We start from the raw sequence: 57,671 nt of genomic DNA on the forward strand, positions 1-57,671 counted from the left end.
CAATATCCCATATTCACAGGCACTAAATTTAGATTACAAAACTCCTAAATACGATGATGGCCTAACAATTTACAAAGATCTTATTTCCAGACTAAACAAAGCAATTACAAATCTTAATACAGGAGGTAAAAGCTTTGGAGATAATGACAGGATTTACAATGGTGATATACCTAAGTGGATAAAATTTGCAAACACTTTGAAACTAAGATTAGGAATTACAATTTCAGACATACCAACAGAAGCTACTTTAGCAAAAGCAACAGTTTCTAGTGCCGCTCCATTTGTATTCAATTCCAATCTTGACAATGCTGATTTAAAATACTTAACAGCAACACCAAATACAAACCCTTTGTATGTAGACCTTGTAGCAAGTGGTCGCTCAGACTTTGTTCCTACAAGCACAATTATTGACAGAATGACAGCTCTTAACGATCCAAGACGTTCAAAATACTTTGATAGTAACATGGATGATCCTTCAACTCCAGAAATTGAATATGTAGGTGGTGAAAATGGAGCGAGTAACTCATTTGCCAATAAAACACATATAACACCAACAATTCAGGCGCCAGATTTTCCTGGAACAATTTTGGATTATGCTGGAGCACAGTTTCTACTGGCAGAGGCTGCCGAAAGATCATTATACGGCACACCTGCAGATGCAGAAGGACATTATAACGCTGCAATTATCGCATCTATATTAGATTGGGGCGGAACCACAGCAGAAGCAACAACCTATCTTGCGAATCCTGCTGTAGCATATACAACAGCTACTGGTACGTGGAAACAAAAAATTGGAACTCAAAGCTGGATTGCTTATTATAATAATTCATTTGAAGGATGGTCTACTTATAGAAGATTAGACTTTCCAGTTTTAGTTGCACCAGCAGATGCAGTTTCTGGTATTCCGCAAAGATATACTTATCCTATCATTGAACAATCATTGAACAAAGCTAGTTACACAGAGGCTAGTTCAGCAATTGGAGGAGATGCTGTAGAAACTAAATTGTTTTGGGACAAATTTTAAGCTTATAACATAATTTAACAGAAAACCACCCTCTAAAAAGGGTGGTTTTTTTGTTTAAAAGTTATAAAAACAGGGAAACTTCCTTGAACAAATTTAATTTTAACAGTTAAGTAAATATTAATATTTTTCATTATTATCATATTTGAGGCTAAAAATTACGGAATTAAGATTTACATGTGTTTTTTAACTATAAAAAAACAATATCTTATAGTAAAATCATAATTTAACTAAAAAAAAAGCTTTTTATATTAGGTAGATTAACAAATTATTAAGATTTTTGTCGAACTAATTCAAAATATTTAAAAATGAAACTAAAGTTCAATGGATTCTTAGTACTTTTATTAGTACTAGTTGCGCAACTTACTTTCGCGCAAGAAAGAGCTGTTTCTGGAACAGTTTCTGACAATACAGGAATGCCTTTACCGGGTGTGAGTGTATTAGTTAAGGGAACAAAGACAGGAACGCAAACAGACTTTGATGGTAAATTCTCTATCAAAGCATCTTCAAGCCAAGTTTTGGTATTTAGCTACATTGGGATGAAATCTCAGGAAGTAGCTGCAAGTTCAACATCTATTAGTGTAAAATTAAAAGATGATTCTGTTGAACTGGAAGGTGTGGTTGTAACCGCATTAGGTATCAAAAAAGACGAGAAAAAACTTGGATATGCAGTATCTAAAGTGACTTCTGACGAAATTACTAAATCTGGTGAACAAAACGTTCTTCAGGCATTAGCTGGAAAAGCTGCTGGTGTACAAGTAATTGGTTCTGGAGGTACTCCAGGTGCATCTAGTAAAATTATCATTAGAGGTGCTAACACTATCACTGGTACAACTGATCCATTAATCGTAGTTGACGGGGTGCCAATTGACAACACAACAGATCAAACTACAGCAGGAGATAACCCATTTAATGCTAACTTATCTGGAATTAATAATTCAAATAGAGGATTAGACATTAACCCTAATGACATCGAAAGTGTTACTATCCTTAAAGGACCTGCAGCTGCTGCATTATACGGAGCAAGAGCTGGTAACGGGGTTATTATCTATACTACTAAAAAAGGTAGAAACGGAAAAGGTTTAGGTATTGATTTTAATACTTCATTAGCTATTGACAGAGTAAGCCAATTACCTGAAAAACAAAGAAAATATGTTCAAGGGACAAATACTGTAACTTTCAATCCTGCAACTCCACAAAGCTGGGGACCAACTGCAGCATCATTAGGATTGCCAACATACAATAATGAAAAGAATTTCTTTCAAGAAGGTTTAACACAAACAAACAATATTTCATTGTATGGTGGAGACGACAAAGCAACTTTTAGAGCTTCATATGGTAACGTTAACCAAACTGGTATGATTCCAGAAACTGGTTTAAAAAGAAACACTATCAGACTTGTAGGAGATTTAAAATTAAACGAACAATGGAAAGCTGGAGGTAGCCTTCAATACACACATACAACGAATGTTTTAGTACAAAACGGTAGTAACGTAGCTGGTGTAATGTTAAGTTTATTACGCTCTCCAACTAATTATGACCTAAGAGATTACATTACTCCAGAAGGAAATAATAAAAATTATGTTTCTGCTTATGATAACCCATATTATACAGTAAATGAAAACCCTGCAACAAGTGATGTTAATCGTGCTTTAGGAAACTTATACTTAACATATCAACATGCAGAGTGGTTAAATGTAACTGCTAAAGGTGGTATCGATGCTTATTCAGATTCTCGTAAACAAGTTTATGCTATTTCATCTAATGGAGATGGATTAGGAGGAATTGGTGAAGTAGCTTATAATAGCATTACTAACAAAGATTACTATGGTGACTTAATCGCATCTGGTTTAGTTCCATTAAAAACTGATTGGTTAAAGATTAACTATACGGCTGGTCTTAACTTACGTTCTACTCAATACTTAAGTATCTTTTCAAGAGGTAAAAACTTAGCTGTTAGAAACGTTTACAATTTAGGAAATGCGACAGAATTATATACCTCTAATGTAGAAGAGAACACAATGTCAAGAGCACTTTTCGGACAATTAGAGTTTGACATTAGAGATCAAATTTTCCTTGCAGGTACTGTAAGAAAAGAGTGGTCTTCAACTTATGGAGCTAACGTACAAAGTGCAATATTCCCATCTGGAACAGCATCTTGGATTGTATCTAATACATTTGATTGGGCAAACTATATTAAACTTAGCTATGGATATGGTGAAGTTGGTATCGCTCCAAGAGCATATGCTACAATCAGCACATATAGCCAACCATTTATGACTGACGGTTTTACTGATGGTTTAAGTTTTCCTTACAATGGGGTAAACGGAATGACAGTTTCTGGAACTTTGGGTAATCAAAACTTAAAACCAGAAAGAGTATTAGGACATGATCTTGGATTAAGTGCTAAATTCCTTGACAATCGTTTAAGTGCAGATATTAACTTGTACTACAAAACATCAAAAGACTTATTAATCAACGTTCCTCTTCCACAATCAACAGGATTTGGTATTGATTATAGAAATGCTGCTGAGTTAGTTAATAAAGGTATTGAGGTAGAATTAGGATATGATATCTTCAAAAAAGCTAACCCATTCCAATGGAACATTAACTTAAACTGGGCTAAAAATGAAAATGAAGTTACTGATATTTCAGGAGGTTTAACAGAAGTTTCTGTAGAATCAGCTTTTGCTTCAATTGGATACTATGCTGTTAAAGGACAACCTTTAGGAAGTTTTTACGGAACAAAATGGGCTCGTGATGCAAATGGAAACAAAATTATTGGATCTGATGGTTTAGCAGTTGTTGCAGACGAAACAGGAAACTTAGGAAACTCTGCTCCAGACTGGACAGGTGGTATTAGAAATACATTCTCATACAAAAGAGTTACTTTATCTGCATTATTAGATATCAGACATGGTGGTGTTGTTTACAACGGTACATTAGCAAGATTAGATAACTTTGGTGTTTCTGAGCGTTCAGCAGACAGAGAGCGTACATATATTATCGATGGTGTTAAAGAAGACGGAAGTGCAAATGATAAAGCAATTTCTGCAAAAGATTATTTCCAAAAATATTTAGGAGATGGTGGTGGTGCTGCTGAAGAAGCAGTTACTGATGTTAACTGGGTTAGACTTCGTGATGTTACTTTAAGCTATGATTTTAATGTTAAAAAATTCACTGCAATTAGCTTCGCTCAAATCTCTTTCACAGGAAGAAACTTATGGTTGGATACTAACTACAAAGGTGTTGACCCTGAAACTAGTTTAACTGGTGCTGGATCAAGAATCAATGGATTAGATTACTTTAACAATCCAGGTAGTAAATCATTCATAATGAGCCTAAAAGTAGGTTTTTAATCTAAAAATAATTGAAAATGAAAAAATATATAAAAAGTATAATTCTATCAGCGCTTAGTATTAGCTTACTAGCTGGCTGTCAGACAGAATTAGACACCTTTAATGAAAACCCGAATAATCCAATAACTACAACACCTTCTTTATTGTTGGCAGCTATGGAAGTTTCTACCTTTTCTACGCACACAAGCGGTCTAATTAGAAACTCTGGTATCTTTACTCAACAATTGGCTGGTACAGATGTTGGACAAATGGGACCTATTTCTAGATACGTTATTACTGAAAATGATGTAACCAACGAATGGAATACTGTTTATGGTACTACTTTAATGAGTGGTCACATTTTAAATCGTGATTTCGCTGCTAATTACCCATACTATAATGGAATTGGACAAGTGTTAACAGCATTGAATTTAGGATATGCTACTGACATGTGGGGAGATGTTCCTTATGATGAAGCTTTTAGAGCTGAAGAAGGAATCAAAGCTCCAAAATACAATACTCAGGAACAAATTTATCAAAGACTTCAAAGTATTTTAGATGAGGCTATTGTAAATTTACAAAAACCTGCCGCTAGCAATCTTTCAACTCCTAAAGAAGATGACTTTATCTTTAAAGGTGATACTAAAAAATGGATTAAAATTGCTTATGTATTAAAAGCAAGATATGCTTTGAGATTGTCTCAAGTTGACTCTGGAGCTGCACAAAAAGCATTAACTTACATTACTCAATCAGGAATTTCATCAAATGCTGATGATGCTAATACATATTTTCCAGGAACTGCAAATGGATGGAATCAATGGTATGCTTTCAACAATGGTAACCGCGAAAACTACTTAAAAGTAGGGAAATATTTTGTTGACCAATTGAAAAATTCATCTGATCCTAGGTTAGAATTCTCAATTGCAGAAGACGAGGATGAAGATTACAGCGGAAACGCAGCAGAAGATCAAGAAACCCTTACTACTTCTTATATTGGATCTGCTTATGCATTACAAGATACACCAGTAGGTATGGTTACTTACGCTGAAGCTAAATTCATTGAGGCTGAAGCTAAATTAAGACTAAATCAAAATGCTCAACCTGCTTTACAACAAGCAGTAGCTGCATCAGTACTTAAAGTTACAGGAACAGCTGCAACTCCAGCTTTCTTAGCTACTGCAACTGCAACTGTTGATTTAGCTAACATTATCCAACAAAAGTATTTAGCACTTTTCTTGACTATGGAGCCATTTAATGACTACAGAAGAACTGGATTCCCAGCTTTGATTCCAAATCAATTGTCTAATACAAAGACAATCCCTGTAAGACTTCCAACTCCGGTTGAAGAAAGACAATACAACGCTAACGCTACAGTAGTTAGTAATGTAACAACTAAATTATGGTGGGATAAAGACTAATTTTATCTCGAATAAATATATTAAACCACTCTGTTCATTCAGAGTGGTTTTTTTTTATATAAACATTATACCTATATTTGTCCCATGGAAAAAGAACATCAAATATTTGGAATTAGAGCCATTATAGAAGCAATTCAAGCAGGAAAAGAAGTTGATAAAGTATTTATACAAAAAGAAATTTCTGGAGAATTAATGAAAGATTTAATGAAAGTGATGAAACGCGCTAACATTAATTTTTCATATGTACCTGTAGAAAAACTAAATCGCCTAACACCAAATAATCATCAGGGAGCAGTTGCAACCATCTCCCCTATTGGTTTTATAGAATTAGAACATTTAGTTGAATCAACAATCGCTTTTGGTTCAAAACCATTATTTTTAATATTAGATCAGATTTCTGATGCACGTAATTTTGGAGCAATCATAAGAACTGCAGAATGTACTGGCGTAAACGGAATTATTGTTCAAAAAGCAGGATCTGCACCAGTAAACGGAGATACGGTTAAAACATCTGCCGGAGCCGTATTTAATGTGCCAATATGTAAAGTTGAACATATTAAAGATGCTATTTTTTATCTTCAGGGTTCGGGAATTAAAACTGTTGCAGCAACTGAAAAAACAGATCAGAATATATATGACGTTACACTAAACGAACCTGTAGCCATTATCATGGGATCTGAAGATAGAGGAATAAATCCTTCTGTTCTTAAAATCGTTGACGAAAAAGCAAAACTACCAATGTTTGGCTCAATAGGATCTTTAAACGTTTCTGTAGCTTGTGGAGCATTTTTATATGAGGCTGTTCGCCAAAGAAGTTAGATAGATCAAGGAAGTAAGGTGACAAACAAATATGATTATTGATGTCTTTAAAACCTGTCCAAAACATATCACTTGAAAAAATTAGTTTAATACTTGTAATATTTTTAATTACAAGTATTAACTATGGCCAAAACACTACTTATAATCAATTTTGGAATGAGATTCAATTCAACCAAACTATTAATGAAAAATGGTCGACTGAAGTAAACCTAGGTGCAGCTTATAGCAGCACTGAATCTTCTTCTAATATCTTTCAACAAAACATACAAAGATCTATTAGGGCTTGGGGACATTATTACTACTCTCCCAGATGGAAATTCTCTTCTTTTTTAGCTTACAACTACAACAAAGATGTACCGGAAATTGGTCAGTTTAAATCTCCGGAAATAAGGTTTGCATTGCAGGGAATTTATTATTTTCATAAAACTGGCTATACCTTAAGCACCAGAATGAGAATGGAATTGAGGCACATGCGAAATGAAGATGGCAACTATGATAATGTTTTACGATATCGTCAACAAATAAAATATTTAAAACCTATAAACAGTAAAATTTTACGGGAAGGTGTTGTTTACGTAATCGCTTCAGATGAATTGTTTTTTAAATCAGGAACAAAAGTAACAGGACTTAGCTTCTTTGACAGAAATAGATTAAATCTTGGTGCCGGTTATTTATTTACAGATGATGTACAGGTAGAATTAACTTATGCAAATGAATATTTGCCAAGAGATGAGCATAATCAAATTGTGAATGCGGCATCATTAACTGTCACTTTTAACAACTTATTTAAAAATCTTAATAAAAAGTTATTTCATAAAAATGAAATTATTAATGAAGATTAGCATTTCTATTTATCTTCCTTTAATAAACAGGCCAATTGTTTTACTATAGCATCTTTATGCAATTTAAAAGTATAGTCACGCACAAACTCCGTCCCTTCCATATTAATTTCTGCAACTACAGCTTCAAACTTAGAAAAAGCAACTAAGTCTTTTTCATCTATTAAATAAAGTACTTGCATAATCGAATCATTATGCCTGTATTGTGTATCATAATGACTTAATTTATATTGTTTTTTATTAGCGAGATGAATGATTAAATCATCTTTGATTTTTTTTCCTTCTTTTTTAGGCGGAAAAGGTGATGGTTGCAAGGCCACAAAATAATGTTCTTTATCTGTTACGATATTGATCTTCAATGATTTTGATTTTGTTATATAAAAATCAGCTGGATCAAAATAATACATCATTGTACCATCAGCAAGTACTCTATTCTTCAGTTCGCACTGTGCCAGCAATTTAAAACTAATTAAGACTGATAAAAATAAAATTCTAAAGGTTACTTTTCTCATAAAAATCAAATTAAAAACACTAACAAAAATAGTGATTTTAAATCAATCGCCATTAGAGCCTTTTACTTTATCATCTGATTCTGTTTTCGTTACAGTATAATTAACTAATAGATTAGAATAAAAATAAGGTAATAAATCTTCCGATATATCTTCAGGAATTTCCGTATTTACAAAGTTTCCGTTTTCATCAAAATGCTTCATAAAAGCATCATCTTCCGGATTAAAATCTGGCTTTTGCCAATCGTAAACTATAGGTTTAGCATATTCAGGTGCTTTATAAATTAATGACATCGCAAATCCAGTAATAAAGCCAGCCAAATGTCCTTCCCAGGAAATTGTTTTGTCGACATCCGGAAAAACATACCAGATCATTCCGCCATAAAGTAGTACTACCGAAAATGAAAGTGCCACTAATCGATAATAACCAGTTTGAATACCTTTAAAGAAAATAAAACTTACTAAAACATAAATTAAACCACTGGCGCCAATATGATAATTTTCCCTACCAATAACCCAGGTTATCAAACCTGAAAATAATATTCCGAAAACAATTACAGAAAAGGATTGTTTGGGATAAAAGAATTGCAAAGCTGCCAATAAAACCAAAAGCGGAATCGAGTTATTATATAAATGATCTAAGTTTTCATGAATAAACGGACTAAATAAAACACCTTGCAATCCTGAAAAATCACGAGGATAAATACCATTCTGATAAAAATCAAAATCGAATCGGATTTGAACCCAATAGATAATCCACAAAAAAAGCACAAAAAATACAGGAAGTCCGATTACTGCATTTGAAAATTTAAAATGATTATCATTCATGTTTAATAGTCTAAAGAAATTATTTGTCATCAAAAAACTATCCAATTACAATTTACTGATAATTTGTCAGCTAACTGCTTATATCCTTTGTTATGATTTGTAACCCTTTAAAACTATAAAATTAAAATTGAAAATAGTAATTTTACAAAATGGAAGCACCTTTAGCCGAGCGTATTCGCCCACAGCAATTAGAAGATTACATTAGTCAGAGTCATTTGGTTGGACCAAACGGTTCGTTAACGCAACAAATTTCGAAAGGAATTATTCCGTCATTGATTTTTTGGGGTCCACCGGGAACAGGAAAAACAACCCTTGCTCAAATTATTGCCCAGGAATCAAAACGTCCTTTTTATATTCTAAGCGCAATAAACTCAGGTGTTAAAGACATTCGTGATGTAATTGAAAAAGCCAAACAAAGCGGCGGACTATTTACGGCAAAAAATCCTATTTTATTTATTGATGAGATTCACAGATTCAGTAAATCCCAGCAGGATTCACTTTTAGCAGCAGTCGAAAAAGGATGGATTACTCTTATTGGTGCAACAACCGAGAATCCGAGTTTTGAAGTTATTCCTGCACTATTGTCACGTTGTCAAGTTTATATCTTAAATGCTTTTACAAAAGCCGATTTAGAAGCGTTATTACATCGTGCGATGAAAACAGATACTTATCTCGCCACAAAAAACATTATCCTTAAGGAAACAGAAGCTCTACTCCGACTTTCTGGCGGAGATGGCCGAAAATTATTGAATATTTTTGAACTTGTAATAAATGCTTCATCAGGTGATGAAATCATTATTACAAATGATCGTGTTTTTGAATTAGTTCAACAAAATACGGTATTATATGACAAAAGTGGCGAGCAGCATTACGATATTGTTTCGGCATTTATAAAATCGATTCGTGGCAGCGATCCAAATGGAGCTGTTTACTGGTTAGCAAGAATGATCGAAGGCGGTGAAGATGTTAAATTTATTGCCAGAAGAATGCTGATTTTATCAAGTGAGGATATTGGAAACGCAAATCCTACAGCATTTATCATGGCAAATAATACATTTCAGGCCGTAACTACTATTGGATATCCGGAAAGCCGTATTATATTAAGTCAGTGCGCTATTTACCTGGCAACTTCTCCAAAAAGTAATGCGTCTTATATGGCAATAGGAAATGCCCAGCAATTGGTAAAACAAACCGGCGATTTACCAGTTCCTATACATTTAAGAAATGCACCAACGAAGCTTATGAAGGAATTAGGATATGGTGACGAATACAAATATTCCCATGATTATGCAAATAATTTTGCAGAGCAGGAATTTTTACCGGATGCTATAAAAGAAACGGTTCTTTATAATCCAGGAAGCAATTCTAGAGAGAACAGCAATCGTGAATTTTTAAAGAACCGTTGGAAAGATAAATATGGTTATTAAAACCTTATTATATTTTTAGAATTTTACTGATACTTTTTCAGAAACTAATTGATCATTTTTATAATATTCAAAAAACCATTGATTGTCTTTTGAGTTTAATGATCCCTGAATACCATCTTTTATAGCGATAAATGAATCAGGACGTGACGTTTTTAGCAACTTCATTATCACTTTAGGCGTTTTGTCGATTAACTGATATCCGTTTTCTGTTGGCTGTGCATATAATAAATTAGGATCTTTCATATCAGCAACCGGAGCTGAAACAGTTGCAGCAACAGCTTGAGTTGTTACAGGAACAGTTGTCGCTGTATTTTTGCCAGAATTAAAACTTTTTCCGTTGTATTTATAATGCAAAGCATTTACTGAAACAAATGCCAAATCAAGACATTCTCTGTAAGCTGTTTCATAATCTTTCTCTTTGCTTTTTCCTATATCCGATGTGTAAATAACTTTACCGTAGCAATCTTTAAATTCTAAAAAAAGTTTAGTGATCAAAAAGCCGCTTTCCTTTTTTACATCAACATACAAAAGATCACAACGATCACCAAAACCAGCAGGAAGTTCTTCATTGCCATAAAAAGCCTGAAAACCGGCTTTATTTAAATTTGCCTTAGTCATTGTTGACATTCTATATTGGTTTTCTGTCTTAAGAAAATCATATTTCAAAGGCACAATAACTCCTTTATAATCATTAACAGATTGAGAAAACCCAATAACTGAAACAAGAAGCGCAATCAACAAAAATTTAATTCTCATAATTATAAATATTTTTTTAGTTCTAATAAATGGTTTACTTGTTTTATATTTTCCGGAGCCTGAATTTTTTTATCATTAAAAAAAATAGCGTCTAAACCGGCATTTAATGCTCCGTTCACATCTGCATCCAGGCAATCGCCAATCATTATGCTATTCGCCTTTGAAGCTTTGGCGGCATTTAGAGCATAATCAAAGATAATACTATTTGGCTTTTTTACACCCGCGAGCTCAGAATTTGTTATGGTATCAAAATAACCTGAAAGTAAGGCGTTATTGATTTTCTTATCCTGAACATTAGCAAAACCATTTGTAATAATGTGCAATTTATATTTTGGTTTTAAATATTCCAGAACCTCAATTGCGCCATCAAAAAGGTGATTGTTATCTGTTAAGAACTCAATATAATCTTCTGAAATCTGATTAATATCTTCATCTGAAATCCTAAAATTTAAGGCATCAAAAGAAAACTTTAATCTATTATAACGCAGTTCTAAATGTGTAATTTTATCATGTTGATATAACTTCCAGCATTCCTGATTTATAGGAGCATATTTGACTATAAATTCTTGTATTTTAACTTCGGGAAATTTACTTTTAAAAATTCGATCAAAAGCCATCTCTGAGTTTTTATCAAAATCCCAAAGTGTGTGATCTAAATCAAAAAAAACATCGGTAATTGTGGTATACATAAGCTAAAAAATTCCTTCATCTACAAAACTATAATATTTTGTTTCAGTAATAATCAAATGATCTAAAACTTTAACATCTAAAACATCCCCTGATGTTTTTAGTTTTCTTGTTATCTCTTTATCAGCTTCGCTTGGTTTTAAATTACCTGAAGGATGATTGTGACATAAAATCAGCCCGGTAGCACCATTTTCGATAGCTAATTTAAAAACAATACGAACATCAACAATTGTTCCTGTAATCCCTCCTTTACTCAATTTAGATTTAGAAATTACTTTATTAGAATTATTAAGAAAAAGCACCCAAAATTCTTCATGTGGTAATTCTCCAATAATAGGCTGCATAATCTCGAAAACAATTTTGCTGGAAGTAATTTTTCCTAATTTAGAAGCGTCCTCTGATCTTCTTCTGCGGCCTAATTCTAAAGCTGCTATAATTGTAATTGCCTTGGCATCTCCAATTCCTTTAAAATTCATTAATTGCAAAATAGATAACTTTGACAGAGCATGTAAATTATCATTCACACTTGCCAAAATACGCCTGCTTAAATCAACTGCAGATTCATTTCGGCTTCCGGAACCAATAAGTATAGCAATCAATTCAGCATTGCTCAACGCCTCTTTACCTTTGGTCATCAATTTTTCGCGCGGACGATCTTCTTCAGACCAGTCAGAGATTGCTATGTAAGTTGTACTCATTATTGAAATGTCTTAATAGTCTTGCTCATGCAAATACTATTTGATAAACCTATGTAGGGCTCATAATTATCAACAATTAAAAACCCAACTTTTTCATATAAACTTATTGCTTCAATTTGTTTGTAGAGGGTTTCCAGAATCATACGTAAAAAACCTTGATTCTTTGCCTCTTCTTCGAGCTCTTTAATCACTAATTGAGCCAATCCTAAACCTCTTGCTTCTGGCGAAACAAACATTCGTTTTAGCTCTACTGTATCTTCATTGTATTTTTTAAAGCAACCACTTGCAACGGCTTTTCCATCTAAGTAAACCAAAACTACATTTGCATTAAATTCTATTATGTTATTACCCCAATAATCCTTTTTGAGTTCAGGATAACGTTCCCATAAAAAGGTATCAAATATTTTGATCAGGGATATAAAATCCGGATTTTCGCTTGTTGTTTTTACAACATTTATTTTCGCTTTCATTTACTATATTCTAAAAGGCTAATATATTTAAAAATAAGAAAAATCACTCATAAATAATGAAATAGTATTTCAAAAAAAATGCCAATTACAAAATTGCAATTGGCACATTATCTCATTATCAAATTAATTAATTTTTTAATTAATCAATCCTTTTACTTCATCAAAGTTTAATCCACCGTAATTTCCTGAACTCATTAATAATAAAGCAGAATTATCCAAATTTAAATTGAATAAATATTCTTTAAATTCAGTTGGATTTGTATAAATTATTAAATCTTCACGATTAAAAGCCGTTGCAATTTGCTCGTAAGTCACTTCCTCTAATTGTTTAATTTTTACAGCATCCGGTGAATAGAAAACAACCGCAACATCTGCATATTCTAATGCGCCTTCATATTCTTTAAGAAATTCGGCATTCAAACTACTATAAGTATGCAATTCTAAACAGGCAACTAAAGTTCTGTTTGGATATTGCTCTTTCACCGCTTTTGTAGTTGCTGCTACTTTACTTGGTGAATGTGCAAAATCTTTATAAGCAACTTTACCTTTTCCTTCGGCTATTTTTTCTAAACGCTTAGATGCACCTTTAAAACTGGCAATAGCTTCATAGAAATCAGCTTCATCAACGCCCATGTTTTGGCAAATCCATTTTGCTCCCGCAAGATTATTTAAATTATGTCCGCCAAAAACTTCAATTGGCATATCGCCTTCCGGAGTTTCTAATAATGTTACGCCGTCACTTACCGTATATTTTGGAGTGGTGTAAGCCAACTTGCGAATTGGGTTTGTAGCTGCTTCTGCAACACGTTTCACTTCAGAGTCATCTTCGTTATAAACTAAGATTCCGCCATTAGTGATTTTGGCAATAAAAATTTCGAATTGCTCAACATAATTTTCATACGTAGGAAAAACATTAATGTGATCCCAGGCAATTCCAGAAATTAAAGCAATATTAGGCTGGTATAAATGAAATTTTGGTCGTCTGTCTATAGGAGAAGATAAATACTCATCACCCTCCAGAACCATAAAATCATTTTCTTCCGTAAGATGCACCATCGTATCAAAACCTTCAAGCTGTGCTCCTACCATATAATCAACTTCAATATTATGATAATGCATAACGTGCAAAATCATCGAAGTAATAGTTGTTTTTCCGTGAGAACCTCCAATTACAACACGCGTTTTATTTTTAGACTGCTCGTATAAAAACTCAGGATATGAATAAATTTTCAAACCTAATTCTTGCGCTTTCAACAATTCCGGATTATCAGCTTTTGCGTGCATTCCAAGAATTATAGCATCAATATCAGCAGTGATTTTTTCAGGAAACCAACCTAACTCAGCAGGTAAAATTCCCTTTTTTTCTAATCTTGATTTTGATGGTTCAAAAATTGCATCATCACTACCTGTAACCTGATATCCTTTGTTATGCAATGCTAATGCTAAATTGTGCATGGCACTTCCGCCTATGGCGATGAAATGTGTTTTCATTTAAAATTCCAATTTTTTATCCCGAAGTTTCGGTATGAGATTTGATTATTATGACTCAAATTTTCTTTTCAATTCCTGTGCCTTTTTAGGCTCTTTTAATTTATTCAAATATAAATTATATAATTTTTGAAATGTAACTTTTGATTTACCAATTTCATTGGCTTTCAAATAATTTTTCTCCGCCAATGTATATCTCTTAAAATATTCTTCGATCCTGCCTCGCGACAAATAGCCATCAACTGGTGAAAATTGTGCTAATTCGTTGGAATAGGCAATAGCTTTCGATTCACTTCCGCCTAAAATGCCGGGTAATTGCAAATATATTTCGATCAAAGCCCATCTTGCCTGTACGTGTTTCGGATTGAGAACAATTGCTTTTTCAAAGGCTTGTTTCATATCATCTACCATCGTAAAAGCTTTTATTTTATTTACTTCTGTAGCTCTCATCGCCAGACAGCCACCGTATTTAAAAAAATAATCCGCTTCTGTAGGTTTTAATTCTTTTAGTTTTTTAAAATATTCAGCTCCTTTTACCCAAGCTTTTTGATGTGCTGCAATTTCTCCCAAATATTCAATTGTTTTAATATCCGAAGGTTTTGTTTTTAAAACTCCCTCGAAAAGAACTTGCGCCTCTTCATATTTTTTGGAGTGAAATAACTTCTCGCCTTTTTCAAAATTCGATTGCGACCATATTAAAATGGGCATCAACAAAAAAAAGAATAGTAGCTTTTTCATGTCTCAAAAATAAGGAAATAAAATGTCTCATTTGGTTTTATCCATAAATTAGTAATTGTTCAAAAATTATTTTATCACCTTTCTAACCTTTATTAAAAACCAGTTCTCTATTGAGTAAGACAAAAGCCCATTTTTAAACATAAAAAAACCCGACAGATTTAAATCTGTCGGGTTTAATTTTAAGAATCAATAAAACTATTTTGCAATAGTCAATTCATCAATAATATTTTTAGCTCCGGCGTATTTGTCAATAATCCAAAGTACATAACGAATATCTACGTTAATTGTTCTTTGCAATTTAGGATCAAAAATAACATCTCCAGCCATAGCCTCGATATTTCCGTCAAAAGCAATCCCTATTAATTCTCCTTTTCCGTTAAGAACCGGCGAACCTGAGTTTCCTCCTGTAATATCATTATCTGTTAAAAAGTTTACCGGCATATATCCATCTTTATCAGCATACTGTCCGTAATCTTTTGCTTTGTTTAATTCTAATAAACGAGCTGGTAAATCAAATTCCTGATCTCCGGCTTTATACTTTTTAACCATACTTTCCATGGTCGTATAATTGTTTATTTTAGCATCATTACGCGGATCTGCAGGCAAAGCACGAACTTTTCCGTAAGTAAGTCTCAAAGTTGAGTTAGCATCAGGATATTTAATCGCATTTAATTTTGATTCTCTTAAACCTTCAACCAATTCGCGATATGCTGTTGCAAAGCTATCATCAGATTTAATCTGATCCTCTGTTTTTGCACGGTATTTTGTCATCAAATCATTAGAAATAATATACAAAGGATCGTGTACAATTGCTAATGGTTTAGGATTAGCCATAAATGCTAATACTTTTTCTTTAGTGGTAAAATAACTTATCTCTGTTGCTTTTGTAACATCAGCAGTAAAATCACCATTATTTTCTGATTTCATTTTGGTAATTTGTGTACCTAAACCATATTCAGCTCCTTTAGAAGTGTACAAATTCAATTGTGCAATTAATACATCTTTTTCAAGTGGCGCATAAAATTCACCATAAATGTTATCGATCAATGCATTAATCTTAGGCAACATCTCTGCTTTCTTAGCATCATTTTCACTATAGTAAGCAATTAAAGCGTTTCCTAGATTTGAAGGTCCCGCTGCATAAGCTGAAGTACGTAAAAGTTGCGATAAATAGTTATCGTGCGTCGCTTTTAAATTCGTTTGTCTGTAATAATCGTTAATAGTAGGAATTACATTTTCGTATTTTTCTTTATTCGCCGGTTTAGTAGCCCACTCATAAAACTTATCTTCTTGTGCTGTTTTAACATCAACCGTTCCGGCTTTTGTTAAAGCATCAATCATTCCCTGACGGTTTTTCCAGTAATTTGCTGTCGAAGCATATTTAGACGCATATTGCAAACGAACCGTTGCATCTTTGTCCATATATTTTTTCATTACATCCATTCCGGTTTTAGCACCTTCAACCCATGCAGGATAAGCAAATTTTATGTTTTGTTCGATTCCGCCAGCTGGCATCCAACGGTTTGTTCTTCCGGGATATCCTAAAATCATTGCAAAATCATTCTCTTTAACTCCTTTAATACTTACTGGTAAGTAATGTTTAGGCTGCAAAGGCACATTGTTTTTTGAATATTCTGCAGGATTTCCGTCTTTATCAGCATATACTCTAAACATAGAGAAATCTCCAGTTTGACGTGGCCATTCCCAGTTATCCGTATCTCCACCAAATTTACCAACACTTTCAGGTGGCGTTCCTACTAAACGAACATCTGTATAATCCTGGTAAACGAAATAGTAATATTCATTTCCCTGAAAGAAAGGACGAACAGAAACGGTATATTTTCCTCCTTCATTATTTTCTTTCTCAATCAAATTGATTTCTTGCTGAATGATTTTATTTCTTTCAGTTTCTGTCATTTGATCATTTACTTTTGATAGAATTCTTTTAGAAACATCATCCATACGAACAAAGAAACGAACGTATAACGATTTTGGTTTCATCTCAGCACTTTTTTCTTTTGCCCAGAAACCATCTTTTAAATAATTTTGTTCTGCCGTAGAAAGTTCAGCAATTGCATCATATCCACAATGGTGATTGGTTAACACTAATCCGTTTTTAGAAACGATCTCAGCCGTACAACCTCCGTTAAATTGTACAATAGCATCTTTTAAACTATGGTGATTAATACTATAAATTTCTTCGGCTGTTAACTGTAAGCCCATTTTTTCCATATCTCTATGGTTCAATCTTTCGATAAACATCAAAAACCACATTCCCTCATCAGCTTTTACAGGAAAAGCCATTAAGCACATGGTTAAGAATAAAACTACTTTTTTCATGCTATTTTTTGTTTAATTAGCGCGAATATAGGTCATTTTCGCAACAAAAGACCAATCAAACAATCAAAACCAAAATTGAAGATATCAATTTTAATACAATTTTACGAAATTCACAATTTAATAAAGAAGAAAATACATCAAAAATTACTAATAAACCAATTCATTAAACTCTTAAAATGTAAAATTAAAATAATAAAACATGTTATAACTTTCTTTTAATTGTAAAAATACACTTCTTAAATAAAACATTAAAAATAAACCATTTCTTACAAATATTAATTTCATAAGTTTGCATTCACTATTTAATTTAAACAAAATGAAAAAATTATTATTACTTATTGTTCTATTTGTAGCAACTGTATCAAACGCACAAAAAGGTTCAATCTTTTTAGGAGGAAACGTAGGTTACTCATCAGAAAAAATTGGAGATTCTAAATCAAACAATTTCGAGTTTGCTCCCAGAGTAGGATATCAATTTGCAAATAATTGGGGTGCCGGTGTTGAAGGATCGATTCAAAATGTGGATACTGACGGATTAGCAAAAACTGAAAGATATAAAATAGGTGGTTTTCTACGTTACATTATGCCACTTACTGACACTTTTGCTTTCTATTCAGATTTGGGAACGGGTTATCAAACCTACTCTGTAAATGATGCCAAAGGTATGTATGCTTCTTTTACTCCTAACTTATCTATTAATGTTAAAAAAGGTCTTGCTTTAAATTTCTCTATCGGAGGAATCAACTACGATAATGTAGATGGTCATAATGCTCCAAGACAAGAGCGTTTTAATTTCGATTTTGGAAAATCATTTAATATTGGAATTTCTAAAAATTTCGGATTGTAATTCTTTAGTTTCAATCTAATAATTAAGCCGAAACAATTTTGTTTTTTTCGTTTAAAAACAAAAAACCCGACAATTAATAATTGCCGGGTTTTATATTTATTGAGATGATTTACTCGTTTAGCATTTTCCAAAGCTTATCTTTAAGATCAGTCAAACCTTGTTGGGCAACTGATGAAATAAACATGTACGGAATATCCTTGAAAGCAACATCTAATTCAGTTTTCAATTCTGCCTTAAGTTCGTCGTCCAGCATATCACATTTTGAGATTACCAACAAACGTTCTTTATCTAACATTTCAGGATTATATTTGGTTAATTCGTTTACCAAAATATCATATTCTCCTTTAATATCCGGTGTATCAACGGGAACTAAAAACAACAATGTTGAGTTACGTTCGATATGACGCAGGAAATAATGTCCTAAACCTTTTCCTTCTGCTGCACCTTCAATAATTCCCGGAATATCAGCAATTACAAAAGATTGAAAATCTCTGTAAGCGACAATTCCAAGGTTTGGTTTTAAGGTTGTAAAAGGATAATCAGCAATTTTTGGTTTTGCTGAAGTCAATACAGATAATAAGGTTGATTTTCCAGCATTTGGAAAACCTACCAATCCAACATCTGCCAGAACTTTAAGCTCCAGAATCACATCCATTTCAACTCCTGGTAAACCTGGTTGTGCGTATCTTGGCGTTTGATTGGTTGAACTTCTAAAATGCCAGTTTCCTAATCCGCCTTTTCCACCTTTAGAAAGGATTCTTTTTTCACCGTCTTCGGTAATTTCAAATAATGTTTCTCCGGTTTCTTTATCTTTTACGACAGTCCCTAAAGGTACTTCGATAAATTTATCATCTCCATCAGCACCTGTGCTACGATCTCCTCCTCCATCTCCACCGTGACCAGCTTTTATGTGACGCGCAAATTTTAAATGAAACAATGTCCAAAGACCTTTATTTCCAACTAAATATACGTGTCCACCGCGACCACCATCACCACCGTCCGGGCCTCCTTTTTCAATAAATTTCTCTCTATGTAAATGCGTAGATCCTTTCCCTCCTTTACCGGATGAAACATATATCTTAACGTAATCTACAAAATTTCCTTCTGTCATTTTTTTTAGTGTTCAGTCGCAGTCTCAGTTTTCAGTGCAAACTGCGACTAAAAACTGAGACTGAAAACTATTTTATTTTCTTTACTCTTTAAGTGTTTTCACCAACACTTTGTCAATCTTTACGCCATCCATATCAATGACTTCTAACACAAATTTTTGCCAGATTAATTTTTCACCTTCTTTCGGGATATGAGAAAGTTCAGTCATAATCATTCCGCTTACGGTATTTACTTCATAATCATTTGTCAATTCGTCTAACTCAAAATACGTTAGAAAATCGTGTAATGAATAATGCCCGTCTACCAGCCACGAACCATCTTCTCTTTCTATCAATTGAAATTCATCTTTATAAAAATCAGATGCGTCTCCAACTAAAGCTTCGAGAATATCATTTAAAGTAATAATTCCTTGAAAAACACCATATTCATCAGATACTAACGCATAGTGAACGCCAGTTTTCTTAAAATTCTCAAGTGCTTTGTATGCTGTTGTCTGCTCCATTAAATAAGGAGGATCTGTCATTATTGCTCCCAGATCAAAATGATCACTTTCGATATTTGCGAAAATATTTTTTAAGGTTACGATTCCAACAATATCATCATAATTATCTCTGTAAACCGGATAAACAGTGTGTAAATCCATGAGGACAAGTTCTTTTATTTTTGCTTTATCAGCAGTAAAAGGCAACATGTCTACTGATTTACGGTGCGTCATTAAAGAATTTACTTTTCTGTCACCAATATGAAAGACACGTTCTACAATGTCTTGTTCGATTTCCTGAACTTCTCCACCTTCAGTTCCTTCTTTTATGATTGCTTTAATTTCCTCTTCAGTAACTTTTCCGTCAGCTGAAGGTTTAATTTGCAAAACATTTAGTAAAAAATCTGTAGATGTAGTAAGCAGCCAAATAAATGGCGCCGTAATAATCGAAATAATCTTCATTGGCATTGCCACCATTTTTGCAATCGATTCCGGATAATTTAATCCGATTCGTTTTGGCAATAATTCTCCCAGAACTAATGAGAAAAATGTAAGCACTACAACTACAATCCCTACAGCTACTGAATGCGCGTATGGTTTTAAAACTGCAAATCCGCTTACAAATGTTTCAACATCTACTGTGATTTTGTCCCCACTATAAATACCGGTTAAAATCCCGATAAGGGTTATACCGATTTGTACTGTAGATAAAAACTTATTTGGCGAATTGGCTAAATCGAGCGCTATCTTAGCACTTTTATTTCCTTTTTTTGCGGCAGTTTCGAGTCTATTTTTTCTTGCTGAAATAAGGGCAATTTCAGACATGGAGAAAACTCCGTTTAGTAGTATTAGAAAAAATATTATTAGTATTTCCAATTTGTGGTTTATTCGTTATTGACTTGTTCGTTAAATGTAATTTGTAACCTAAATGTTATAGCCCAGATGGAAGAGAAAAGCCCAGAGCTAAAAAAACTAATTTTTCTTGCCAGAAAACAGCGACCGGAGGAAGCTCGTTTTAAGGTATAGAAAAATAGTTTTTTTAGCGAGGACTTGTAACGTACAGCTGGAAAAAGCTTCTACAAATTATCTATAACTGACGTTAATCGCTCTGTAATTTCTTCAATAGTTCCAATACCATTTACGGCATAAAACTTGTTTTGTTCTTTATAATATCCTATAAGTGGAGCCGTTTTCTCATTATATTCCTGATATCTCACACGAATTTTCTCTTCGTCCTGATCATCAACTCTCCCACTTGTTTTTCCTCTTTCTAATAGACGCGCTACCAGAATTTCATCATCAGCTTCTAATGCAATTGTTGCTGTAACACTTGACCCTATTGTTGGTAAAAATTTATCCAGTGCTTCTGCCTGATCTAAAGTTCTTGGATAACCGTCGAACAAAAAACCAGCCGTATCCGGATGTTTGTTTACTTCATCTATTAACATTGCTGTTGTAACTTCGCAAGGAACCAATTCTCCATTGTCCATAAAAACTCTTGCTTTTTTACCTAAATCTGTATCATTTTTTAAATTAAAACGAAAAATATCTCCTGTTGAAAGATGTGTTAATTTGTATTTTTCTTTTAAAAATTCTGCCTGAGTTCCTTTTCCTGCTCCCGGCTTTCCAAATAAAACAATATTAATCATAATATGAGTGAGTGTTGTTACTTCTGTTTTTTATAAGAAGTTTTAAATGAATATATAGTTGTGTGTGTTTAATTATTCTGCCAATTTATATACTTCGGATAAGTTTCTGCCTAAACCATCGTAATCTAATCCGTAACCAACGATGAATTTATTTGGAATCCTGATTCCGATATAATCTATTTTAATATCTTTTTTATACGCCTCCGGTTTAAAAAACAATGTAGCAACTTTAAAATGCTTTACATTTTGTGCTTTAAATAAATGTTTCAATTCTTCGATTGTGTTTCCGGTATCGATAATATCTTCTATGATAATTACGGTTCTGCCTGATAAATCCTGATTAATACCAATTAATTCTTTTACGGTATTGGTAGTTTCAGTTCCTTCATATGATGCCATTTTGATAAATGAAACCTCACAAGGACTTTTATATTTCTTAAGAAAATCAGCAACGACCATAAATGCACCATTCAAAACACCAATAAAAATTGGGGTATCGTCGCCAAAATCATCTTCTACTTGTGCAACTAATTTAGTTAAAGCAAAATCAATTTCTTTGGCCGAAATAAACGGAACAAATTGTTTATCGTGAAGTTGTATCATTATTTTTATGTTTAAAATAATGGGCAAAGATACAGAATTAGAACTAAACTGTAAGTATCAAAATAGGCTGGACACATATTTTTTTGAGAATGTTAAATATCACTTAATATTTACAAATCTTTTCTTGCAACTATTTTTAAATTTAGTAAATTGTTGTACTATAAACCATTAACCCCGAATACAAATGAAGACTACGGCGCAAATATTTTCAATATCCTTATTAGCAATATTAACTGCCTGCAACGGACAGGTAAAAAAAGAAGAAAAAGAAGCTCTGGCAAAACAACCCAATACGGTTGTAAAAACTGCTATTGGCGATCTGACATTGCCTCCGCCTTATGCGACAGAATCTAAAACAAACAATAGCAAGGTTATTGGCTGGACTGAAGGAAAAACGCCAACAGCGCCTGAAGGTTTTACGGTTACCAAATTTGCAGATGGTTTCCAGAATCCGCGTTGGACTTATATTGCACCAAACAATGATATTTTTGTGGTAGAAAGCGGTACAAGAGCAAGCAAAAATCAAATTACGGTATTGCGTGATAAAGACAAGGACGGAAAATTTGAAACACGAGAAGTTTTTATAAAGGATTTGAACAAACCTTTTGGAATGCTGGTTTTAAAAGACTTTTTCTACATCGCTAATACAGATGGATTATATAGATATCCTTATAAAAACAATCCGTTGAAATTAGAAACGCAAGGAACCAAAATTCTCGAACTTCCTGCCGGCGGATATAATAATCACTGGACAAGAAATATAATTGCAAATCCTGAAGGAACAAAAATTTATGTTTCTGTGGGTTCAGGAAGTAATGTTGGCGAAAACGGAATGGATAAAGAAGTTCGTCGTGCTGACATTCTTGAAATTAATCCTGACGGAACCGGCGAAAAAATTTATGCTGCCGGACTTAGAAATCCTGTTGGAATGGATTGGAATCCGGTAAATAAGGAACTTTGGACAGCGGTTAACGAACGCGATGAATTAGGCGATGATCTTGTGCCTGATTATGTAACAAGTGTAAAAAGAGATGGTTTCTACGGCTGGCCTTACTCTTATTACGGAAATATTTTGGATCCAAGAATGAAAGGTGAACGAAAAGATTTAGCTGCAAAATCGATTGTTCCGGATGTTCCCGTTGGTGCCCATACTGCTTCTCTGGGATTGGCTTTTTATACTAAGGATGCTTTTCCTTCAAAATACAAAAACGGAATTTTTGTAGGTCAACATGGTTCCTGGAACCGTGCTAAAATATCAGGTTATAAAGTAGTTTTCGTTCCTTTTGCAAACGGAAAACCTTCAGGAAAACCAGAAGACTTTTTAACTGGTTTTATCTCTAATACTGATAAAGCCGAAGTTTATGGACGACCAGTTGCCGTAACCGTTACTCCAGACGGATCTCTTTTGGTTAATGATGATAGCGGGAACACGATTTGGAAGGTTAGTGCTAAAAAGTAAATTAAATACAAATTAATTTTTACCCTAATGAACGCTAAGATTTAGTTTTTTTGTCATTTCGACGAAGGAGAAATCACACTAGAAACTCCGCATTCACAATCGCCAATCTTTGTCGAATCCCGAGTGTGATTTTTCCTTCGCCTAAATGACAAAATTGTGTTTAATCTCAGTTCTTTTCGGTTAATTTTTTCCAAAGAAAAACTATCCAACAAACTCCTTTATGATTTTAAAAAAATATTGTTTTCTCTTTTTTATGTTTTTATATTTCCAAAACATAGAAGCACAGGAAAAGGAAAACAAAACTATTGATTCTGTAAAAACACAAAAACTGGACGAAGTAATTATTAGTCCGCTTCATATTAATAACAGATTACAGAACACACCGGCTTCTATTGGGATTTTATCTAAAAAAGAGCTTTTACAAAACAATGCCACAGATATTAGTACCGTAATCAATACGATTCCGGGAGTTTTTATGCAATCTTCTAATTTTACGACAACCCGAATTTCGATTCGCGGGATTGGGGCAAGATCTCCATACGGCACCAATAAAATCAGGGCTTTTTATGGCAGTATTCCGCTAACTTCAGGAAACAGCGAAACGGTAATTGATGATATTGACCTTGAAAATATTGGTCAAATCGAAATAATCAAAGGACCTCTTTCGAGTATTTATGGCGCAGGTTTGGGTGGTGCAATTTTAATTTCACCTCAACTTTCTAAAACAAACGGAGAAAACGCAAGTGTAAGCAGCGTTTTTGGTTCGTTTGGATTATTAAAGAATAGCTTAAATTATAGTTTGAATAATAAAAGTTCAAGCGTGAATTTAAGTTATCATAATTTAAAAACTGATGGCTGGCGAGAAAACAGTTCGTACAAACGTGAAGGTGTTACGCTGGCCGGAGAATTATTCAGAAAAGAAAACAGCAAGGTTACTTATTTTTCGAATTATACTTATTTAAAAGCTTACATCCCGAGTTCTATAACTAAAGAAGTTTTTGATTCTAATCCAAAATTGGGAGCTCCAACCTGGGTTGCTTCAAAAGGATTTAAAGAATACAAATCTACACTCGCTGGATTAGCTTATGATTTTAAAATTAATGATCATCTGAATAACTCAACTTCTGTATTTGTTAATTATAAGGATAGTAATGAACCAAGACCTTTTGATGTTTTACGTCAATATACTTTTGGAACTGGCGGAAGAACGCAATTTTCAGGAAACTTTAAAATAGGAAAAACTGAAAACCAATTTATTGCCGGAATCGAATATTTTACGGATAGTTATAACGGAAATACTTTCGAAAATTTATACAAAACAAATAATGGGCAAGGAAGTTTACAAGGAAATCAACTTACTGAAACGGATCAGAAAAGACATTTCTACAATATATTTTCTCAAATAAGGACTTTACTTTCTGATCAATTTGAAATTCAGGCGGGATTGAATTATAATGAAACTCATTTTGAACTAACAAACTTTCTTCCTGCCAAAACGGCAACTGAAAAGTACAGTTATGACGGAATTTTTTCTCCACAATTATCTTTTCTTTTCAAACCCAATCAAGAGCAAACCTTATATTTTTCAGCAAGTCGCGGATTCTCATTACCGGCTACCGAAGAAACTCTTACAAGTACAGGAAACATAAATCCGGATATAAAACCAGAAAGTGGTTATAATTTTGAAGCGGGAGGAAAATTCTATTTCTTCAATAAAAATCTTTATACGGAATTTGCAGTTTATCGAATTGAAATAAAAGATTTATTGGTAGCTAAACGAATTGGCGACGATCAATATGAAGGTGTAAATGCAGGTAAAACTTTTCATGAAGGAATCGAAATTTCTGCAAAACACAATTGGTCAATCAATCGTTTTTTTAGTTTGAATTCTTTTGTTGGTGCTTCTATAGGTAAATATGAATTTAAAGATTTTGTCGATAACGGAAATGATTATTCCGGAAATAAACTAACTGGCGTTGCAGCGAATAAAATAAATGCCGGATTGATTTTAAATACTTCTTTAGGAATCTATTTATCAGGTGATTTTCAGTTTACAGATAAAATCCCGATGAACGATGCCAATTCTGCTTATTCAGATTCTTATCATATTATCAATCTAAAAACAGGTTATCGTTTTGAAATTCTGCCTGATTTAACTACAAATCTGGCTTTTGGAATTAATAATGTTACTGATGAAAAATATGCTTCGATGATTTTGCCTAATGCTGTTGCAGTTGGAAACGCAAGTCCCCGATATTATTATCCGGGTTTACCAATAAATTATTATGGAACTATCTCATTAAATTACTTATTTTAGATGTGTAGTAAAACTAAAAAGATGGCATCTGAATTACAAACAAAACTGGATTATGTAAATGCTTACCGCGAAAATCGACTTATGGCGGCGCAAGATGTTTTGGAAAATCAATATTTATTTGATGAGTTAATCTCTATTTGTTTTTCTCCTTTAAACAAAAACAATCATAAAGCTTGTTGGATTTTAGAGTTTGTATCTTACGAAGAATTAATCTGGCTGCAACCTCATCTTGATTTTTTTTGTTCTAATCTAAAAGTTTTAAAAGATGAAAGTTCTATAAGACCAATTGCAAAAGTGGTTCAGCTTTTGGTAAAATCACATTATAAGAAAAACGAAAACAGCATTTTACTTTCTGAAGAAAATCTGCAAGATTGTATTGAGGCTTCTTTTGACTGGCTGATAAATGATGTAAAAGTTGCCACAAAGGCATATTCGATACGAACTTTGTATGTTTTAGGAAATCATTATGACTGGATTCATCCTGAATTACAAATCATATTAAACAAAGATTATGCAGATCATTCAGCTGCTTATAAAGCTGTTGCCAAAGAAGTTTTGAAGAAAATAGATTGAATTTAATTTTCACTATTATTATAAAATCAAAAGAGGACATCTATAATAGATGTCCTCTTTTTTACTACTCAAAATAAAAATAAAACTAATCCTCGCTGAATAATTTTATCTAATTGGGGATTTATTAAAATTTAAAGCGAAGAAAAAATTCATTTGAGTTTTTAGCACTTGCAATTGCACTGCCAATTCCGGTTTCGTAAGCGTAACCAAGCATTAAACGCTCACTAATAGTTAAACCTGCTATTGCAGCATAAGCATTATTAACTCTATAGCTTCCTCCTACTTCAAGGAATTTTTCTATTTGAAGCATTAAATTAATATCTACAGAAAGTGGCGCACCATTAACATATCGCATCATAAATGATGGTTTTAGCACCAACTGTGTAGCAGTTTCAAAATCATAATCATAACCACTGCTTAAATAAATATGCGCTCTGTCTGTAGCGACAGATGTGTAGCCGTCTTTATTTTTTGCACGTTCAGTATTTAACATTCTTGGGACAGAAAGGGATACGAAAAACTTTTCATTCTTTAATAAAGCTCCAATACCTACGTTTGGATTAAATTGGTTTATAGTAACCAAAGCAGGATCTGACTGAGGCGAGTAGGTTTCAAGTCCTGAAGTATTTACATTGTAGAAATTACCTCCGGCTTTTACTCCTAAATACAAATCAGTAAGTGCTCCTACCTGAAGTTTATACGAAAAATCAATTCCTAATTGTGTTTGTTTTTCGATAAATGTTTTATCATAAACCATAGAAACACCTAAGCCCAGATTACTTCCTACAGATGTACCGAAAGAAACTGCCTGCGTTTGTGGCGCATCTTTAATCCCGGTCCATTGCTGACGAATTGTGCTCACTAAAACAGTTTCTCCGTTAACACCTGCATAGGCCGGATTGACAATGTTCATATGATAACGGTATGTTGTCAAAAGACTTTCTTGTTGGGCAAAAAGCATACTACTAAAAAGTAGTAATGCTCCCGCCAATATATTTTTAATTATTTTCATTTCTAAAATTTTATTTTTTTACAATTACCTGTTAATGTAGATCCAACCTTGCTTGTCTATAGAACCATTACCATCTAAATCAATTTGGTAATAATAAGAACTCGACTCCGGTAAAGAGCTGGAATTTCCTTTGTAGTGTCCATCCCAATCATTTTGGTAATTTCTGGCAACGAATACTTCTGTTCCCCAACGATTGAAAACACGTATTAGTGAGTTAGGATAATTTTCAATATTAGAAATAATCCAAGTATCATTTATACCATCTCCGTTTGGAGTAAAAGCTTCAGAAATATTCATTTGATCTTTATCACACGCATCTCCAATACCATTATGGTTACGATCTTCCTGATAAGGATTAGCCGTAATTGGGCAATTATCTGATGGATCTAAAATTCCGTCATTGTCATCATCATTGTCACAATTATCCGGAATTCCGTCATTATCATTGTCTCCAAATTTATTTACGACAGTAACTTTTGCAGTAGCAGTTGCTATATTTCCAGCTTTGTCTTTTACTGTTAGTGTAACTGTATTCACACCCACATTTGTACAATTAAAAGAAAGCTTGTCAAGAGTTATTGCAGCAATTCCACAGTTGTCAGAACTTCCGTTATTGATTTGATTTACTGTTATTGCAGCATTTCCGGAAGCATCCAGTTCAACTGTAAGATCCTGAGTTTTTGCAACTGGAAGAATACTTTCCTTAACCGTTACAATTGCAATCTCTGTAGAAATGTTTCCGTTTATATCTTTAACAGTAAGTGTTACTATATTTTCTCCAACATTATTACAGCTAAAAGTATTTGGACTTACGGTAATTGAAGCAATTCCGCAAAGGTCAAAACTTCCATTATCGATTTGAGCAGGTGTTATTGCTGCATTTCCTGTAGCATCAAGCTGAACTGTTAGATCTTTAGTAATTACTGTCGCAGCGATTTTATCCTGAATAGTTACTGTTGCTGTTTTAGACGATACGTTTCCGTATGCATCTGTAGCCGTCAATGTAACCAGGTTCGCACCAACATTAGCACATGTAAATGTATTTGGTGAAACTACTAAAGTTGGAGTTCCGCAAGAAAATGTAGATCCGTTATCAACATCAGCAGGAACAATAGAAACATTTCCTGATGCATTAAGCGCAATCGTGATATTTTTCGTTAATACATTTGGTAAAATTTTGTTTTCGATTTTTACTATTGCAGTTGCAGAAGCAGAATTTCCAGATGCATCTGTAGCCGTAAGAGTAACTGTATTGTTACCTATGTTTGCACATGAAAATGTATCTGGTGAAACAGTCCATGCAGTAATTCCACAATTATCAGTTGAATTATCATTAACATCAGTTGCCTGAATTGTCACAATACCTGTAGCATCAAGCTGAACAGTAATATTTTTTGCTGCAACAGTTGGAGCAATTATATCTTCAACAGTTACAATAGCATCTTTAGTATCAAAATTTCCGCTATTGTCTGTAACTTTCAGTTTAACTGTATTTTGACCAAGATTCACACAAGTAAATGAAGTGATATCTAATTCGATTGTAGCGATTCCGCAATTATCAGATGAGTTGTCATCAATATCAGAAGCCTGGATTGTAGCATTTCCTGCTGCATCAAGCTGAACTGTGATATTTTTTACCATAACAATTGGTGCCATTTTATCTTCGACAGTTACAGTAGCTGTAGCAGATGAAACATTACCATGAATATCTGTAACTTCTAAATTAACGGTATTTGTTCCAAGATTTAAACAAGTAAATGAAGATACATCTAATGTTCTGGTATCAATTCCGCAATTATCAGATGAATTATCATCAATATCAGAAACCTGAATTGTTGCAACTCCTAATGCATCAAGTTGAGCTGTAAAGTTTTTGGTTACAACAGTTGGTAACTCAGTATCACTAATAGTAATTTTTTGAGTATATGTAGCAAAATTACCAGCAGCATCTTTTGCTGTCCAAATAACGTTTGTTGTTCCTACAGGATAAGTTCCTGAAGCATCTGCCGTTGTGTTAAAGTCATTTATTAAACTCACAACTGCACAATTATCTGTAGCTGTTGGTGCTGTAACAGCAACTACAGCTGAACAAAGTCCTGCATCTGCAACTTGTGTTTGATCTGCAGCAGAAATTACAGGTTTTTCATTATCTTTTACTATAATATCAAAAGAACATTCTGTACTAGTATTACCACTAGCATCTGTTGCAGTATATTTTAAGGTTGTAGTTCCTACCGGGAAAACTGAACCAGATGTTAAACCTGTTACATCAGTTTGTGATGAAACGATTGGAGGTTCTACTAAAGTAATAATTACTTTACCCATTCCTGAATTTATTGCAGCAACATTTGTTTGGTTTGTTCCGGAATTAAAAGATCCCGATCCATAATCAGTATGTGGATTATTGTAATCGTTTGTATTAACAACGGTTCCTCCAGTATATCCGCCGCCGCCGCCGCCTTCATAATATGCACCGCCACCGCCGCCAAAGCCACCAACACCACTAAAACATACACTATGATCACCACCAATACCACCATTTACAAAAGAGAGTCCAAAATCTGAATTCATGAATAATGCCCCATCACTTATTAAACCGCCTCCACCACCGGCACGACCTCTAGAATTTCCTCCGCCGGTTCCGTTATTGGTTGTATTAGCACCTGGACCATCAAAATTAAACTGTGCCCAGCTTTCTCCGTTTCCGCCACCGGCAACAATTAGCGGCGTATTAAAACTATCTGTCACAAAAGAACCACCACCACCACCGGCAGCTCTGTTACCGCTACTACAATCTATATTTGTTTCTCCTCCGGTTTGCCCAACGAGAATTTTTATAACCTGACCTGCCGTAAGAGAAAATTCTCCATACATATCAGCTCCTAGTCCTGGTTTTCTTATATTATTTTCTGAATTATCACCACCCTGAGCTCCAAGAGCACGAATTGAATACAATCCGCTAACAGGAACTTTCCATTCCTGAATTCCCTGAGTATTTATAGTAACAACTCCAGGACCATAAGCTGTATCACATTGAGCTTGAGTTGGACCAAATCTTCCTGTTGAACCTGCATTTGTAAATGTCGCAACGACAGGAACAGTACTCGTACAATTATCAGTAACTACCGGTGTTGTAAAAGTAACTACTGCACCACAAACTCCAGGATCATTATTAACTTCAATATTATTAGGACAAGTTATAACCGGCGCAATATCATCTACTACAGTAACCGTTGCTGTAGCATAACTTTTATTTCCATCTGTATCTGTAACAACAAGATTAACGGTATTATCACCAATATTTGAACAGCTAAAATTAAATGAAGGTTTCAAAAATGCGGGCGAAGGTTCATATGAAGCACTTATAGAAAGTATCTTACCTAAATTAGGGCAAGGATCACCTCCCATATTAGCATTACTTATAAAAATACTGGCTGAATTGTTATTCAATAAATAAGAAGAAACATAAGATTGAGCATTTGAATAACAAGAAGGATAAGAAGCATCTGTACAACTTTTGGCTGATGTACCATAGATTGCAAAATCTACCGTCTTGAAAATTGATCCTGTAGTTGCAGCAACTGTCAGTGTACTGTTCTCATTTCCTGTAACACAAATTGTTCCAGCACTAGCAGTTGTCAACATATAACTGGCAATACCTACATTATCTGTAGAGCCATTATCCACATCCTGAGCATTGACCGTCACATTTCCGGAAGCATCGAGCTTTACGGTAATGTTTTTTGCTATTGCAACAGGGGGATTTTGAGCGTATATCATATTGCTTAAAAGAAATAGGATACCCGCTAAAAAGAGTAATTTTAATTTCATACTGGTTTGTTTAGATTTATTTACCAACAAAAATATATTGAAATAAAATCGTCGAATAGCCCATTCGGACACATCAATAGCCCGAAACGACCAACGGTGTTTTCAAAAAAAACAAGTAGAAACAAAACAAGAATTCTCTCAATTTAAAACACTGAAAAACAAATGATTAAAAATTTTAAAATTATTTTTTCAATGTTAAAAAAATCATAAATAAATCACAAAATGAGAGTCGGAAAGGAGAAAAAGAAAGAATTTTACATCGCTTAAAAGCGTATTTCTGAAGGCATTTTTCCAAAACGTTTTTTAAAGTTAGCCGTAAACTTGCTGGAACTTTTATAACCGGTTGCCAAAGCAATGTTTTTCATCTGCATATCGGTGTTTTGAATCATATGCATGGCGAGCAATAATTTCTTTTCTTTATGATATTGCATCATCGAAACGCCATGAACAGATTTAAAAGTCAGCTTAAGTTTTGTTGCAGACATATTTACTTTTTCGGCAATATATTCTACGCCTAAAAAAGGTTCAGCAATAGTATCCAAAAGTAACTTTTCGGCTTTTGCAATTTTTCTGTAATCCGGAGTTTCTGTTGGCGAATAATTTCCAATTCGCTGGTCTATGAAAGCATTTTTAAAAAAAGTGGAAATCAGTTGAAATGTTTGTGTTTTTAAAATTGCTTTACTCAACAAATCATGATTGTTCTTTTCCAGATTAATCAAAATTTCTTTAGACAATTCGGCAGCATTTGGCACAATATCCTGATACGTAATAAATCCTTTATCTGAATTCAGGAATTTTCTAATCTGATTGTCTTCAGGAAGTGTTTCAAAAGAAAAATTGCGTTCTGCCCATTCTTTACTAAATCCATACAAATAAAATTCGCAAACAGAGCCTTTATAAAAATAAGCACCAACCTCTGTACCGGGTCTTTTAAATCCCCAATATTTGCTTGAAAAAGGAGTTTTATCAGCAAATGTATTTTGTAGTTTTACTTCACTTTCAAAAACCGAAAATGTAAGTGTATAATAATCAATAGGAAAATCCTCATCATAAATTGCTTTTAGCATCACGTTTTTCTTAAAAGTGATACTTGTAGCAATAATCCAAAAACCTTCTTCGATTTCGCGATAGCGCATTACTCCCTTAGAGAAAGGATTATTTCTATAAACCGCCTGCTCTTCTATAACATGTTTTACTGAAGGCGAATTGACAATGCTCTTTACAATAATCTCAGGAGAATTTGATAAATAAGGCAACTCAAAAAAACCATCTCTGTAAAAGTTTATATTCTCTTTTATGAATTTAATCCACTTTACTACATTCATATCATTCTGCTCAAATCTTAATTCTCTCTAAAAACCGAAGGTAATTGTCCAAATCTTTTCTTGAATGCTGCTGCAAATTTACTGGCACTTTCATAACCGGTTATGACAGCAATTATCTGAATTTCGACTTCAGAATTTTGAAGCAATTGTTTTGCAAGAAGCATATTTTTTTCTTTGTGATATTGCAGCATCGAAAATCCAAAGACAATTTTAAAATTAGCTTTCAGTTTTGTTGGAGATGTATTAACCTCTGACGCAATTTTATCTATTCCTAAAAAAGAAGATTGCAAATTGTGCAAAATCATTTTTTCTGCTTTTGCTACATTATAGTAATCTAAATTGCTCAGCGAAATATTATCTGCAATACGACTGTCTTCAAAAGAATTATTAAAAAACTCCGTTATTAACTTCATAGAGCACTTACGTAATTCTAATGTGTTTAGATTTATCTTATCCTCGGCTTCTAAAATTTTTGATATTTTTTTTGATAGTACATGAGCCTTCGGAGCCAAATCTAGCCAGGTATAAAAGCCTTTTTGAGTATTAAAAAAATTTTCAAGCACTCCTTTTTTGCAGAATTTTCCAGATTTAATATTCTGATCTACCCATTCCTTATTCATCGCAATATTAAAGAATTTGCCTTCAGTCCCTTTATAAAAATACGTAGCAACTTCGGTTTCCGGTTTATAAAAAGTCCAGCAAGTACTCAACAGGATAATATCTTCAGAACCTTTAAAAGGAAATTTATATTCGAAAACTGAAAATGATAATATATAATAATCCTTTAGATGGTCTTTTGTATAAGTAGCTTTTGCTAATACATTTTCTTTAAGGGCAATGTTTGTTTCTAAAATCCAGAAACCCTCTTCAATTTTTCGATAACGCATTTTTCCTTTCCAAAAAGCATTATCAGATGAGATTAACTGCTTTAAAGCATTATGCTTCATTACAGGTAATTTTATGAGACTGTCTAACATCACCTGAGGAGAATTAGACAAATAAGGTAATTCGAAAAAGTCATCTTTTAACAGAAAAAGAAACTTTTGAATATGTTTTGCCCAATCGTTTGTGGTCATGTAACTTAGTGAATCTACAGCGGTTAAAAATCGGGGCAAACGTACGGAATTCGCCCATACAAAACAAAGTTTTCAAACGAGTTATCCTAAAAAATTTTAACATTTTGAAACAATCTTTTTTTTTGTACTATTAATATGAAAAATTGCAATTCAATACACAATAAATTGGCATTTCTATTTTATAAAGTATCTTTGCAAAAACACAACTACAAATGAATTATTTTTCTTCTGATTTTAAATTAGGAATATTAGGTGGCGGACAATTAGGTAAAATGCTTTTGTCTGACACTCGAAAATTTGACATACAAACTTATGTTTTAGATCCCAGCGACGAAGCTCCAAGTAAAATTGCCTGTAATAAATTCTTCAAAGGCGATTTGATGGATTATGAAACAGTTTATAATTTTGGAAAACAGGTCGACGTTTTGACTTTTGAAATCGAATTGGTCAATCTTGAAGCTTTAACGCAATTAGAAAACGAAGGCGTAAAAGTATATCCTTCTCCCAAAACTTTAAAAGGAATTCAGAATAAAGGAATTCAAAAAGCTTTTTATACCGAAAGTAACATTCCGACCGCAGCTTATTTACGATTTGATTCTCCGGAACATCTTCAAAAATCTGTTGGAAATAACGAAATAACAATTCCGTTTGTCTGGAAATGTACTGAATTTGGTTATGATGGAAATGGTGTAAAAGTAATTCGCCAGATTTCTGATTTGGATGATTTGCCAAATGTAGAATGTATTGCCGAAACTATGGTTCCTTTCAAAAATGAATTGGCGGTAATTGTGGTAAGAAATCCTTCAGGAGAAATTAAAACATATCCTGTTGTAGAAATGGAATTTCATCCGGAAGCCAATCAGGTAGAATATGTAATTTGTCCCGCAAGAATAGATGAAAAAGTAGCCGAAAAAGCACGGGCAATTGCTTTGAATGTTTCAGAGAAATTTAACCATGTTGGACTTTTGGCAGTCGAAATGTTCCAAACCAACGAAGACGAAATCCTTGTAAACGAAGTGGCTCCGCGCCCGCACAATTCAGGTCATTATTCTATTGAAGCAAGTTATACCTCACAATTCGAAAATCATTTGCGTGCGATCCTTGATCTTCCGTTAGGAAATACAGAGAGTAAAGTTGCCGGAGTTATGGTAAATTTAGTTGGTGCCGAAGGTTTTTCAGGAGATGTAATTTACGAAAATATCGAAACCATTTTAGGCTGGGATGGCGTTACACCACATATTTACGGTAAAAAACAAACTCGCCCTTTTAGAAAAATGGGCCACGTTACAATCGTAAATGAAAATATGGTCGAAGCAAGAAGAATTGCAGAGAATGTTAAAAATACGATTAAGGTAATAAGTATATAGTTTTCAGTTGCAGTCACAGTTTTTCAGTCTCTAAAAAACTTGAAACCTGAAACCTGAAACTTTAAACAAAAAACACAACAAAAATAAAAACATGAGCAAAGTAGCCATCATAATGGGAAGTATCTCTGACATGCCAGTCATGCAAGATGCCATCGACATATTAAAACAATTCAATATCGAAACCGAAGTTGATATCGTTTCGGCACACAGAACGCCGGAAAAATTATTCGATTTCAGTAAAAATGCACATACTCGTGGGATTTCGGTAATTATTGCCGGAGCTGGCGGAGCTGCACATTTACCTGGAATGGTTGCATCAATGTCACCACTTCCTGTAATTGGAGTTCCGGTAAAATCAAGCAATTCTATAGATGGTTGGGATTCGGTTTTATCGATTCTGCAAATGCCGGGCGGAGTTCCTGTTGCAACGGTCGCTTTAAACGGAGCAAAAAATGCCGGAATTTTGGCAGCGCAAATCATCGGAAGTCATGATAAAAAAGTACTTGATACCATTATTGCTTACAAAGAAGAACTAAAAGCAGCGGTTAATAAAGCAGCCGAAGGATTGAAATAGTTTTTATATTTAGTCACGGTTTTCAGTTGCAGTTTTCAATGTAAACTGCAACTGAAACCGCGACTGAAAACTAAAATTATGCTTCGTCTTCAATTTCTTCCAAGACAGATTCAAATTCATACTCCGTTATATCTTCTTTATTTATCCAATTTTCTGACGTAACCAGATTATAATTTATATCATCTTCTGTATTTAATTCCCAAATAATATCCTCAGCTTCAGGAAACGGAATATTTTGAGAGATTTGATTTTCAAACAATCTTTTGATAAGATTTCTATCAGACAAACCGTTATTCAATAATTTCAACACATTTTCGGCAGTCAACTTTTGTGCTTCACCATCTGTTGGAGTCATAGAAAAATGAACAATAGAGGCTTTTGCATTCGGGAATTTTCCGTTGTAGGCTTTAAAAAGCAATTGATTAATGTGAAACAAAGTCCCCTGCATGTCTATTTCAGGATATTCCTCGCAAACTTTATCAATTAACATATTGTGCGATATTTGCTCAATTTGTCCATCGCTTAATCTTTCTGGAAATTTATATTTCAAAACTATTTCGGCAGCTTCATTAGGCTCGTAATCAGAAATAGCCATTTCTAGCAATTCCGGCAAACTACTTTTATCCGCCGTTGCTCCGTCAGGATAATTGAATTTCTCTAATAACTGAACAAGATCTTCACCAGACCAATATCCTTCTACTTCATTAACCGTATCAATTCTCTTTATTACAATTTGATAATTCATCATTTTCTGTTTTTACAATTTCTGATTAGCATTTATAATTCTAATCGTATTTTTTCAATTTACGCTTTTAAAAATGCGCACAGAAATAAATAACATATCTATAACACATTTTAAGAGGATTTTATGCCGAGAATCGATTTTGTTTAGATGATTAGATTTTTATAAATTGCTATCTTTGGAATTCAAAAATCTTGAGTTCAATTCATAAAAAATATTATATCATAATGAACGTTCTACTATCAAAATTTATAACTAAACATAATACAGCTCCATTTTCGCAAATTAAAATTGAAGATTATCTTCCGGCTTTTCAGGAAGGAATTGCTTTGGCTAAAGCCGAAATTGATACTATCGTAAACAATCCCGAAGCACCAACTTTTGAAAATACCGTTGTTGCAATGGATTTTACAGGAGATATTTTAGACCGTCTTTCAAGTGTTTTCTTCAATTTAAATTCGGCTGAAACAAGTGACGAAATGCAAAAAATTGCTCAGGAAGTTTCGCCTTTATTATCTGAATTTGGAAATGACATCACTTTAAACGCTGCTTTATTTGCTAAAATAAAAACGGTTTACGATCAAAAAGAAACCTTAAATCTAAATCCGGAGCAAACGACGCTTTTAGATAAAAAATACAAAAGCTTCTCGAGAAACGGAGCGAATTTAGCAGAAGATAAAAAAAATCAATTAAGAGAAATCGACAAAGAGTTATCAAAATTGAGTTTACAATTTGGCGAAAATGTTTTGGCAGAAACGAATGCTTTCGAATTGCATTTGACAGATGAAAAGGATTTAGCCGGATTACCGGAAGGAACAATCGAAGCGGCAAGATTATTAGCAAAAAGTCAGGAAAAAGAAGGTTGGATTTTTACTTTAGATCATCCAAGTTATATTCCGTTTTTGACTTATGCCGATAATCGCGAATTGCGTAAAAAAATGGCAATTGCTTTTGGAGCAAAAGCATTTCAAAATAATGAATTCGACAATCAGGAAAATGTTTTAAAAATTGCCAAATTACGTTTCGAAAGAGCGAATTTATTAGGTTATAAAACACACGCACATTTTGTTTTGGAAGAAAGAATGGCAGAAAGTCCGGAGAAAGTTTTCTCTTTCCTGAATGATTTATTGGCTAAGGCAAAACCTGCAGCTCAAAAAGAGTTTGCTAAATTGACGGCTTTCGCCAAAGAACTGGACGGAATCGAACAATTAGAGAAATGGGACGGCGCTTATTATTCTGAAAAATTAAAACAACAGCTTTTTAATTTAGACGATGAAAAACTGAAACCTTATTTTCAATTAGAAAAAGTATTAAACGGCGCTTTTACAGTTGCCAAAAAATTATATGGATTAACATTTACTGAAGTTTTTGATATCGATAAATACCATGAAGAAGTTACAACTTATGAAGTAACAGATGCTGATGGTGATTTAGTTTCGATTTTCTACGCTGATTTCTTCCCAAGAAAAGGAAAGAGAAATGGTGCGTGGATGACTTCATTCAAACATCAATCTATAAAAGATGGCGTAAACGAAAGACCACATATTTCGAACGTTTGTAATTTTACTAAACCAACCGAAACAAAACCGTCATTATTAACCTTTAATGAAGTAACCACTTTATTCCACGAATTTGGTCATGGTTTGCACGGAATGTTAGCCAATACAACTTACCCAAGTTTATCAGGAACTTCTGTTTTCTGGGATTTTGTAGAATTACCAAGTCAGATTATGGAAAACTGGTGCTACGAGCCGGAAGCTTTGGCTTTGTTTGCAAATCACTATGAAACGGGAGAAATTATTCCGATTGAATATGTACAAAAAATTAAAGAAAGTGCAAGTTTTCAGGAAGGTTTGGCAACTTTACGTCAGTTGAGTTTTGGATTATTAGACATGGCTTGGCACGGACAAGATCCTACACATATTAAAGATTTAAAAACTTTCGAAACAGAACAATTTGCCAATACGCAATTGTATCCTGATGTAAAAGAAAATGCAATGAGTACAGCTTTTTCACACATCTTTCAAGGCGGATATTCTTCTGGATATTATAGCTATAAATGGGCTGAAGTTTTAGACGCTGATGCTTTTGAATATTTCCAGGAAAAGGGAATTTTCAATCATGAAGTAGCGACAAAATTCAAAGACAATGTACTTTCAAAAGGTGGAACAGAACACCCAATGATTTTATACAAACGTTTTAGAGGTCAGGAACCAAAGCCTGAGGCTTTATTGAAAAGAGCGGGATTATTATAATTTTAGATTTCAGATTTTAGATTGAAACCGATTTAGAAATACTTCGGTTTTTTTTATTTGTCTTTACTTTAGCTATCTTCGTGTTTTTAAATCTTAATCTTACAAAAAATAAATTGAAAAAATATTTTAAAATCTTCCTTTACCTCGTAATTTTTGGATTAATTGCTGTTGTTTCTGTAAATTATTACGTGAAATCTTCGACCAAAAAACAAATTTACTATTCCCTAAAAAAATTCCCTAAAAATGATGTGGGAATTATTTTTGGCGCAGGAATTAATGGAGATCAACCTAGTAAATATTTAAAAGATCGATTAGATGCCGGAATACTATTATATAAGGCAAACCGCATTAATAAAATTTTACTTTCGGGAGATAATGGTCGTGATGAATATGACGAATTAACAGTAATGAAAAATTACTGTTTCAATCACGGAGTTGACACCACCAAAATTTTTATTGATTATGCAGGATTCGATACTTATTCTACCATGTATCGTGCAAAACATATTTTCAACATCAAAAGAGCAACTTTAATCTCTCAGGAATATCATTTAAACCGAGCGATTTATATCGGACAAAAACTTGGGATAAAATCTGTTGGATATTCAGCTAATAATGGAGAATATTTAGGATATAAATATGTTAGTTTTAGAGAATATGCTTCTATTTTTAAAACTTTTTTTGATGTTTTGAGAAATCGTGAACCTCGATTTCTAGGAAATCCAATTGACATCAATGGTGTTTCAAATTATTCTAAAGAAGACAAACGATAAAACGATCGCGTTAATTATTTCGCTCCGCTGGAGCTTTTTGACATTTGGAAACGGAATTTGCTATAAATATTCTGCTCCGCTGGAGCAACTAAAAAAAGGGCTGACTCACTTTTGAGACAGCCCTTTTTCAATCTTAAAATAAAATCTTTATTTTTTACTCTATTTTCTCTATTCCTTTTCTAAAACTCTTTTGGCTAATTTTCCAACGGTCAATCCCTGCACTACAATTGAAAACAGTACTACAATATAAGTTACTTCAAGCAATAGGTTTTTATATTCTCCTTCTGGCATAGAAAGTACTAACGCAATAGAAACTCCACCACGAATTCCTCCCCAAACCAATACCATTAAAGAACCTTTGCTATAAGCAGACTTAATACCGAAAATTTTAAAGATATCGAAGAATTGCCAAGGTAAAACGATAGAAGCGATTCTGGCGAATAACACAATAAAAATAGCGACAAATCCGGTTAGTAATTGTTTGTTTAGGTCTGGTAACAATAACAATTCAAAACCTATAAATAAGAATAAAATAGCATTTAATATTTCGTCGATAAGTTCCCAAAATTTACCTAAGTAATCTTTTGTTACTTCGCTCATCGCTACTTTTTTACCATAGTTCCCAATAATCAATCCTGCAACAACCATTGCCAACGGACTTGAAACATGCAAACTTTGAGCAATCAGAAATCCTCCCATTACGATAGAAAGTGTTATTAAAACAGAAACTTTATAATCGTCGATTTTTTTCATAACCCGTGACGCTGTATATCCCAGAGCAGCTCCTAATAAAAGTCCGCCAATTCCTTCTTTTGCAAATAACCATGCAATAGAACCAAAAGTCATATCAAAGGTTGGATCAGTTGCCATTTTTAAAACAACAGCAAACATTACTACTGCAACTCCATCATTAAATAGAGATTCACCAACAATTTTGGTTTCGATTCTTTTAGGAACTTTTGCTTGTTTTAAAACTCCTAATACCACAATTGGATCCGTTGGAGAAATTAATGTTCCAAAAACCAAGCAAAAGATGTAAGGGATTTTTATTCCTAAAACAGGCGAGATATAATAAAGTAATACAGAAATGATTAAGGCTGACAAGACTACACTAACTGTAGAATAAATCATAATAGGAACTTTTTGTTCTTTAAGATCAGACATATTTACGTGCAGTGCGCCAGCGAACAAAAGAAAATTCAACATTGCTCCCATTAATATTTCGTTGAAGTCAAATTCTTTTATCAAATCGAAAAAATGTTTTGTAGTAGCCGGAAAATAAGAATCTCCCAAAAGACGAATTCCCACTGAAACTAACATGGCAATAATCATTATTCCGATAGTTCCGGGAAGCTTTAAAAATCTTAAATTTAAATAGGCGAAGAAAGAAGCCAATACGATTAGTATTGAAAAGGTGTAATATAATTCCATAAAAGTGATTTTTACAAAAATATATTTCCATTATCTAATACAAAATTTCATTTCCTATATTAACATAACTTTACAATTCTTAAAAAAATATTTTAAACTATTCTCGAAAAATTACAATATATTGAAGTAAAAATTCAACTAATTAAAAATTATGGATCTTGATATATTTTAAAATCAAAAATGCCGAAAATTAATTTCGGCATTTTATTTTTTGGATAAACTTATAGATAAGATTCTTTTTGGTTTAAGAGAAACAAATTACTTATTTAGTACGAATGAATTTTTCCAATTGTTTAACTTTCAAAGCTTCAATTTGTTCAATACGTTTCGCTCTTGAACTATTTAAGTTATTTCCTTTCTTAGCAGTAAATGATATTGTTGGTTTTGTAAACAATAGATAATCTCCAAACAAATGACTCAAAAACAATGGGGATTTACCCGGTCTCGTATCGTCAAAATTTTCAGACTGATGACAATAAAAGCAATTTATTAAATCACTATTATCAATATTGTGTATATCCTTTTCAAAAGTCTGTGTGTAAGTTTCCATGGTAATATTTGCCAGATTAACAGAACCTCTTGATAACGAATCCGGAAGTGCGCTTGAAATATCTCTGGTTACAATTGCTTTAATTTGATCTTCAGGAGAAACTCCATCAAAATCTAACCAAATAGAACCATTGTAAAAGTAGTTTCTAAAAACATCTTTCAAATTAGAAGCTACACATTTATTAATATTCTCAATATTATTAAAATTATCCGGTTCTTTTTGACTTGTTGCCATAAAAGAACCTGTTCCTAAATCTTTTGGCACACCATATTCATAAAGTATAAAAGCTTTATTAGGAACATTGGGTTCTGTTGCATCTTTAGTCCATATTATACCGTTTATACCTGTAGTTGTTCCTTTTTCATAAAACAACATTTCATTTGCAGCGGTTACTGAATTATTTTTCTTATCGTAAACAGGTGCCATATCTTTATGTTCGAAAGTTGCCCAGATAAATTCAGGATGATTTTTTACGATTCCTACCACATGCATCCCTAGTAATGCCACAGTCTTTGCAACATATTGTCCTTTGCTGTTTAGAACAGCCGCCTTAGTTGTAAAATAGTCTTTTTGCTGTTCTTTTGCAATTGCATCTATGTTAATCCAGGAAACTTTTAATTCTAAAGCGCCAACAGGAAATGTCTCTGCATTTGAAACAGGTAATTTCCCGCTATTGATTAAAGAAGCCATCGAAACTACTTTATCTTTTAGAAGATTATTAACGTGAATGGAATAATAAACAGTATCTGCAACATTATTAAATTTAGGATTAGAACGTAAAACACCGTGAGAACCCGCCTGTTTAATAGAGCTCAATGCTAGTTTTATGCCTAATTGCGGCGCAACATCTTCCATTTGCGGACTAACAAGATTAAGAGAATCTAAAAAGAAAGGATTTCCGCTTGGCTGTGGTTTTGTTACCCACAAGAATTTTTGCCAGGACCATTGATGAAAATCACAGTTTGTAGTGCTTTTGCTATCAAACGGACTTCCGTCGCCTTCTGCCGGTGGCGGAGTCTGTTCATGAGGAAACCAACTTTTTTCGCAATCGCAAGAATCAGCTGAGGTACTTGCATAAGTAGAGAATACTCCGTCTTTTTCTATTCCGGTATTTCTGTTAAAAAGAAATAACCAGAGACCAACTGCTATTACAACAAGAAGCAGCACCGTAATAACAATGTATTTTTTTTTCATTTTTTCTATAGGTTTAGTAAGTTTTTGGAAAGAAACTATTTTAGAATTAATAAAAAAGATCGCCTACAGTCAGGCGATCTTTTAAGTCAAAACTCTTATCGAGTCAGGAAATTTTTATCCTGTTAAATCTGTTTGGGGAGAATTTTAGTTTTTAGCTAACTCTTCTTTTAAGTTTTTAGCTGCTGCAACTGGTACATTTTCGATAGTATGTTGATAATATGAAAAACCTCCAGTTCCGTTCCATGCATTATCAATTGCCAGATGAGCATCGAAAGTAGCTAAAAAAGAACCAATTGCAGGAGGAGGAACACTATGAACATATTGTCCTTGAAAACTAACCACCTGAGTAATAGGCGTTATTCCTGTAGCATATATTTTTCCAGTTACTGGAATAACAATATGACTATCAGGACCTGGTATAGCCTGAGTAATTACTACAGTACCAGAAACAGTATGTTGTGATGGTACAACTACTAAACTAAATGTAGCGATTGGAGCACCTGGTGTTCCTACATTTCCTATTGTGCCTTGTGCTAAATAAGCACCTGCTAATAAATCTGACATAACTTTTTTGATTAAGGTTTTCCTACTCGTAAGGCTTTTCGGTGACGCCTCGTTTTTTTTAGTGGTTTCTGCTCCACTTTTTATTTTAAGCTTTTATACTAAAGATGTTATCATAACCTATTTAGAACCCAACAGTTATTTGTACAGTTACAGAACCAATGTTATCTGCTAAACCAGCACCATATTCTCCGGTTAAATCATCGTTAATGCATAATTCTAATTTTCCAACAAGTCCTGCCGGAGTAGTTGCTCCCATTCCTATTAGAAAAACAGTTTCTCCAACTTTACCAATAAGAGCACCTTCATTTTGGTTGGGCATAGTATATCCGGGCTTAGCATTAATATAGGTTGGATTTCCATAAGCATTATATAATTGTCCGTTGTCATCATTTGGATTTGCTGTCCATAAACCACTTACATAAGAAATAGTTGCAACCGTACTGGCATTAATTCTTATTCCGGTATCAAGCCAGGGATAACTAGGATTTGGATTATCCGGAGTATTGGGAGCGGGTTTAGCAGCAACTACAAAATCTGCAGGTGGTACAGCAAAATTGCAAGGTGGTATTGGCGTGGTAAATTCTTCATAATCAAAATAATCAGCTAAGGCAAGACTAGTTCCTAAACCAACACCTGATTGCGATTGCATAAATGTTACAGGTCTACTGCTGCTTCCGCTTGCATTAAGAGGACTATACCAAGTCCATAAATAAGTAGAATCAGGATAGTTATTTCCGGAAGGAGGAAAAAGAACTCCTAAAACAGTAACCGGATTATTAGGGCAAAGCACGGGATTATTCAAAATAGTTGCCTGAACACTACCTCCTACTGCTGGTATTTGAACCCAGTTTGGTGCTTCCTGAGGAAATGGAAAGTTTCCAAAACCAATACATTCCGTAATCTCATCTCCATTATAATTTATTAAAAAACCAGCACGGCTATTAGGCGGTGGAGTTACATTTACAGGAGCAGGTCCTGTAAGTAGCGCAACTTGCGAAGTAAATGGATCATTTGGACCTACTGTATTATATGTATTTTTCATCAGAGTACTTTGACTCCTGTCTGAAGAAACTTTATATTGATTATCAGCTGCCCAGTTATATAAAACTCTTGTAGGCAACGGATTGAATTGTTCATTAACCGGTGTCATAAAAACTGTCATTCCAAAATTTGTATTCCATTCAAACAATTCATAATTGTTAGGATTTCCAAATGAAAAACCATCAATAACCGGATCTATTAAAGGTGAGCTTAAAGGATTACTCGATAATCCCTGAAAAGAAGAAAAATAGCTAAAAGAAAACATTTGAAAAAGTGCCAGTTGATCGACATCTCCTAATATAGGAGAAGCAACAGGACCTTGTCCGAACATAAGACGCACCGGCAAATTAGATCCGCTGTCAAACCACATCCAGGTTGCAGGTGCAGGATTGCTGCTGCCAACCGGAATTTTCCACCAATTTACTTTTTGCGCTTCCATCCAGTTTAAATAACTCGTTCCTGCACAATTAGCATTTCCGCTTGCATTTCCAAACCAATTTGTAGTAGGAACAGACCAGCCCATATCAACGGGTACAAAATTAATTCCGTCTGTAGAAACGGTTGTTTGTGAAGGAGTTACTTTATACCACCATCTTCTTCCTGAACTCCCTATCAATAAAGCATTCAATCCAATTCCTTCCGCATAATAAACAGTTGCAATACAAATTTCAAAAAACGGACTTGCTTTATCTGCAACAGTACTATTACTTTGAATTGGGCTAAAAGGATGAAGTAAACAAGTACATTCCCAATATTGAGGAAGTGTTGGTTGATCGCCTGTGAAAGACTCCAAAACTGGATATTGTGAATCTGATATTGGATCAACACATGCTGACGAAGAGGAAGATAGGTCTTTCATGAGATTAAGTTTTTAGTTTATTTTTTGAGGTTTGTTTTTTGTTCCTTTTTTAATCAATAGAAATTCAAACATTTATATTACAACACATTACAAGGAATTATAAAGGCGAATTAAATAAGATATTTGGTTTATTTCTATTTCAAAACTATATCAAATACAGAGGCATTTTGAATAAAATGCTATAAAAGAGAGATTTTTAGGTATGAATGAGATAATGAATGACACAGAATAATTTTGCACGTAAAAACACCTGTTTTATGCCAGCTTTAAAGAATTAAATAAAAACAATTCAATAAACTTTCATTTATTTTTGAAAGTTTAAAAACTTTTACTTACTTTTGATCTATGGAATTCAAAGAAGCAAAAAATAAGTTCGTACAAACATGGGGAGCATTAGGTTCTCAATGGGGAATTAATAAAACCATGGCACAGATTCATGCTTTATTAATGGTCTCGAACGATCCTGTTTCTATGGAAGACATTATGGAGGAATTGCAAATCTCGCGCGGAAATGCAAGTATGAATTTAAGAGCTTTGATGGATTGGGGAATTGTATATAAAGAATACAAAGCCGGAGAAAGAAGAGAATTTTTTACTGCTGAAAAAGATCTGGACGAATTAGCGGTGAAAATTTCGAGAGAAAGAAGCAAAAGAGAAATTAAACCTGCTCTTAAAATATTAAAAGAAGTTTCGACAATCGAAGCAAAAGATTCAGCCGAAGAAAAACATTTTGTTGACCAGACTACTAAATTGTATGATTTTGTTTTAAAAGCAGATAACATGTTAGATAAAATGACAGAATTCAATGATAACTGGTTGGGAAAACTGGTTCTGAAAATCATGAAATAAAATATCAATCTAAAAAAATTTAATCAAAACTTTCATTTTTTTCTGAAAGTTTAAAACAAATAAAAACTAAGCCATGACATTAAATACACTACACAAAATCAATAAAGTTTTTTACTTTACAACACTTGCGCTTTACCTTTTGGTTTATTTTGGTATGATGTTTCAAATTATTCTGGGAATCGTACAACTAATAATAGGATTTACTCTACTTGTGAGAAGGGATGAATTAAGTAAAAGCAAAAAAACAAAACTGATTATTTACTGGATTTTAGTAATAGCGGCTTTCCTCTTAATTGTAATCAATTTCAAACTTAAATATGTTGCAGGTAATTTGTTTTGTTTTTTTATACTTCCAATGGCTATCGCAACTTACTTCTATTTTTTTACAGCAAATATTAATTCTGAATCATTTCTGGAAGCCGAATGGAAAAACTTAGCTCTTTTTAATTATGAAGTTGATAGAGAAGTTTTAGAAAAATATCTTCCGGCAGGAACTGAAATTGATATCTGGAACAACAAATGTTATGTGAGTTTGGTTGGTTTCATGTTTAAAAACACAAAAGTTCAGGGAGTAAAAGTGCCATTTCATATCAATTTTGAAGAAGTCAATTTAAGATTTTATGTCAAACGTTTTGAAAACGGAGAATGGAAACGTGGCGTCGTTTTCATTAAAGAAATTGTTCCTAAAAGCGCCATCACTTTTATTGCTAACACATTATATCAGGAACATTATGAGACTCAGAAAATGCGTCATGAAATAATTGAAAAAGAAAATACGAATACTTTTATTTATCAATGGAAAAGTGCTGACAAATGGAATACAATTGAGTTAGAAACCAGAAATAATCTTAGCGAAATTGAAATTAATTCTGAAGCTGAATTCATCACAGAACATTATTTTGGATATACTAAAATTGATGAAGAAACCACTTTTGAATATGAAGTTCAACATCCGAGATGGGAACAATTGGAAGTTATAAATCACAACATTAATATTGACTTTGAAAATACGTACGGAACTGATTTTGAATTCCTTCAAAATAAAAAACCAACTTCCGTTTTTCTGGCTGAAGGCTCCCAAATTACCGTTCAAAATAAAAGAAAATTGCAAATAATTCCTGTTTTACAAGAAACATATCAATCAATTTGATAACCAATAAAACCAAAAATCATGAAAACTCTAGAAAACCAAACCTTACTTTATGATGAAGATTGCCCGCTTTGCAGCTTGTATACCACTGGTTTTGTAAAAAGCGGAATGCTGGATGAAAACGGAAGGAAATCTTATTGCCAATTATCTGCCGAAGAACAAAATTTTATAGACTTAAAACGGGCAACAAATGAAATTGCTTTGGTTGATAACAAAACCAAAACTGTTACGTACGGAATTGATAGTTTGATAAAAGTAGTGGGATTTTCTTTTCCTGTAATTGAAAAAATTGCAACAACAAAACCCATTCATTTTATCCTTAAAAAAATGTATTCTTTTGTTTCTTATAATAGAAAAGTAATTATTCCCGGAAATGTAAGTGAAGAAAACAAACTACAATGTATTCCTGATTTTAATTACAAATACCGTTTTCTTTTTATCGCATTTGCCTTAACGATAACAAGTTTTGTTTTATTTGGATATTCTGATTTGATTCCTGTTTTACCAAAAACAAATATTTTTAGAGAAGTTGCTTTAGCTTTTGGACAGATTATTTTTCAAAGCTTATTTCTTTTTAAATTCGATAAAAGAACAATCATGAATTACGCAGGAAATTTAATGACTGTTTCTTTAATGGGTTCTTTGATTTTACTTCCGATTTTGATTCTGAATCAATTTATAAATATTCCTGAAATAGTCGTTTTAGGTTGGTTTGCGATAACTGTTTTGATCATGTTTGCCGAACATTTTAGAAGAATTAAAATTCTAAAACTTCCATTTTATCTATCTTACACCTGGATTTTGTATCGAATTCTTGCTTTAGCCTTAATCTTAAATTAAAAACAGCCACGAATCACGAATTATTAATATTCGCATATAATAAAATTCGTGAATTCGTGGCGATAAAAATATACTCTAATGAAAAAACTTATCATAGCAGCGGGAACCGGTTTTTTAGGACAGGCTTTAGTCAATAATTTCAAAAATGAATTTGAAGAAATTGTAATTCTGACCCGAGGAAAATCTCAAATAATTGACGGAATAAAATATGTAAACTGGAATGCTAAAAGTTTTTCTGGCTGGGAAAAGGAATTAGAAAACGCAACAGTTTTAATAAATCTCGCAGGAAAATCTGTTGATTGCCGTTATACCAAAGAAAACAAAAAAGAAATTTTATGGTCTAGAATTAAAAGTACAAAAGTTTTAAATGAAGCGGTTTTAAATTGCGAAAACCCTCCAAAACACTGGCTTAATTCATCAACCTCAACAATCTATCGCTTTTCATTAGATAAAGAAATGGATGAGGTAAACGGCGAAATTGGAAATGACTTTTCTATAAATGTTGCATTGTCTTGGGAAAAAGCATTCTTTAAAACCGAAACTCCAAATACTTTAAAAACGGCTTTGCGAACTTCTATCGTTTTAGGTAAAAATGGCGGCGCTTTTACTCCGTTAAAAACTTTGGCTAAAATAGGCTTTGGAGGAAAACAAGGAAAAGGAAATCAGTTTATAAGTTGGATTCATGAAGATGATTTCGTTAGTGCAATTGATTTTATTCTTGACAAAGAAATTACCGGAGTAATTAATATTGTTTCTCCTAAACCTATCCGCAATGCTGACTTCATGCAAAAACTTAGAAAAGCAGTTGGTTTTCCTTTCGGGATTCCCATGAATAAGTTTTTTCTGGAAATTGGATCTTTCTTTATTCGAACAGAAACAGAACTGGTTTTGAAAAGTAGAAATGTGATTCCGAAAAGGCTTTTAGATAATGGCTTTAAATTTAAATTTGGAGATATTGATGACACTTTTCGAGATTTATTGCGCTAAAAACCAAGTCAATTATAGATAAGTAAAACCGTAATTTTAACTCTTGGGGAGCAAAACATTTATAGAAAAATATAGTACGTTACTTACCAAAGCTCCAGCGGAGAGAGATATTTTCTATAATAATAAATATGTTGTCCCTCTGGGACTTGAAACTAGACGTACAAAATTTTTATGCAATGCTCCAGCGGAGCAAAATATTTATAGAACCAACATAATACGTTCCTTGCTAAGCTTCAGCGGAGCGATATATTTTCTTTAATAATTAATAAATATATCACTCGCTGGGCTCAAAAAACTAATTTCTACTATATTTCTATAAATATTTCGTCCCTTTGGGACTTGAAACTAGACGTACAAAATTTTTATGTAATGCTCCAGCGAAGCAAAATATTTATAGAAAATTATAATACGTTCCTCCCCAAAGCTCCAGCGGAGCGATATCTTTTTTTGCAATAATTAATAAAATATACCGCCCCGCTGGGGCTAAAAAATTTAATTTCAACTATTCTATAAATATGTCGTCCCTCTGGGACTTGAAATATTCCTACTAACAATGACAATAATCAATCTCACCACAAAAATAAAAGCGCCAAAACAACTCGTTTTTGATGCATCACGAAATATTGATATTCACCAGAAATCTGCGAGTAAATCAAATGAGGTTGCCATCGCAGGAGTAACATCCGGTTTAATTAATTTAAACGAAACGGTAACCTGGTGGGGCAAACATTTAGGGTTTTATCTCAAACATAAAAGCCGAATTACCGCAATGACCTTTTATCATTATTTTGTAGATGAAATGGAAGAAGGAAAATTCAAGTTCTTTAAACACGAACATTTTTTTGAAGAAGAGAATGACATTACAATTATGACGGATAAAATGCAATATGAAACTCCGTTTTCAATTTTTGGAAAATTATTTGATGTTTTATTCCTGAAAAGACATCTCACTAATTTTCTTTTAGAGAGGAATAAGGTGTTAAAAGAAGTTTCAGAAAAAATTAATTAATATAATTTTCTTACTTTTACGAAATGCTACTCTTTGTTGTAGTTTAAATTAAAATTAAAAAAAAGACTTATGACTTTAAAAACTAAAATTTTATCAATAGCATTTTTTGCTATTTCATTTATAGGATTTTCGCAAACTAATTGTGCAACTTTAAAAGGTTGTGAAAGAAAATTATGTGAGTTAAACACTAAATTAGCAGCTGCTAAAAAAGCAGGGAATCAAAACCAAATAAAAGGAGTTGAAGATGCTATTTCGAAAACCAAAAAGAATTGCACCACAAAAACAGTAACTACGGATCTTGATAAAAAAGTAAAAGAAAAACAACAAAAAGTCAACGAAAGAACTGCCGATTTAAACGAAGCAATTAAAGACAAAGAAAGCAAGGAAAAAATCGACAAAAAAAGAAAAAAATTAGAGGAAGCAAAAGCTGATCTGAATAAAGCTTTGATGGAACAAAAAACGAAATAATAGTTTTAAATTTTTTCTCTAGCAGATTTAGCAGATTGGGCAGATTTTTAAAATATTAATTTCAATTAAACTGATTCTTTCACTTTCTTTTAAAATGAAACTCTGATTTTATGGTTTGCGTGAGGGATAGAAGCGGATAGCCCACAGCCTGACGAAGGAAGTGCGAGGACTTGCAGCGAATAGCCCGACCCGGAGGGATACGCCCAAAATAACATTTTAAATGTCTTCATAAAAAACCCGATGTTCAAAACAACATCGGTTTTTTTATTATGCATTGAAAGAGAATTATATATTAAATGTCTTCTCTATTGGTAGCCTTCATTACAAAAGTAAAATACAAAAAAACGGTAAGGGCATTGATAAATAAATGCTCAAGAAAAACATAAATACTCATTGGAGGCATAAACCAGCTAAAAACGCAAGTTCCAAAATATGCACTTAGATAAAGCATTGTTTTTTGATAGAAGATTACAATTTTTTTATTGATGTGAAACAACAAAAACAACCATAAAATCAATTTATTATTTAGCGCCATCGCAAAAACCAAAGAAAAAGCACAAACGAATATGGTAACGCCAAAGTAAGACTCAATCATAAGAGGCCAGATAAAACAGATGAAGAAATTCCATCCAAAAAACAAGGCCAGAAATTGTAAAAAAGTAAATTTAAATCTTAAAAAGTATATGTTTTCTTCCATAAAATATCATGAATACAATTTATAAAAAAACCATCATGAGCCACCAAAAAATTGGTACGCTTTCGACCCAGAAAGAAGTATAATATTTAGAACGATTTGGGTTTGCAAATAATATGAACATCATTAACATGACGACCATAATAAGGTTAATAATGAGATCGTGAAATGTGAATGTCAAAATTCCGACAATCCAAAACGGAATTAAAAGTGAGAATCCCAGAATCTTAGTGCGCTTCACGCCTATTGTTTGCGGAACAGTTTTGAGATGCGGATCGTCATTTGCCAAATCTAAAATCTCAAAAACTAAAATCAGGACAAAAACTAAGACAAAGCGCTGAATGCATTTTATAAAAAAGTTGGGTGAAAACGGAATTTCGGCATTGATATATGGCAAAACCAAAGTGGCTCCAACCCAACAAAGTGCAACGATATATATTTTGACTCCTGCCCAATTTCGGGCGTTTTTTCTATTGGGGAAAAACGGAAGTGTATAAAGCGCGGTTATTGCAAAAATCACTACCGAAACAATTTGTGTAATTCGCTTTAGATGGAAAAAATAATAGCCAACCAAAATCACCGAAATCAGACTTAAAACAGCGATAATTTTCAATTGATTTCCTATTGGTTTTTGCTGCAAACGAACCAGCGCGTCATATTTAACAAAATTATACCCCACAATTGTTCCAAAAAAAACAAACAGAGCCATTGGCTCATCATACTGAATATGAAATACATGAAACGTAACCCGTACTAAAGCATAACAGGATAAAGCCACATGAATACTGCTATTCAGGTAAAAATCGAATATCTGTTTTAATAGTTTCATTTCTTAAATCTAATCAATTATTAACAAATCAACTCATTAGTTGTAAATTTCATAAAAATTGAAGTTAAAAATACCTATTAAATTATTAATAATACTTAATTTTGCGCCACAAAAAAACAACACATTTACTATAAAATGTAATAAACCTTGTGTAACACTTGATTAGATCAAAACAATGCACTTTGCAAATTACATTCTTTAAAAAATTAGATAGCTACAAATGAAAACAGATGCTTTTGCTTTAAGACACATTGGCCCAAGAGAAACAGATCTTCAACACATGTTACAAACCATTGGGGTTGAATCGATCGAACAACTTGTTTACGAAACCCTTCCGGATGACATTCGTTTAAAAGCACCTTTAAATTTGGATCCTGCAATGACGGAGTACGAGTTTGCAAATCATATTCAGGAATTAGGGAAGAAAAATAAAGTATTCAAATCATACATTGGTTTGGGTTATCACCCTACTATCGTTCCGGCTCCAATTCAGAGAAATATCTTCGAGAATCCAGGATGGTATACTGCTTATACACCTTATCAGGCAGAAATTGCTCAAGGTCGTCTTGAAGCAATTCTAAATTTCCAAACTACTGTTATTGAATTAAGTGGAATGGAAATTGCAAACGCTTCTTTACTTGATGAAGGAACTGCTGCTGCCGAAGCTATGGCTTTGTTATTTGATGTTCGTACACGTGATCAAAAGAAAAGTAATGTAAACAAGTTCTTCGTTTCTGAAGAAATTTTACCACAAACTTTATCAATACTACAAACTCGTTCAACTCCTATTGGGATTGAATTAGTGGTTGGAAATCACGAAAACTTTGATTTTTCTAATGAGTTCTTCGGAGCTATTTTACAATATCCTGGAAAATACGGTCAGGTAAACGATTACAGCGCTTTTGTTGCTAAAGCAAAAGAAAACGAAATCAAAGTTGCCTTTGCTGCCGATATTTTATCATTAGCGACTTTAACTTCTCCGGGAGAAATGGGAGCTGCAGTAGTAGTTGGAACTTCACAACGTTTTGGTGTACCAATGGGTTATGGTGGTCCTCACGCTGCTTTTTTTGCTACTAAAGACGAATACAAAAGATCTATGCCAGGTCGTATTATTGGAGTTTCTATTGATGTAAACGGAAACCGTGCTTTACGTATGGCACTAGGAACTCGTGAGCAACACATTAAACGTGAAAAAGCAACTTCAAACATTTGTACTGCTCAGGTTTTACTAGCAGTTATGGCCGGAATGTACGCGGTTTACCACGGACCAAAAGGATTACAATATATTGCAAACAAAGTTCACGCATCGGCGGTTACAACTGCTGAAGCTTTAAATAAATTAGGCGTTTTTCAAACCAATACAGCTTACTTTGATACTATTTTAGTAAAAGCAGATGCTCAAAAAGTAAAAGCGATTGCAGAGAAAAACGAAGTAAACTTTTACTATGTTGATGCTGATACGATTTCTATTTCGTTAAACGAAACGACTTCAATTAACGACATCAACCAAATTATTGCGATTTTTGCTGAGGCTTTAGGAAAAGAAACTTTCACCGTTAATGAATTAACTGCTACAAGTCAGTTGCCTGCTTCATTAGAAAGAACATCTTCTTTCTTGACGCATGATGTTTTCAACAACCATCATTCAGAAAGTCAGATCATGCGTTACATCAAAAAATTAGAACGTAAAGATTTATCATTGAATCATTCGATGATTTCATTAGGTTCTTGTACGATGAAATTAAACGCAGCTTCAGAAATGTTGCCTCTTTCAATGCCAAACTGGAACAGCATTCACCCATTTGCACCAGTAGAACAAGCGGAAGGTTATATTACAATGCTTAAAAAATTAGAAGAGCAATTAAATGTAATTACAGGATTTACCGGAACAACATTACAACCAAACTCTGGAGCTCAGGGAGAATATGCTGGTTTAATGGCGATTCGTGCTTACCACTTATCTAGAAACGAAGGTCACCGTAATGTATGTTTAATTCCATCATCAGCTCACGGAACAAACCCTGCTTCTGCAGCGATGGCCGGAATGAAAATCATCGTTACTAAAACGACTCCGGAAGGAAACATCGACGTAGAAGATTTAAGAGAAAAAGCGATTGAACACAAAGATGATTTATCTTGTTTAATGGTAACTTATCCTTCGACTCACGGAGTTTTTGAATCTTCGATTATCGAAATCACAAAATTAATCCACGATAATGGCGGATTAGTATATATGGATGGTGCAAACATGAACGCACAAGTTGGATTAACAAATCCTGCTACAATTGGTGCTGACGTTTGTCACTTAAACTTACACAAAACATTCGCTATTCCTCACGGTGGTGGCGGACCTGGTGTTGGACCAATTTGTGTAAACGAAAAATTAGTTCCGTTTTTACCAACTAACCCAATCCTTAAAGTAGGTGGCGAACAAGCGATTACAGCAATTTCATCTGCACCTTACGGATCTGCTTTAGTATGTTTAATCTCTTACGGTTACATCACAATGATGGGAGCTGAAGGATTAAAAAGCGCTACAGAACACGCTATCTTGAATGCTAACTACATGAAATCTCGTTTCGAAGGACACTACCCAATTCTTTATACTGGAGAATGCGGAAGAGCAGCTCACGAAATGATTTTAGATTGTCGTTCGTTTAAAGAAAACGGAATCGAAGTTGGTGATATCGCAAAACGTTTGATGGATTACGGTTTCCACGCTCCTACGGTTTCTTTCCCTGTAGCTGGAACTTTAATGATCGAACCAACTGAATCTGAAGATTTAGCAGAATTAGATCGTTTTTGTGATGCTCTTATTTCAATCAGAAAAGAAATTGAAGTTGCAACAGCCGATGATAAAAACAACGTATTGAAAAATGCGCCACACACCTTGGCAATGTTAACAACTGACAATTGGGATTTTCCTTATACAAGAGAAAAAGCGGCTTACCCATTAGAGTACATCGCCGAAAATAAATTCTGGCCATCTGTTCGTCGTGTAGATGATGCATACGGTGACCGAAACTTAATTTGCAGCTGTGCTCCAATCGAAGCTTACATGGAAAACTAAAAATTAGTTTTTTAATATTATATCCAAACCCGACAGGTCTAAACTTGTCGGGTTTTGTTTTTTATTTTATATTTTGTTTCAGGTTTCAAGTTCTCGCATAACGTGAAACCTGAAACTTGAAACATTTTTTTAATTTCACCTACAATCTCAAACGTTTGAAATCTCGGTAAAAATCAAAAATCATTAAAAAATAAACAATATATTCCACAAATAATTATTATTTCATAATTATATGCATGCATAGTATTTTTTATGATAGTTATCATGATTTTATTTATACTTTAGCAATAAATTTATCGGATAATTATTGAATAATGAAAATAAAAATAATAGGCATAGGAAGTTATATTCCAAATAAAGAAGTAAGCAATACTGATTTTGACAAACATGTTTTTTTAAATGAAGACGGAACTCCTTTTGCTTACCCGAACGAAGTTGTAATTAAAAAATTCAAAGGGATTACCGGAATTGAAAACCGTCGTTATGCCGAAGATCAACATACCTCATCTGATTTAGCTTTTTTTGCTGCCGAAAGAGCACTTGAAAACGCTAAAATCGATCGCGAAACATTAGACTATATAATTTTTGCCCATAATTTTGGCGATGTAAAATCAGGAACAAATCAATCTGATATTTTACCAAGTTTAGCAACACGCGTTAAAAATAAATTGGACATCAAAAACCCTAAATGTGTAGCGTATGACATTCTTTTTGGATGTCCGGGATGGATAGAAGGTGTTCTTCAGGCAAATGCGTTTATCAAATCTGGTATGGCAAAACGCGTTTTGGTAATTGGGGCTGAAACTTTATCGAGAGTAGTTGATGATCACGATCGTGATTCTATGATTTATTCTGATGGTGCAGGAGCTTCAATTTTAGAAGCTTCTGATGATGAGGCAGGATTATTATCTTACGAAAGTGCCACTTTTGCAAATGATGAAGCCAACTTCTTGTACTTTGGAAAATCATATAATCCAGATTTAGATCCGGATATTAAATACATTAAAATGTATGGTCGTAAAATTTACGAATTTGCATTAAGCCAGGTTCCATGTGCGATGAAAAGCTGTTTGGACAAAAGCGGAATCGCAATTGATGACGTAAAGAAAATACTGATTCATCAGGCTAATGAAAAAATGGATGAAGCAATTATTGCACGTTTTTACAAACTATACGACAAAACTGCTCCAGAAAACATTATGCCAATGAGTATTCACGATTTAGGAAACAGCAGCGTTGCAACGGTTCCTACTTTATATGATTTACTGATTCAGGGAAAACTGGAAAATCATGAGATTAACAAAGGCGATGTTGTCATTTTTGCTTCGGTTGGAGCAGGAATGAATGTCAATGCATTTGTATATAGATATTAGATATAGTTTACAGTCACAGTATTCAGTCTCAGTTTACTGAAAACTGAGACTGAATACCGAAAACTAAGAAAGTCCGCATTTTAAAATGCGGACTTTTTAGTATATTTGCGACCTAATTATAAAATAAAGAACGAGAGATTGTTTCGTTCCTCGCAACGACTATGTACGAAAAAACGTTTCCAAATAAAAGATTCAAACTTACTTTAGAGTTTTTACAAAAACACGTTAAGACATCTGAAACCATTTTTGATTTTGGTGTACCAAATCCGTTTTCTAAAATAATGGAAGAAAATGGTTATACCGTAAAAAACACAAAAGGCGAAGATTTAGACAACGATCAAAAGGCACTACAAACAGAAGAATATACCGTTTTTACTGCATTTGAAATTTTCGAACACTTGCTGAATCCATATACCATTCTGCAAAACGTAAAATGTGACAAGTTGTTAATTTCAATTCCGTTACGTTTATGGTTTTCACCGGCATATCGTTCTAAAACAGATATGTGGGACAGGCATTACCATGAATTTGAAGATTGGCAGCTAGACTGGCTTTTAGAAAAAACAGGCTGGAAAATAACGGATCGCCAAAAATTCACACATCCCGTGAAAAAGTTTGGATTCAGACCTCTATTAAGATATTTCACTCCAAGATATTATATTGTAGTAGCAGAAAAAATCAAGATTTAAGATTTTTGATTAACGATTTTTGATTTTTGATTTTTAGATGACACCAACAATCTAAAATCTAAAATCTAAAATCTAAAATTTTTTACATGAAATATTACATCGTTATTCCCGCGCACAACGAGCAAGATTTAATTGGCTTGACTTTGCAATCTTTAGTTACGCAAACTGTTTTGCCATCAAAAGTTGTTGTTGTTAACGACAACTCAACTGATAAAACAGAAGAAGTAGTATTGGGATTTGCAAAAGAAAATCCGTTTATATCTGTTGTAAATAAAACTTCGGACGCAATTCATATGCCGGGAAGCAAAGTAATTCAGGCATTTCAGAAAGGTTTCGAAACGCTGGATTCAAATTATGATATTATTGTAAAAATAGATGGTGATTTAATTTTCCCGCCGAATTATTTTGAAACTATTATCAAACATTTTGAATCTGATCCCAAAATTGGAATGGTTGGAGGATTTTGTTACATCGAAAAAAATGGCGATTGGATTCTAGAAAACCTAACCGATAAAGATCATATTCGTGGTGCATTGAAAGCGTATCGTGCGGCAGCTTATCAGCAAATTGGAGGTTTAAAACCTGCAATGGGTTGGGACACGGTAGATGAATTACTGTGCAAATATTATGATTGGAAAATAGTTACTGACGAATCTTTACATGTAAAACACCTTAAACCAACAGGCGCAAATTACAACAAAACA

Annotated in this window: 48 protein-coding genes (2 of these 48 cut by a window edge); 24 read left to right on the forward strand and 24 right to left on the reverse strand. The window is 33.4% G+C overall.

Annotation, left to right across the window (positions count from 1 at the left end; genetic code table 11):
* The 5 genes from ASF10_RS04520 to ASF10_RS04540 form a co-directional block, all read left to right on the forward strand.
* A protein-coding gene (locus tag ASF10_RS04520; RefSeq protein WP_056245976.1) for a SusD/RagB family nutrient-binding outer membrane lipoprotein crosses the window boundary here: on the forward strand, nt 1-1,024 show its 3' portion. Its footprint begins 437 nt before the window's first position; only the last 1,024 of its 1,461 coding nucleotides appear in the window; its start codon lies off the left edge, out of view; it ends in the stop codon at nt 1,022-1,024.
* A 305-nt stretch (nt 1,025-1,329) separates the two neighbouring features.
* The gene (locus tag ASF10_RS04525; RefSeq protein WP_056245978.1) at nt 1,330-4,380 is read left to right on the forward strand and encodes a SusC/RagA family TonB-linked outer membrane protein; all 3,051 of its coding nucleotides are present in this window, start codon (nt 1,330-1,332) and stop codon (nt 4,378-4,380) included.
* Between the two features lie 17 nt (nt 4,381-4,397).
* Nucleotides 4,398-5,777 carry a SusD/RagB family nutrient-binding outer membrane lipoprotein gene (locus ASF10_RS04530; protein WP_056245980.1) on the forward strand — a complete coding sequence of 460 codons (1,380 nt, stop codon included), beginning with the start codon at nt 4,398-4,400 and terminating at the stop codon, nt 5,775-5,777.
* Nucleotides 5,778-5,861: 84 nt separating this feature from the next.
* Nucleotides 5,862-6,596, forward strand: a complete 735-nt coding sequence (gene rlmB, locus ASF10_RS04535; protein ID WP_056245983.1) for a 23S rRNA (guanosine(2251)-2'-O)-methyltransferase RlmB — start codon at nt 5,862-5,864, stop codon at nt 6,594-6,596.
* 41 nt (nt 6,597-6,637) lie between these two features.
* A complete protein-coding gene (locus ASF10_RS04540) occupies nt 6,638-7,438 on the forward strand; it encodes a DUF2490 domain-containing protein (RefSeq protein WP_056245986.1) in 801 nt (266 codons plus the stop codon).
* A gap of 5 nt (nt 7,439-7,443) precedes the next feature.
* On the opposite strand, the gene ASF10_RS04545 is transcribed toward ASF10_RS04540, so the two are convergent.
* Both ASF10_RS04545 and ASF10_RS04550 read right to left on the reverse strand, forming a co-directional pair.
* Nucleotides 7,444-7,947, reverse strand: coding sequence for a hypothetical protein (locus ASF10_RS04545; RefSeq protein ID WP_056245988.1), 504 nt, complete (start codon nt 7,945-7,947; stop codon nt 7,444-7,446).
* Between the two features lie 42 nt (nt 7,948-7,989).
* Nucleotides 7,990-8,772 carry a rhomboid family intramembrane serine protease gene (locus ASF10_RS04550; RefSeq protein ID WP_056245990.1) on the reverse strand — a complete coding sequence of 261 codons (783 nt, stop codon included), beginning with the start codon at nt 8,770-8,772 and terminating at the stop codon, nt 7,990-7,992.
* Between the two features lie 149 nt (nt 8,773-8,921).
* Here ASF10_RS04550 and ASF10_RS04555 point away from each other — a divergent pair, with 149 nt between their 5' ends.
* Nucleotides 8,922-10,199, forward strand: coding sequence for a replication-associated recombination protein A (locus tag ASF10_RS04555; RefSeq protein ID WP_056245994.1), 1,278 nt, complete (start codon nt 8,922-8,924; stop codon nt 10,197-10,199).
* Between the two features lie 15 nt (nt 10,200-10,214).
* On the opposite strand, the gene ASF10_RS04560 is transcribed toward ASF10_RS04555, so the two are convergent.
* The 7 genes from ASF10_RS04560 to ASF10_RS04590 all read right to left on the reverse strand — a co-directional run bounded on the left by ASF10_RS04560 (nt 10,215) and on the right by ASF10_RS04590 (nt 17,376).
* A complete protein-coding gene (locus tag ASF10_RS04560) occupies nt 10,215-10,955 on the reverse strand; it encodes a hypothetical protein (protein WP_056245997.1) in 741 nt (246 codons plus the stop codon).
* 2 nt (nt 10,956-10,957) lie between these two features.
* On the reverse strand, nt 10,958-11,644 hold the full coding sequence (locus ASF10_RS04565; RefSeq protein ID WP_056246000.1) for a YjjG family noncanonical pyrimidine nucleotidase: 687 nt from the start codon (nt 11,642-11,644) through the stop codon (nt 10,958-10,960).
* A gap of 3 nt (nt 11,645-11,647) precedes the next feature.
* Entirely contained in the window at nt 11,648-12,340 is a 693-nt protein-coding gene (gene radC, locus ASF10_RS04570; RefSeq protein ID WP_056246003.1) for a RadC family protein, read from the reverse strand.
* A complete protein-coding gene (locus tag ASF10_RS04575; RefSeq protein WP_056246006.1) occupies nt 12,340-12,810 on the reverse strand; it encodes a GNAT family N-acetyltransferase in 471 nt (156 codons plus the stop codon). The genes radC and ASF10_RS04575 overlap by 1 nt, the downstream gene beginning before the upstream one ends.
* A 135-nt stretch (nt 12,811-12,945) precedes the next feature.
* Nucleotides 12,946-14,301, reverse strand: coding sequence for a UDP-N-acetylmuramate--L-alanine ligase (locus tag ASF10_RS04580; protein WP_056246009.1), 1,356 nt, complete (start codon nt 14,299-14,301; stop codon nt 12,946-12,948).
* 48 nt (nt 14,302-14,349) lie between these two features.
* Nucleotides 14,350-15,036 carry a tetratricopeptide repeat protein gene (locus ASF10_RS04585; protein WP_056246012.1) on the reverse strand — a complete coding sequence of 229 codons (687 nt, stop codon included), beginning with the start codon at nt 15,034-15,036 and terminating at the stop codon, nt 14,350-14,352.
* A 195-nt stretch (nt 15,037-15,231) separates the two neighbouring features.
* A complete protein-coding gene (locus tag ASF10_RS04590; RefSeq protein WP_056246014.1) occupies nt 15,232-17,376 on the reverse strand; it encodes a S46 family peptidase in 2,145 nt (714 codons plus the stop codon).
* Nucleotides 17,377-17,692: 316 nt separating this feature from the next.
* On the opposite strand from ASF10_RS04590, the gene ASF10_RS04595 reads away from it, so the two are divergent.
* Nucleotides 17,693-18,223: an outer membrane beta-barrel protein gene (locus ASF10_RS04595; RefSeq protein WP_056246017.1), complete on the forward strand. Its 531-nt coding sequence runs from the start codon at nt 17,693-17,695 to the stop codon at nt 18,221-18,223.
* Between the two features lie 109 nt (nt 18,224-18,332).
* Here ASF10_RS04595 and obgE read toward each other — a convergent pair whose 3' ends face one another.
* The 4 genes from obgE to hpt all read right to left on the reverse strand — a co-directional run bounded on the left by obgE (nt 18,333) and on the right by hpt (nt 22,066).
* On the reverse strand, nt 18,333-19,334 hold the full coding sequence (gene obgE / locus ASF10_RS04600; protein WP_026982977.1) for a GTPase ObgE: 1,002 nt from the start codon (nt 19,332-19,334) through the stop codon (nt 18,333-18,335).
* Nucleotides 19,335-19,415: 81 nt separating this feature from the next.
* Nucleotides 19,416-20,690, reverse strand: a complete 1,275-nt coding sequence (locus ASF10_RS04605; RefSeq protein ID WP_082421223.1) for a hemolysin family protein — start codon at nt 20,688-20,690, stop codon at nt 19,416-19,418.
* A gap of 200 nt (nt 20,691-20,890) precedes the next feature.
* Nucleotides 20,891-21,463 carry an adenylate kinase gene (locus ASF10_RS24485; RefSeq protein WP_056246022.1) on the reverse strand — a complete coding sequence of 191 codons (573 nt, stop codon included), beginning with the start codon at nt 21,461-21,463 and terminating at the stop codon, nt 20,891-20,893.
* A gap of 72 nt (nt 21,464-21,535) precedes the next feature.
* Nucleotides 21,536-22,066 carry a hypoxanthine phosphoribosyltransferase gene (hpt, locus tag ASF10_RS24490; protein ID WP_056246025.1) on the reverse strand — a complete coding sequence of 177 codons (531 nt, stop codon included), beginning with the start codon at nt 22,064-22,066 and terminating at the stop codon, nt 21,536-21,538.
* A gap of 184 nt (nt 22,067-22,250) precedes the next feature.
* Between hpt and ASF10_RS04620 the strand changes: the two genes are divergently transcribed.
* The 3 genes from ASF10_RS04620 (at nt 22,251) to ASF10_RS04630 (ending at nt 26,415) form a co-directional block, all read left to right on the forward strand.
* Entirely contained in the window at nt 22,251-23,525 is a 1,275-nt protein-coding gene (locus ASF10_RS04620) for a PQQ-dependent sugar dehydrogenase (protein WP_056246028.1), read from the forward strand.
* Nucleotides 23,526-23,745: 220 nt separating this feature from the next.
* A complete protein-coding gene (locus ASF10_RS04625) occupies nt 23,746-25,842 on the forward strand; it encodes a TonB-dependent receptor (RefSeq protein ID WP_056246033.1) in 2,097 nt (698 codons plus the stop codon).
* A gap of 21 nt (nt 25,843-25,863) precedes the next feature.
* Nucleotides 25,864-26,415, forward strand: a complete 552-nt coding sequence (locus ASF10_RS04630; protein ID WP_056246036.1) for a hypothetical protein — start codon at nt 25,864-25,866, stop codon at nt 26,413-26,415.
* Nucleotides 26,416-26,539: 124 nt separating this feature from the next.
* Here the strand turns inward: ASF10_RS04630 and ASF10_RS04635 are convergent, their stop codons facing one another.
* The 4 genes from ASF10_RS04635 to ASF10_RS04650 all read right to left on the reverse strand — a co-directional run bounded on the left by ASF10_RS04635 (nt 26,540) and on the right by ASF10_RS04650 (nt 33,659).
* Nucleotides 26,540-27,427 carry a type IX secretion system membrane protein PorP/SprF gene (locus ASF10_RS04635; protein ID WP_056246040.1) on the reverse strand — a complete coding sequence of 296 codons (888 nt, stop codon included), beginning with the start codon at nt 27,425-27,427 and terminating at the stop codon, nt 26,540-26,542.
* Nucleotides 27,428-27,451: 24 nt separating this feature from the next.
* The gene (locus ASF10_RS04640) at nt 27,452-31,258 is read right to left on the reverse strand and encodes an HYR domain-containing protein (protein WP_056246042.1); all 3,807 of its coding nucleotides are present in this window, start codon (nt 31,256-31,258) and stop codon (nt 27,452-27,454) included.
* Nucleotides 31,259-31,521: 263 nt separating this feature from the next.
* Nucleotides 31,522-32,583, reverse strand: coding sequence for a helix-turn-helix domain-containing protein (locus ASF10_RS04645; protein WP_056246044.1), 1,062 nt, complete (start codon nt 32,581-32,583; stop codon nt 31,522-31,524).
* 17 nt (nt 32,584-32,600) lie between these two features.
* Entirely contained in the window at nt 32,601-33,659 is a 1,059-nt protein-coding gene (locus ASF10_RS04650) for a helix-turn-helix domain-containing protein (protein WP_056246047.1), read from the reverse strand.
* Nucleotides 33,660-33,871: 212 nt separating this feature from the next.
* Here ASF10_RS04650 and ASF10_RS04655 point away from each other — a divergent pair, with 212 nt between their 5' ends.
* Both ASF10_RS04655 and purE read left to right on the forward strand, forming a co-directional pair.
* Nucleotides 33,872-35,026, forward strand: coding sequence for a 5-(carboxyamino)imidazole ribonucleotide synthase (locus ASF10_RS04655; protein ID WP_056246050.1), 1,155 nt, complete (start codon nt 33,872-33,874; stop codon nt 35,024-35,026).
* 91 nt (nt 35,027-35,117) lie between these two features.
* Nucleotides 35,118-35,600 carry a 5-(carboxyamino)imidazole ribonucleotide mutase gene (purE, locus tag ASF10_RS04660; protein ID WP_041516353.1) on the forward strand — a complete coding sequence of 161 codons (483 nt, stop codon included), beginning with the start codon at nt 35,118-35,120 and terminating at the stop codon, nt 35,598-35,600.
* 76 nt (nt 35,601-35,676) lie between these two features.
* Here the strand turns inward: purE and ASF10_RS04665 are convergent, their stop codons facing one another.
* On the reverse strand, nt 35,677-36,348 hold the full coding sequence (locus ASF10_RS04665; protein WP_241774903.1) for a hypothetical protein: 672 nt from the start codon (nt 36,346-36,348) through the stop codon (nt 35,677-35,679).
* Nucleotides 36,349-36,569: 221 nt separating this feature from the next.
* Here ASF10_RS04665 and ASF10_RS04670 point away from each other — a divergent pair, with 221 nt between their 5' ends.
* A complete protein-coding gene (locus ASF10_RS04670) occupies nt 36,570-38,597 on the forward strand; it encodes a M3 family metallopeptidase (protein ID WP_056246056.1) in 2,028 nt (675 codons plus the stop codon).
* A 113-nt stretch (nt 38,598-38,710) separates the two neighbouring features.
* Nucleotides 38,711-39,370: a vancomycin high temperature exclusion protein gene (locus ASF10_RS04675; RefSeq protein ID WP_056246160.1), complete on the forward strand. Its 660-nt coding sequence runs from the start codon at nt 38,711-38,713 to the stop codon at nt 39,368-39,370.
* 168 nt (nt 39,371-39,538) lie between these two features.
* Here the strand turns inward: ASF10_RS04675 and ASF10_RS04680 are convergent, their stop codons facing one another.
* The 4 genes from ASF10_RS04680 to ASF10_RS04695 all read right to left on the reverse strand — a co-directional run bounded on the left by ASF10_RS04680 (nt 39,539) and on the right by ASF10_RS04695 (nt 45,009).
* A complete protein-coding gene (locus ASF10_RS04680) occupies nt 39,539-40,801 on the reverse strand; it encodes a cation:proton antiporter (protein WP_056246058.1) in 1,263 nt (420 codons plus the stop codon).
* A gap of 262 nt (nt 40,802-41,063) precedes the next feature.
* Nucleotides 41,064-42,545 carry a hypothetical protein gene (locus tag ASF10_RS04685; RefSeq protein ID WP_056246061.1) on the reverse strand — a complete coding sequence of 494 codons (1,482 nt, stop codon included), beginning with the start codon at nt 42,543-42,545 and terminating at the stop codon, nt 41,064-41,066.
* Nucleotides 42,546-42,689: 144 nt separating this feature from the next.
* A complete protein-coding gene (locus ASF10_RS04690) occupies nt 42,690-43,109 on the reverse strand; it encodes a DUF1842 domain-containing protein (protein ID WP_056246066.1) in 420 nt (139 codons plus the stop codon).
* A gap of 121 nt (nt 43,110-43,230) precedes the next feature.
* Nucleotides 43,231-45,009: a hypothetical protein gene (locus ASF10_RS04695; protein ID WP_056246068.1), complete on the reverse strand. Its 1,779-nt coding sequence runs from the start codon at nt 45,007-45,009 to the stop codon at nt 43,231-43,233.
* 345 nt (nt 45,010-45,354) lie between these two features.
* On the opposite strand from ASF10_RS04695, the gene ASF10_RS04700 reads away from it, so the two are divergent.
* The 6 genes from ASF10_RS04700 (at nt 45,355) to ASF10_RS04725 (ending at nt 50,312) form a co-directional block, all read left to right on the forward strand.
* A complete protein-coding gene (locus ASF10_RS04700) occupies nt 45,355-45,858 on the forward strand; it encodes a GbsR/MarR family transcriptional regulator (RefSeq protein ID WP_056246071.1) in 504 nt (167 codons plus the stop codon).
* Nucleotides 45,859-45,931: 73 nt separating this feature from the next.
* Nucleotides 45,932-47,008, forward strand: a complete 1,077-nt coding sequence (locus ASF10_RS04705) for a DUF2071 domain-containing protein (protein WP_317039037.1) — start codon at nt 45,932-45,934, stop codon at nt 47,006-47,008.
* Nucleotides 47,009-47,029: 21 nt separating this feature from the next.
* Nucleotides 47,030-47,848: a hypothetical protein gene (locus ASF10_RS04710; RefSeq protein WP_056246079.1), complete on the forward strand. Its 819-nt coding sequence runs from the start codon at nt 47,030-47,032 to the stop codon at nt 47,846-47,848.
* Nucleotides 47,849-47,926: 78 nt separating this feature from the next.
* Nucleotides 47,927-48,835 (forward strand): TIGR01777 family oxidoreductase, encoded by a 909-nt coding sequence (locus ASF10_RS04715; protein ID WP_056246082.1) that lies wholly within the window; start codon nt 47,927-47,929, stop codon nt 48,833-48,835.
* A gap of 553 nt (nt 48,836-49,388) precedes the next feature.
* Entirely contained in the window at nt 49,389-49,844 is a 456-nt protein-coding gene (locus ASF10_RS04720) for an SRPBCC family protein (RefSeq protein ID WP_056246086.1), read from the forward strand.
* A gap of 69 nt (nt 49,845-49,913) precedes the next feature.
* On the forward strand, nt 49,914-50,312 hold the full coding sequence (locus ASF10_RS04725) for a DUF1090 family protein (RefSeq protein WP_056246089.1): 399 nt from the start codon (nt 49,914-49,916) through the stop codon (nt 50,310-50,312).
* 292 nt (nt 50,313-50,604) lie between these two features.
* On the opposite strand, the gene ASF10_RS04730 is transcribed toward ASF10_RS04725, so the two are convergent.
* Both ASF10_RS04730 and ASF10_RS04735 read right to left on the reverse strand, forming a co-directional pair.
* Complete coding sequence (locus tag ASF10_RS04730; RefSeq protein WP_131726505.1) at nt 50,605-50,907, reverse strand: hypothetical protein; 303 nt, start codon at nt 50,905-50,907, stop codon at nt 50,605-50,607.
* A 121-nt stretch (nt 50,908-51,028) separates the two neighbouring features.
* Entirely contained in the window at nt 51,029-51,835 is an 807-nt protein-coding gene (locus ASF10_RS04735) for a hypothetical protein (protein ID WP_056246094.1), read from the reverse strand.
* A 220-nt stretch (nt 51,836-52,055) separates the two neighbouring features.
* Here ASF10_RS04735 and gcvP point away from each other — a divergent pair, with 220 nt between their 5' ends.
* From gcvP to ASF10_RS04755, 4 genes are all read left to right on the forward strand, one after another.
* Nucleotides 52,056-54,905, forward strand: coding sequence for an aminomethyl-transferring glycine dehydrogenase (gcvP, locus tag ASF10_RS04740; protein WP_056246095.1), 2,850 nt, complete (start codon nt 52,056-52,058; stop codon nt 54,903-54,905).
* Nucleotides 54,906-55,219: 314 nt separating this feature from the next.
* Nucleotides 55,220-56,278: a 3-oxoacyl-ACP synthase III family protein gene (locus ASF10_RS04745; protein WP_056246098.1), complete on the forward strand. Its 1,059-nt coding sequence runs from the start codon at nt 55,220-55,222 to the stop codon at nt 56,276-56,278.
* 161 nt (nt 56,279-56,439) lie between these two features.
* Nucleotides 56,440-56,967, forward strand: a complete 528-nt coding sequence (locus ASF10_RS04750) for a methyltransferase (RefSeq protein ID WP_056246100.1) — start codon at nt 56,440-56,442, stop codon at nt 56,965-56,967.
* Between the two features lie 86 nt (nt 56,968-57,053).
* A protein-coding gene (locus tag ASF10_RS04755; protein ID WP_056246103.1) for a glycosyltransferase crosses the window boundary here: on the forward strand, nt 57,054-57,671 show its 5' portion. Its footprint extends 231 nt past the window's final position; 618 of the gene's 849 nt are visible here — the first part of the coding sequence; its start codon is at nt 57,054-57,056; the stop codon falls past the right edge of the window.

This window comes from Flavobacterium sp. Leaf82, assembly GCF_001422725.1.
Lineage (GTDB): Bacteria > Bacteroidota > Bacteroidia > Flavobacteriales > Flavobacteriaceae > Flavobacterium.

Bases quoted from the DNA above. Each gene is read 5' to 3' on its own strand.
- ASF10_RS04525 (WP_056245978.1), top strand. From the start codon at position 1,330: ATGAAACTAAAGTTCAATGGATTCTTAGTACTTTTATTAGTACTAGTT.
- ASF10_RS04530 (WP_056245980.1), top strand. From the start codon at position 4,398: ATGAAAAAATATATAAAAAGTATAATTCTATCAGCGCTTAGTATTAGC.
- rlmB (WP_056245983.1), top strand. From the start codon at position 5,862: ATGGAAAAAGAACATCAAATATTTGGAATTAGAGCCATTATAGAAGCA.
- ASF10_RS04540 (WP_056245986.1), top strand. From the start codon at position 6,638: ATGTCTTTAAAACCTGTCCAAAACATATCACTTGAAAAAATTAGTTTA.
- ASF10_RS04545 (WP_056245988.1), bottom strand. From the start codon at position 7,947: ATGAGAAAAGTAACCTTTAGAATTTTATTTTTATCAGTCTTAATTAGT.
- ASF10_RS04550 (WP_056245990.1), bottom strand. From the start codon at position 8,772: ATGAATGATAATCATTTTAAATTTTCAAATGCAGTAATCGGACTTCCT.
- ASF10_RS04555 (WP_056245994.1), top strand. From the start codon at position 8,922: ATGGAAGCACCTTTAGCCGAGCGTATTCGCCCACAGCAATTAGAAGAT.
- ASF10_RS04560 (WP_056245997.1), bottom strand. From the start codon at position 10,955: ATGAGAATTAAATTTTTGTTGATTGCGCTTCTTGTTTCAGTTATTGGG.
- ASF10_RS04565 (WP_056246000.1), bottom strand. From the start codon at position 11,644: ATGTATACCACAATTACCGATGTTTTTTTTGATTTAGATCACACACTT.
- radC (WP_056246003.1), bottom strand. From the start codon at position 12,340: ATGAGTACAACTTACATAGCAATCTCTGACTGGTCTGAAGAAGATCGT.
- ASF10_RS04575 (WP_056246006.1), bottom strand. From the start codon at position 12,810: ATGAAAGCGAAAATAAATGTTGTAAAAACAACAAGCGAAAATCCGGAT.
- ASF10_RS04580 (WP_056246009.1), bottom strand. From the start codon at position 14,301: ATGAAAACACATTTCATCGCCATAGGCGGAAGTGCCATGCACAATTTA.
- ASF10_RS04585 (WP_056246012.1), bottom strand. From the start codon at position 15,036: ATGAAAAAGCTACTATTCTTTTTTTTGTTGATGCCCATTTTAATATGG.
- ASF10_RS04590 (WP_056246014.1), bottom strand. From the start codon at position 17,376: ATGAAAAAAGTAGTTTTATTCTTAACCATGTGCTTAATGGCTTTTCCT.
- ASF10_RS04595 (WP_056246017.1), top strand. From the start codon at position 17,693: ATGAAAAAATTATTATTACTTATTGTTCTATTTGTAGCAACTGTATCA.
- obgE (WP_026982977.1), bottom strand. From the start codon at position 19,334: ATGACAGAAGGAAATTTTGTAGATTACGTTAAGATATATGTTTCATCC.
- ASF10_RS24485 (WP_056246022.1), bottom strand. From the start codon at position 21,463: ATGATTAATATTGTTTTATTTGGAAAGCCGGGAGCAGGAAAAGGAACT.
- hpt (WP_056246025.1), bottom strand. From the start codon at position 22,066: ATGATACAACTTCACGATAAACAATTTGTTCCGTTTATTTCGGCCAAA.
- ASF10_RS04620 (WP_056246028.1), top strand. From the start codon at position 22,251: ATGAAGACTACGGCGCAAATATTTTCAATATCCTTATTAGCAATATTA.
- ASF10_RS04625 (WP_056246033.1), top strand. From the start codon at position 23,746: ATGATTTTAAAAAAATATTGTTTTCTCTTTTTTATGTTTTTATATTTC.
- ASF10_RS04630 (WP_056246036.1), top strand. From the start codon at position 25,864: ATGGCATCTGAATTACAAACAAAACTGGATTATGTAAATGCTTACCGC.
- ASF10_RS04635 (WP_056246040.1), bottom strand. From the start codon at position 27,427: ATGAAAATAATTAAAAATATATTGGCGGGAGCATTACTACTTTTTAGT.
- ASF10_RS04640 (WP_056246042.1), bottom strand. From the start codon at position 31,258: ATGAAATTAAAATTACTCTTTTTAGCGGGTATCCTATTTCTTTTAAGC.
- ASF10_RS04645 (WP_056246044.1), bottom strand. From the start codon at position 32,583: ATGAATGTAGTAAAGTGGATTAAATTCATAAAAGAGAATATAAACTTT.
- ASF10_RS04650 (WP_056246047.1), bottom strand. From the start codon at position 33,659: ATGACCACAAACGATTGGGCAAAACATATTCAAAAGTTTCTTTTTCTG.
- ASF10_RS04655 (WP_056246050.1), top strand. From the start codon at position 33,872: ATGAATTATTTTTCTTCTGATTTTAAATTAGGAATATTAGGTGGCGGA.
- purE (WP_041516353.1), top strand. From the start codon at position 35,118: ATGAGCAAAGTAGCCATCATAATGGGAAGTATCTCTGACATGCCAGTC.
- ASF10_RS04665 (WP_241774903.1), bottom strand. From the start codon at position 36,348: ATGATGAATTATCAAATTGTAATAAAGAGAATTGATACGGTTAATGAA.
- ASF10_RS04670 (WP_056246056.1), top strand. From the start codon at position 36,570: ATGAACGTTCTACTATCAAAATTTATAACTAAACATAATACAGCTCCA.
- ASF10_RS04680 (WP_056246058.1), bottom strand. From the start codon at position 40,801: ATGGAATTATATTACACCTTTTCAATACTAATCGTATTGGCTTCTTTC.
- ASF10_RS04685 (WP_056246061.1), bottom strand. From the start codon at position 42,545: ATGAAAAAAAAATACATTGTTATTACGGTGCTGCTTCTTGTTGTAATA.
- ASF10_RS04690 (WP_056246066.1), bottom strand. From the start codon at position 43,109: ATGTCAGATTTATTAGCAGGTGCTTATTTAGCACAAGGCACAATAGGA.
- ASF10_RS04695 (WP_056246068.1), bottom strand. From the start codon at position 45,009: ATGAAAGACCTATCTTCCTCTTCGTCAGCATGTGTTGATCCAATATCA.
- ASF10_RS04700 (WP_056246071.1), top strand. From the start codon at position 45,355: ATGGAATTCAAAGAAGCAAAAAATAAGTTCGTACAAACATGGGGAGCA.
- ASF10_RS04705 (WP_317039037.1), top strand. From the start codon at position 45,932: ATGACATTAAATACACTACACAAAATCAATAAAGTTTTTTACTTTACA.
- ASF10_RS04710 (WP_056246079.1), top strand. From the start codon at position 47,030: ATGAAAACTCTAGAAAACCAAACCTTACTTTATGATGAAGATTGCCCG.
- ASF10_RS04715 (WP_056246082.1), top strand. From the start codon at position 47,927: ATGAAAAAACTTATCATAGCAGCGGGAACCGGTTTTTTAGGACAGGCT.
- ASF10_RS04720 (WP_056246086.1), top strand. From the start codon at position 49,389: ATGACAATAATCAATCTCACCACAAAAATAAAAGCGCCAAAACAACTC.
- ASF10_RS04725 (WP_056246089.1), top strand. From the start codon at position 49,914: ATGACTTTAAAAACTAAAATTTTATCAATAGCATTTTTTGCTATTTCA.
- ASF10_RS04730 (WP_131726505.1), bottom strand. From the start codon at position 50,907: ATGATTGAGTCTTACTTTGGCGTTACCATATTCGTTTGTGCTTTTTCT.
- ASF10_RS04735 (WP_056246094.1), bottom strand. From the start codon at position 51,835: ATGAAACTATTAAAACAGATATTCGATTTTTACCTGAATAGCAGTATT.
- gcvP (WP_056246095.1), top strand. From the start codon at position 52,056: ATGAAAACAGATGCTTTTGCTTTAAGACACATTGGCCCAAGAGAAACA.
- ASF10_RS04745 (WP_056246098.1), top strand. From the start codon at position 55,220: ATGAAAATAAAAATAATAGGCATAGGAAGTTATATTCCAAATAAAGAA.
- ASF10_RS04750 (WP_056246100.1), top strand. From the start codon at position 56,440: ATGTACGAAAAAACGTTTCCAAATAAAAGATTCAAACTTACTTTAGAG.